The 55,810-nt window shown below is 70.7% G+C and carries 58 protein-coding genes and 4 tRNA genes (2 of these 62 running past the window's edge); 38 read left to right on the forward strand and 24 right to left on the reverse strand.

Features of this window, described 5'->3' with window-relative positions; all coding sequences use genetic code 11:
* From CK206_RS15830 to CK206_RS15845, 4 genes are all read right to left on the reverse strand, one after another.
* Positions 1 to 536, reverse strand: the 5' portion of a protein-coding gene (locus CK206_RS15830) for a nucleotidyl transferase AbiEii/AbiGii toxin family protein (RefSeq protein ID WP_067716888.1). The gene continues 325 nt to the left of window position 1, outside the view; only the first 536 of its 861 coding nucleotides appear in the window; its start codon is at positions 534 to 536; the stop codon falls past the left edge of the window.
* Positions 529 to 1,128: a type IV toxin-antitoxin system AbiEi family antitoxin domain-containing protein gene (locus CK206_RS15835; RefSeq protein WP_067716886.1), complete on the reverse strand. Its 600-nt coding sequence runs from the start codon at positions 1,126 to 1,128 to the stop codon at positions 529 to 531. The genes CK206_RS15830 and CK206_RS15835 overlap by 8 nt, the downstream gene beginning before the upstream one ends.
* Before the next feature lie 84 nt (positions 1,129 to 1,212).
* Positions 1,213 to 3,621, reverse strand: coding sequence for an EcoAI/FtnUII family type I restriction enzme subunit R (gene hsdR, locus CK206_RS15840; RefSeq protein WP_371607111.1), 2,409 nt, complete (start codon positions 3,619 to 3,621; stop codon positions 1,213 to 1,215).
* Between the two features lie 60 nt (positions 3,622 to 3,681).
* Positions 3,682 to 4,668: a 1,4-dihydroxy-2-naphthoyl-CoA synthase gene (locus CK206_RS15845; protein ID WP_096906986.1), complete on the reverse strand. Its 987-nt coding sequence runs from the start codon at positions 4,666 to 4,668 to the stop codon at positions 3,682 to 3,684.
* Positions 4,669 to 4,691: 23 nt separating this feature from the next.
* Here CK206_RS15845 and CK206_RS15850 point away from each other — a divergent pair, with 23 nt between their 5' ends.
* Entirely contained in the window at positions 4,692 to 5,792 is a 1,101-nt protein-coding gene (locus CK206_RS15850) for an o-succinylbenzoate synthase (RefSeq protein ID WP_096906987.1), read from the forward strand.
* Positions 5,793 to 6,097: 305 nt separating this feature from the next.
* On the opposite strand, the gene CK206_RS15855 is transcribed toward CK206_RS15850, so the two are convergent.
* Both CK206_RS15855 and CK206_RS15860 read right to left on the reverse strand, forming a co-directional pair.
* Positions 6,098 to 7,054 (reverse strand): type IV toxin-antitoxin system AbiEi family antitoxin, encoded by a 957-nt coding sequence (locus tag CK206_RS15855; protein ID WP_096906988.1) that lies wholly within the window; start codon positions 7,052 to 7,054, stop codon positions 6,098 to 6,100.
* A 413-nt stretch (positions 7,055 to 7,467) separates the two neighbouring features.
* Positions 7,468 to 8,058, reverse strand: a complete 591-nt coding sequence (locus tag CK206_RS15860; RefSeq protein ID WP_069389108.1) for a flavin reductase family protein — start codon at positions 8,056 to 8,058, stop codon at positions 7,468 to 7,470.
* A 159-nt stretch (positions 8,059 to 8,217) separates the two neighbouring features.
* On the opposite strand from CK206_RS15860, the gene CK206_RS15865 reads away from it, so the two are divergent.
* On the forward strand, positions 8,218 to 9,708 hold the full coding sequence (locus tag CK206_RS15865) for a WS/DGAT domain-containing protein (protein ID WP_227022221.1): 1,491 nt from the start codon (positions 8,218 to 8,220) through the stop codon (positions 9,706 to 9,708).
* Positions 9,709 to 9,793: 85 nt separating this feature from the next.
* Here CK206_RS15865 and CK206_RS15870 read toward each other — a convergent pair whose 3' ends face one another.
* Together CK206_RS15870 and CK206_RS15875 are read right to left on the reverse strand one after the other, a co-directional pair.
* Entirely contained in the window at positions 9,794 to 10,411 is a 618-nt protein-coding gene (locus CK206_RS15870; protein ID WP_069389107.1) for a DUF664 domain-containing protein, read from the reverse strand.
* A gap of 67 nt (positions 10,412 to 10,478) precedes the next feature.
* The gene (locus CK206_RS15875; protein ID WP_069389110.1) at positions 10,479 to 11,036 is read right to left on the reverse strand and encodes a DinB family protein; all 558 of its coding nucleotides are present in this window, start codon (positions 11,034 to 11,036) and stop codon (positions 10,479 to 10,481) included.
* 107 nt (positions 11,037 to 11,143) lie between these two features.
* On the opposite strand from CK206_RS15875, the gene CK206_RS15880 reads away from it, so the two are divergent.
* Genes CK206_RS15880 through CK206_RS15900 form a run of 5 tightly spaced genes read left to right on the forward strand, consistent with a single transcriptional unit; the run spans position 11,144 to position 16,477 of the window.
* Positions 11,144 to 12,142: a YafY family protein gene (locus CK206_RS15880; protein WP_096906989.1), complete on the forward strand. Its 999-nt coding sequence runs from the start codon at positions 11,144 to 11,146 to the stop codon at positions 12,140 to 12,142.
* An 11-nt stretch (positions 12,143 to 12,153) separates the two neighbouring features.
* A complete protein-coding gene (gene menD, locus CK206_RS15885; protein WP_096906990.1) occupies positions 12,154 to 13,905 on the forward strand; it encodes a 2-succinyl-5-enolpyruvyl-6-hydroxy-3-cyclohexene-1-carboxylic-acid synthase in 1,752 nt (583 codons plus the stop codon).
* The gene (locus CK206_RS15890) at positions 13,902 to 14,387 is read left to right on the forward strand and encodes a DUF3592 domain-containing protein (protein WP_083249686.1); all 486 of its coding nucleotides are present in this window, start codon (positions 13,902 to 13,904) and stop codon (positions 14,385 to 14,387) included. Before menD ends, CK206_RS15890 begins: the two co-directional genes overlap by 4 nt.
* Positions 14,388 to 14,424: 37 nt before the next feature.
* Positions 14,425 to 15,750 (forward strand): glycosyltransferase family 1 protein, encoded by a 1,326-nt coding sequence (locus CK206_RS15895; RefSeq protein ID WP_096907517.1) that lies wholly within the window; start codon positions 14,425 to 14,427, stop codon positions 15,748 to 15,750.
* A 37-nt stretch (positions 15,751 to 15,787) separates the two neighbouring features.
* On the forward strand, positions 15,788 to 16,477 hold the full coding sequence (locus tag CK206_RS15900; RefSeq protein WP_067716862.1) for a demethylmenaquinone methyltransferase: 690 nt from the start codon (positions 15,788 to 15,790) through the stop codon (positions 16,475 to 16,477).
* Positions 16,478 to 16,704: 227 nt separating this feature from the next.
* Here the strand turns inward: CK206_RS15900 and CK206_RS15905 are convergent, their stop codons facing one another.
* Entirely contained in the window at positions 16,705 to 18,024 is a 1,320-nt protein-coding gene (locus CK206_RS15905) for a geranylgeranyl reductase family protein (RefSeq protein ID WP_173674807.1), read from the reverse strand.
* A gap of 136 nt (positions 18,025 to 18,160) precedes the next feature.
* Here CK206_RS15905 and CK206_RS15910 point away from each other — a divergent pair, with 136 nt between their 5' ends.
* Positions 18,161 to 19,207 (forward strand): polyprenyl synthetase family protein, encoded by a 1,047-nt coding sequence (locus CK206_RS15910; RefSeq protein ID WP_067716856.1) that lies wholly within the window; start codon positions 18,161 to 18,163, stop codon positions 19,205 to 19,207.
* Between the two features lie 231 nt (positions 19,208 to 19,438).
* Here CK206_RS15910 and CK206_RS15915 read toward each other — a convergent pair whose 3' ends face one another.
* The 4 genes from CK206_RS15915 to CK206_RS15930 all read right to left on the reverse strand — a co-directional run bounded on the left by CK206_RS15915 (position 19,439) and on the right by CK206_RS15930 (position 22,727).
* Positions 19,439 to 20,569: an ABC transporter ATP-binding protein gene (locus tag CK206_RS15915; RefSeq protein ID WP_216824183.1), complete on the reverse strand. Its 1,131-nt coding sequence runs from the start codon at positions 20,567 to 20,569 to the stop codon at positions 19,439 to 19,441.
* Between the two features lie 79 nt (positions 20,570 to 20,648).
* Positions 20,649 to 21,443 carry an ABC transporter permease gene (locus tag CK206_RS15920; RefSeq protein ID WP_096906992.1) on the reverse strand — a complete coding sequence of 265 codons (795 nt, stop codon included), beginning with the start codon at positions 21,441 to 21,443 and terminating at the stop codon, positions 20,649 to 20,651.
* Positions 21,440 to 22,222, reverse strand: a complete 783-nt coding sequence (gene modA, locus CK206_RS15925) for a molybdate ABC transporter substrate-binding protein (RefSeq protein WP_254050631.1) — start codon at positions 22,220 to 22,222, stop codon at positions 21,440 to 21,442. The genes CK206_RS15920 and modA overlap by 4 nt, the downstream gene beginning before the upstream one ends.
* A 10-nt stretch (positions 22,223 to 22,232) precedes the next feature.
* The gene (locus tag CK206_RS15930) at positions 22,233 to 22,727 is read right to left on the reverse strand and encodes a YajQ family cyclic di-GMP-binding protein (RefSeq protein WP_067716850.1); all 495 of its coding nucleotides are present in this window, start codon (positions 22,725 to 22,727) and stop codon (positions 22,233 to 22,235) included.
* Positions 22,728 to 22,897: 170 nt separating this feature from the next.
* Between CK206_RS15930 and CK206_RS15935 the strand changes: the two genes are divergently transcribed.
* Positions 22,898 to 22,979: transfer RNA gene (locus CK206_RS15935), tRNA-Tyr, on the forward strand.
* A gap of 84 nt (positions 22,980 to 23,063) precedes the next feature.
* Here CK206_RS15935 and CK206_RS15940 read toward each other — a convergent pair.
* Complete coding sequence (locus tag CK206_RS15940; RefSeq protein ID WP_096906993.1) at positions 23,064 to 24,203, reverse strand: site-specific integrase; 1,140 nt, start codon at positions 24,201 to 24,203, stop codon at positions 23,064 to 23,066.
* Between the two features lie 121 nt (positions 24,204 to 24,324).
* Entirely contained in the window at positions 24,325 to 24,936 is a 612-nt protein-coding gene (locus CK206_RS15945; protein ID WP_096906994.1) for a helix-turn-helix domain-containing protein, read from the reverse strand.
* 163 nt (positions 24,937 to 25,099) lie between these two features.
* Here CK206_RS15945 and CK206_RS15950 point away from each other — a divergent pair, with 163 nt between their 5' ends.
* The 15 genes from CK206_RS15950 (at position 25,100) to CK206_RS16015 (ending at position 37,804) form a co-directional block, all read left to right on the forward strand.
* The gene (locus CK206_RS15950) at positions 25,100 to 25,288 is read left to right on the forward strand and encodes a helix-turn-helix domain-containing protein (protein ID WP_096906995.1); all 189 of its coding nucleotides are present in this window, start codon (positions 25,100 to 25,102) and stop codon (positions 25,286 to 25,288) included.
* Positions 25,285 to 25,431 (forward strand): hypothetical protein, encoded by a 147-nt coding sequence (locus CK206_RS19925; protein WP_159981188.1) that lies wholly within the window; start codon positions 25,285 to 25,287, stop codon positions 25,429 to 25,431. Before CK206_RS15950 ends, CK206_RS19925 begins: the two co-directional genes overlap by 4 nt.
* Before the next feature lie 98 nt (positions 25,432 to 25,529).
* A complete protein-coding gene (locus CK206_RS15955; RefSeq protein WP_096906996.1) occupies positions 25,530 to 25,883 on the forward strand; it encodes a hypothetical protein in 354 nt (117 codons plus the stop codon).
* Between the two features lie 113 nt (positions 25,884 to 25,996).
* The gene (locus CK206_RS15960) at positions 25,997 to 26,761 is read left to right on the forward strand and encodes a bifunctional DNA primase/polymerase (protein ID WP_096906997.1); all 765 of its coding nucleotides are present in this window, start codon (positions 25,997 to 25,999) and stop codon (positions 26,759 to 26,761) included.
* Positions 26,758 to 28,191 carry a hypothetical protein gene (locus tag CK206_RS15965; protein WP_096906998.1) on the forward strand — a complete coding sequence of 478 codons (1,434 nt, stop codon included), beginning with the start codon at positions 26,758 to 26,760 and terminating at the stop codon, positions 28,189 to 28,191. Before CK206_RS15960 ends, CK206_RS15965 begins: the two co-directional genes overlap by 4 nt.
* Before the next feature lie 352 nt (positions 28,192 to 28,543).
* Positions 28,544 to 28,795 carry a WhiB family transcriptional regulator gene (locus CK206_RS20810; protein ID WP_096906999.1) on the forward strand — a complete coding sequence of 84 codons (252 nt, stop codon included), beginning with the start codon at positions 28,544 to 28,546 and terminating at the stop codon, positions 28,793 to 28,795.
* Positions 28,796 to 29,042: 247 nt separating this feature from the next.
* Positions 29,043 to 29,312, forward strand: coding sequence for a hypothetical protein (locus CK206_RS15975; RefSeq protein ID WP_096907000.1), 270 nt, complete (start codon positions 29,043 to 29,045; stop codon positions 29,310 to 29,312).
* A 338-nt stretch (positions 29,313 to 29,650) separates the two neighbouring features.
* Positions 29,651 to 30,865: a phage major capsid protein gene (locus tag CK206_RS15980; RefSeq protein ID WP_096907001.1), complete on the forward strand. Its 1,215-nt coding sequence runs from the start codon at positions 29,651 to 29,653 to the stop codon at positions 30,863 to 30,865.
* Between the two features lie 133 nt (positions 30,866 to 30,998).
* Positions 30,999 to 31,631, forward strand: coding sequence for a Panacea domain-containing protein (locus tag CK206_RS15985; protein ID WP_096907002.1), 633 nt, complete (start codon positions 30,999 to 31,001; stop codon positions 31,629 to 31,631).
* 2 nt (positions 31,632 to 31,633) lie between these two features.
* Positions 31,634 to 31,999: a type II toxin-antitoxin system PemK/MazF family toxin gene (locus tag CK206_RS20815; RefSeq protein ID WP_159981191.1), complete on the forward strand. Its 366-nt coding sequence runs from the start codon at positions 31,634 to 31,636 to the stop codon at positions 31,997 to 31,999.
* A 463-nt stretch (positions 32,000 to 32,462) separates the two neighbouring features.
* The gene (locus tag CK206_RS15995; protein WP_254050632.1) at positions 32,463 to 33,497 is read left to right on the forward strand and encodes a polyprenyl synthetase family protein; all 1,035 of its coding nucleotides are present in this window, start codon (positions 32,463 to 32,465) and stop codon (positions 33,495 to 33,497) included.
* Positions 33,494 to 34,387, forward strand: coding sequence for a squalene/phytoene synthase family protein (locus CK206_RS16000; RefSeq protein WP_096907005.1), 894 nt, complete (start codon positions 33,494 to 33,496; stop codon positions 34,385 to 34,387). The genes CK206_RS15995 and CK206_RS16000 overlap by 4 nt, the downstream gene beginning before the upstream one ends.
* Complete coding sequence (crtI, locus tag CK206_RS16005; RefSeq protein ID WP_096907006.1) at positions 34,384 to 36,057, forward strand: phytoene desaturase family protein; 1,674 nt, start codon at positions 34,384 to 34,386, stop codon at positions 36,055 to 36,057. The genes CK206_RS16000 and crtI overlap by 4 nt, the downstream gene beginning before the upstream one ends.
* Complete coding sequence (locus CK206_RS16010) at positions 36,054 to 36,506, forward strand: lycopene cyclase domain-containing protein (RefSeq protein ID WP_227022217.1); 453 nt, start codon at positions 36,054 to 36,056, stop codon at positions 36,504 to 36,506. The genes crtI and CK206_RS16010 overlap by 4 nt, the downstream gene beginning before the upstream one ends.
* Positions 36,503 to 37,804 carry a prenyltransferase gene (locus CK206_RS16015; protein WP_371606990.1) on the forward strand — a complete coding sequence of 434 codons (1,302 nt, stop codon included), beginning with the start codon at positions 36,503 to 36,505 and terminating at the stop codon, positions 37,802 to 37,804. Before CK206_RS16010 ends, CK206_RS16015 begins: the two co-directional genes overlap by 4 nt.
* A 42-nt stretch (positions 37,805 to 37,846) precedes the next feature.
* Here the strand turns inward: CK206_RS16015 and CK206_RS16020 are convergent, their stop codons facing one another.
* Entirely contained in the window at positions 37,847 to 38,581 is a 735-nt protein-coding gene (locus tag CK206_RS16020) for a glycosyltransferase family 2 protein (RefSeq protein WP_096907007.1), read from the reverse strand.
* A 131-nt stretch (positions 38,582 to 38,712) separates the two neighbouring features.
* Here CK206_RS16020 and CK206_RS16025 point away from each other — a divergent pair.
* Together CK206_RS16025 and CK206_RS16030 are read left to right on the forward strand one after the other, a co-directional pair.
* A tRNA-Thr gene (locus CK206_RS16025) sits at positions 38,713 to 38,785 on the forward strand.
* 42 nt (positions 38,786 to 38,827) lie between these two features.
* Positions 38,828 to 38,901, forward strand: a tRNA-Met gene (locus CK206_RS16030).
* A gap of 76 nt (positions 38,902 to 38,977) precedes the next feature.
* On the opposite strand, the gene CK206_RS16035 is transcribed toward CK206_RS16030, so the two are convergent.
* The 6 genes from CK206_RS16035 to CK206_RS16060 form a co-directional block, all read right to left on the reverse strand.
* Entirely contained in the window at positions 38,978 to 40,903 is a 1,926-nt protein-coding gene (locus CK206_RS16035) for a cation-translocating P-type ATPase (protein WP_254050708.1), read from the reverse strand.
* Positions 40,904 to 40,951: 48 nt separating this feature from the next.
* On the reverse strand, positions 40,952 to 41,188 hold the full coding sequence (locus CK206_RS16040) for a heavy-metal-associated domain-containing protein (RefSeq protein WP_067716832.1): 237 nt from the start codon (positions 41,186 to 41,188) through the stop codon (positions 40,952 to 40,954).
* A gap of 136 nt (positions 41,189 to 41,324) precedes the next feature.
* On the reverse strand, positions 41,325 to 42,065 hold the full coding sequence (locus CK206_RS16045; RefSeq protein WP_096907009.1) for a Crp/Fnr family transcriptional regulator: 741 nt from the start codon (positions 42,063 to 42,065) through the stop codon (positions 41,325 to 41,327).
* Positions 42,066 to 42,077: 12 nt separating this feature from the next.
* Complete coding sequence (locus tag CK206_RS16050; protein WP_067716829.1) at positions 42,078 to 42,341, reverse strand: hypothetical protein; 264 nt, start codon at positions 42,339 to 42,341, stop codon at positions 42,078 to 42,080.
* A gap of 1 nt (position 42,342) precedes the next feature.
* Positions 42,343 to 43,863, reverse strand: coding sequence for a molybdopterin-dependent oxidoreductase (locus CK206_RS16055; RefSeq protein ID WP_067716827.1), 1,521 nt, complete (start codon positions 43,861 to 43,863; stop codon positions 42,343 to 42,345).
* Positions 43,864 to 43,869: 6 nt separating this feature from the next.
* Positions 43,870 to 45,543, reverse strand: coding sequence for an acetolactate synthase (locus tag CK206_RS16060; protein ID WP_096907010.1), 1,674 nt, complete (start codon positions 45,541 to 45,543; stop codon positions 43,870 to 43,872).
* Positions 45,544 to 45,724: 181 nt separating this feature from the next.
* Here CK206_RS16060 and hadA point away from each other — a divergent pair, with 181 nt between their 5' ends.
* From hadA to CK206_RS16105, 9 genes are all read left to right on the forward strand, one after another.
* Positions 45,725 to 46,126 carry a (3R)-hydroxyacyl-ACP dehydratase subunit HadA gene (gene hadA, locus CK206_RS16065; protein ID WP_096907011.1) on the forward strand — a complete coding sequence of 134 codons (402 nt, stop codon included), beginning with the start codon at positions 45,725 to 45,727 and terminating at the stop codon, positions 46,124 to 46,126.
* The gene (locus CK206_RS16070) at positions 46,123 to 46,572 is read left to right on the forward strand and encodes a MaoC/PaaZ C-terminal domain-containing protein (protein ID WP_096907012.1); all 450 of its coding nucleotides are present in this window, start codon (positions 46,123 to 46,125) and stop codon (positions 46,570 to 46,572) included. Before hadA ends, CK206_RS16070 begins: the two co-directional genes overlap by 4 nt.
* A gap of 164 nt (positions 46,573 to 46,736) precedes the next feature.
* Positions 46,737 to 46,809 (forward strand) — tRNA-Trp (locus CK206_RS16075).
* Between the two features lie 36 nt (positions 46,810 to 46,845).
* On the forward strand, positions 46,846 to 47,187 hold the full coding sequence (gene secE / locus CK206_RS16080; RefSeq protein WP_096907013.1) for a preprotein translocase subunit SecE: 342 nt from the start codon (positions 46,846 to 46,848) through the stop codon (positions 47,185 to 47,187).
* Between the two features lie 63 nt (positions 47,188 to 47,250).
* The gene (gene nusG, locus CK206_RS16085; protein WP_096907014.1) at positions 47,251 to 48,234 is read left to right on the forward strand and encodes a transcription termination/antitermination protein NusG; all 984 of its coding nucleotides are present in this window, start codon (positions 47,251 to 47,253) and stop codon (positions 48,232 to 48,234) included.
* 249 nt (positions 48,235 to 48,483) lie between these two features.
* Entirely contained in the window at positions 48,484 to 48,918 is a 435-nt protein-coding gene (gene rplK / locus CK206_RS16090) for a 50S ribosomal protein L11 (protein ID WP_096907015.1), read from the forward strand.
* Positions 48,919 to 49,009: 91 nt separating this feature from the next.
* Positions 49,010 to 49,738 carry a 50S ribosomal protein L1 gene (gene rplA, locus CK206_RS16095; protein ID WP_096907016.1) on the forward strand — a complete coding sequence of 243 codons (729 nt, stop codon included), beginning with the start codon at positions 49,010 to 49,012 and terminating at the stop codon, positions 49,736 to 49,738.
* Between the two features lie 464 nt (positions 49,739 to 50,202).
* A complete protein-coding gene (locus CK206_RS16100; protein WP_096907017.1) occupies positions 50,203 to 50,982 on the forward strand; it encodes an MCE family protein in 780 nt (259 codons plus the stop codon).
* Positions 50,979 to 52,049: an MCE family protein gene (locus tag CK206_RS16105; RefSeq protein WP_096907018.1), complete on the forward strand. Its 1,071-nt coding sequence runs from the start codon at positions 50,979 to 50,981 to the stop codon at positions 52,047 to 52,049. Before CK206_RS16100 ends, CK206_RS16105 begins: the two co-directional genes overlap by 4 nt.
* Positions 52,050 to 52,506: 457 nt before the next feature.
* Here CK206_RS16105 and CK206_RS20820 read toward each other — a convergent pair whose 3' ends face one another.
* Positions 52,507 to 52,797: a hypothetical protein gene (locus tag CK206_RS20820; RefSeq protein ID WP_159981194.1), complete on the reverse strand. Its 291-nt coding sequence runs from the start codon at positions 52,795 to 52,797 to the stop codon at positions 52,507 to 52,509.
* A 323-nt stretch (positions 52,798 to 53,120) separates the two neighbouring features.
* Here CK206_RS20820 and CK206_RS16115 point away from each other — a divergent pair, with 323 nt between their 5' ends.
* Positions 53,121 to 53,480 carry a hypothetical protein gene (locus CK206_RS16115; RefSeq protein ID WP_143337765.1) on the forward strand — a complete coding sequence of 120 codons (360 nt, stop codon included), beginning with the start codon at positions 53,121 to 53,123 and terminating at the stop codon, positions 53,478 to 53,480.
* 39 nt (positions 53,481 to 53,519) lie between these two features.
* A complete protein-coding gene (locus tag CK206_RS16120; protein WP_096907021.1) occupies positions 53,520 to 54,110 on the forward strand; it encodes a TetR/AcrR family transcriptional regulator in 591 nt (196 codons plus the stop codon).
* Positions 54,111 to 54,138: 28 nt separating this feature from the next.
* Here CK206_RS16120 and CK206_RS16125 read toward each other — a convergent pair whose 3' ends face one another.
* Complete coding sequence (locus CK206_RS16125) at positions 54,139 to 55,125, reverse strand: diacylglycerol kinase family protein (protein WP_096907022.1); 987 nt, start codon at positions 55,123 to 55,125, stop codon at positions 54,139 to 54,141.
* Positions 55,126 to 55,470: 345 nt separating this feature from the next.
* Between CK206_RS16125 and rplJ the strand changes: the two genes are divergently transcribed.
* Positions 55,471 to 55,810: the 5' portion of a 50S ribosomal protein L10 gene (gene rplJ / locus CK206_RS16130; RefSeq protein WP_007631803.1), read on the forward strand. The gene runs 173 nt beyond the window's last position; only the first 340 of its 513 coding nucleotides appear in the window; it begins with the start codon at positions 55,471 to 55,473; the stop codon falls past the right edge of the window.

Here is a 55,810-nt window from a genome sequence, read left to right on the forward strand (position 1 = left end):
AGCTTCTCGGCTGCGTGCCGGTCTACGTCCACGGCGGGAACGGTGAACGGCTCGCCCAGCAGGAGCGGTTCGACGAGCAGGTGCTCCACCTCGTCGTCGTCAAGGTGGTCGGCGGTGACGACGTCGAGAGTGACGACCCCAAACTCGGTCGAACCGAGATAGGCCTCGATCACCACCCGCCACGTGGTGGGAAGCTCGTCCTCCGCGCGGACGGGCCGGGGCGCCCGCGCGACTAGACGGAAGCCGTCTCCCGGATCGTGGTCCAATGCCTCGTCGAGGAGGTCGTGCAGCTCGTCGGCGTCGGGAGATCCGGCGCTGAGTCGAGCCAGGTCGAGGTCCTTGGTGCTGCGGGCGTCAAGCCAGAGACGGGTCTCCAAGGCGAATCCGCCCTTGAGGACCCAGCGACGGTCGGCCGCGAGACGCCGCAGGACGAGCTGGAAGAGCACGCGGTTGCGTAGGCGGAGCGGATCAACTCGGTGCTCGGCGGCGAGGTTGCGCAGCCGGTGATTGACGCTCCGGGCGCGGGCGTCAGTCACGGGCCACGGTTCCCAACGCGCGCTCGAGACGGAGTGCGGCGACGGCGGGCAGGTCGTGCGCGAGGCGGCGGAGTCGGCGCTCCGTGGTGTTCCCGCCGGCGAGGGCGCCACGGACCGCGTCGTCGACGATTTCCTGCGAAACTGATTCGGTCCCCGCGACGTCGGCGAGAGTGCGTGGGATCGAGGTGACCGACCACCCGTGGTAATCGATTCGGTCGGCTGGATCGAGCTCACCGATGTGGGTGACCACGAAATCGTCCTGGGCGCGGAACCCCGGGGGCACCGTCAAGTGCAGGCGCGCCGGGTTGGCGTCTGAGAGGCTGTGGGCGCGAAGAGCCGACTCGTGCGAGACAACTCCGCGACCCCGGCTCCACAGGGTCCACCGGACATACTCGTCCTCGGGACTAGGCGGCCAGTCGGGGAGTCGGAAGATGCCACGGTCGACCCTGGTCCAGTTCCCGGCGTCCACGTGGTACTTCTGCGCCTGGTGCGAGTACCCGGCCTCTACGGCCTGGGCGGACGAGAAATAGCCCGCCTGACCGAACGCGACCGCGTGTAGGCGGCGGCGTAGGTCGAGCGAGGAGGCGGTCATGCAATGAGCCTACCATCAGCGCGAAATCAAAGAACCATATAGTTATACCATGCACTTATGCGCAAAACTAAAGTTACTATGTAGCTAGGCGCCATATAGCCAGTCGGGAACCTGGCGAACTGCCTCGCGCAGGGCGTCTGGGCCGCCCATCGCACTGGCGATCTCGGTAATGCTCCCCGCGTTAGAGATCGGCCGGAGCCGGACGGTGCGCATCGAGATGTCGTCGATGCCGAATTCCTCGTACCGCTGGAGGAGCCCGACGAGAACGGCTCGGCCGGCCTCGCTCTGGGCGCGGATCTCCTCGGCGTGCGATTCCCGTGCACGGCGGGCCCGCTCGGCCCGGGTCCGGACCGGCGTCTGGAACGCCATCGAGAGCAGCACGTCGAACAAGTCGGAACCCGACTCGTCTGCAAGTGCCCTGAGTCCGTCAAGGTCGATTCCCCGCCCCGCCAGGGACTCGAGGATCTCATGGCGGGTGGACTCGTCCGCCCACAGCGTGCCGAGCGAGGCGGCGTCCCCGTAACCGGACATGGTGCCCTCGACCACAGTCCGTACCTCGACCATCCGTGGCTCGCCGGTCGACCTGTCGATCACCATCGCCGCCTCCGAGGTCACCGTCACGACGCCGTCGACCACGACGTAAGTAGTTCGGGGCTCTCTGGTCCCGCCGGGGTTGTCGACGTCGTCAGGGTCCTCGGTCCGAAACTCGGGTTCGGGCTCGTTCAGCGTCGGGTCGGCGGGCGCGGGGGCGGGGGCGCCGGTTCCGGTCGAGTCGCTACCGGGCTCGGAAATCGATTCGACGACGTCGCCACTGCCGTCCGTCGTCTCTATCGTGATGTCGGGGGGCGTGCCGTCGAAGTCCGGGTCACTGAAATGCTGAGAGGCACCGACGTAGTCGACCACCTCGAATACCGATTTTCCGCCCTCGGGGAAGAGCCTGGTGCCTCGGCCGACGATCTGCTTGAACTCGATGGACGAGCCCACCGGTCGGAAGATCACGACGTACCGCAGGTCGGGAACGTCAACGCCGGTGGACAGGAGCCGGGAGGTGGTGGCGACGACGGGCGACGCCGACTCCGTGTCGCAGAACGCCTCGAGTAGACGCGCCTTCTCCTCCTCCACGCCGACGATCCGGACGACCCATTCAGGATCCGCGCGGACGAGGTCCGGGTTCTCGACGACGAGTGCGGACCGAACGTCGTCGGCATGCTGCGTGCTCACACAGAAGACGATCGCCTTGTGCTCAGGGTTCTGCCGAAGTAGCCCGGACAGGTGGTGGGCCATGGCCTTGGTGCGAGGCAGGAGTGAGAGGGCGCGCTCGTAGTCGCGAGTGGTGTACACCCCCGCAGGTATCTCGCGTCCGTAGAGATCCCGCTGCCCGGGGTCGGGCGTCCAGCCCTCTGCGTCGGCGTCGAGGATCACCCGCCGAATTCGGTAGGGGGCGAGGTAGCCGTCCTCGATCCCGTCGCGGAGGGAGTAGCGATAGACCGGGTTGCCGAAATACTCGTAGCTGTGGACCGTGTCGTCGCGCGGAGTGGCAGTGAGTCCGAGGTGGATCGCTGAGGCGAAGTGGTCGAGGGTGCCGCGCCATCGGGAGTTGGCGGTGGCACTTCCGCGATGGCACTCGTCGACAATGACGAGGTCGAAGAAGTCTCGGGGAAACTGCTCGAGGAGTTCCTCACCGGCAGCCCCCTGGTGCAGCGCCTGGTAGCTCGCGAAGTACAGCTCCCCGCTCTGGTCGGCGCCCAGCCGGACACGTTGCAGCCGCTCGTTGCCGAAGGCCGGACCGAAGTCGTTACGCATCGGCTGAGTGAGGAGCACGTCCCGGTCGGCCAGGTAGAGCACCCTGTAGTTTTCCTCGGGCCGCACTTTCTCCTGGTATCCGAGAATTTTGGCGACGATCTGCATGGCGGTGAACGTCTTGCCCGTGCCAGTGGCCATGAGGAGCAGGATCCGCTGATCACCTCGGGCGATCGCCCGGAGGACCGCGCTGATCGCCAGCGCCTGGTAGTAGCGGGGTTCGTGGATCGTTCCGTCAGTCGAGACCTTCCTCCTACTGAGTGGCTCGAGGAGGAGGTCGGCCTCCGGCCCTTCGAGCTTCATGAATGTGCGGTAGGAGTCCCACGCCTCGACAGGCGTGGGGAATCCGTCCACCTTCCGTTCAGTCCCGGCCGAGCGGTCATGGACGATGATCTCGGACCCGTTCGTCGCGATGGCGAGGGGGACCTCGAGCTTCTTGGCGTAATCGAGTGCCTGTTGGAGCCCATCTCGAGCCGAGCGGTACGCACGCTTGGCTTCGACGACTGCGACCGGCTGACCCGGGGCGATCTCGAGAACATAATCCACGCGCCGACCGGGGAGCGCCTGGACCGTGCCATCCGGCCCTGTTCGCATCGTCTGAGCGAGCGCATACTCCGGCGTGATCGCCTCTGCCGCCCAGCCAGCCGTGCGGAGGGCGGGCACCACGAGGTCGCGACATGTGTCGCGCTCCAGTGGACCGCGCTGTTTACTCGTCGTGTGAGCACTGTATCCGCGGCTCGCGTCGCCGCCTGCTCAGTAGTAGTACGGGTAGTCGTCCCAGTTGGGCTCGCGCTTCTCGAGGAACGCGTCGCGGCCCTCCACCGCCTCGTCGGTCATGTACGCCAGCCGCGTGGCCTCACCGGCGAACACCTGCTGGCCCATGAGTCCGTCGTCGGTGAGGTTGAACGCGAACTTGAGCATCCGCTGCGCGGTGGGCGACTTGCCGTTGATCTGCCGCGCCCACTCGATGGCGGTGTTCTCCAGCTCGGCGTGGTCCACCACCCGGTTGACGGCACCCATGTGGAACATCTCCTCGGCCGTGTACGCCTGGCCGAGGAAGAAGATCTCGCGCGCGAACTTCTGGCCCACCTGCTTGGCCAGGTAGGCGCTGCCGTAGCCGGCGTCGAAGGAGCCCACGTCGGCGTCGGTCTGCTTGAACCGGGCGTGCTCGCGGGAGGCCAGGGTCAGGTCGCTCACCACGTGCAGCGAGTGCCCACCGCCGGCCGCCCACCCGTTGACCAGGCAGATCACGACCTTCGGCATGGTGCGGATGAGCCGCTGCACCTCGAGGATGTGCAGCCGCCCGCCCTCGGCCTTGACGCGCGCCTCGTCGACTTTGTCGGCCGTGGCGCCGGCGACGTCCGAGTCGTGCTCGGTCGAGTACTGGTATCCGGACCGGCCACGGATCCGTTGGTCGCCACCCGAGCAGAACGCCCACCCGCCGTCGCGAGTGCTGGGCCCGTTGCCGGTGAACAGGATGGTGCCGACGTCGGGGGAGCGGCGCGCGTGGTCGAAGACGCGGTACAGCTCGTCCACGGTGTGCGGGCGGAACGCGTTGCGCACGTCGGGGCGGTCGAACGCGATCCGCACGGTCCCGTTGACACGGCCCTCGCCCACGTGGCGGTGGTAGGTCAGGTCGGTCAGGTCCTCCCCGTTCCGGAAGCCCTCGACCTCCCGCCACTGCGACGGGTCGAACGGGTTTCCGGTGGCCTGGTCCTGCGGTGCGCTGCTCTCGGTCATGGGTTCGACGTTAGCGTGGAGCCATGACATCCGTACCGGGCCCCGAGTCGATCGACGATCTGCTCGCCCGCGTGCACGTGGTGGCCCTGCCGATGAGGGTGCGGTTCCGCGGCGTCACCGAACGTGAGGTCGCGCTGATCGAGGGCCCCGCCGGGTGGGGCGAATTCGGTCCGTTCGGAGAGTACGACGATCTCGAGTCCACCCACTGGCTGGCCTCCGCGCTGGAGATGGCGTGGCAGGGCCCGCCGCCGGCGCTGCGTTCCCGGGTCCCGGTCAACGCCACGGTCCCGGCGGTCGCGGCCGGGGACGTCGCGGCGATCCTCGACCGCTTCCCGGGCTGTATGACGGTCAAGGTCAAGGTGGCCGAGTCCGGGCAGCAGCTCGTCGACGACGTCGCCCGCGTCGCCGCCGTCCTCCAGGCCCGCCCCGGCGCGCGCGTGCGGGTGGACGCCAACGGGGCGTGGTCGGTCGCCGAGGCGGCCCACGCGATCCGGGTGCTGGACCAGGCGGTGCGTGCGGACGACGTCGCGCGTGGCCCCGGCACCGGCCCGGTCTCACTGGATGGGCCGGGCCTGGAGTACGCCGAACAGCCCTGCGCGACGGTGGAGGAGCTGGTCGCGCTGCGGGAGCGTCTCGCCGCCGACGGGGTGCACGTGGACGTCGCCGCCGACGAGTCCATCCGCCGCGCCTCCGACCCCCTGCGCGTCGTGCGGGCGGGCGGCGCCGACCGGGCGGTGGTCAAGGTCGCGCCGCTGGGCGGGCCGCGTTGCCTGCTCGCGGTGGCCGCAGAGCTCGGGGTGCCGGTCACCGTGTCCAGCGCCCTCGACTCGGCGGTGGGCGTCGCCGCGGGTGTCGCCGCCGCAGCGGCGCTGCCCGGTGGTGCCGGGCGTGGCCGTCCCGGACCCGACGACGACGACGACAACGCTATTCCCGCCGCAGGTCTGGGCACCGGCGGGTTCTTCGTCGAGGACGTGGTCGAACCGGGCACGTTCGCCCTCGAGGACGGCTGTCTCCCGGTCCGCCCGGTGGCGCCGGACCCGGCGAGGCTGGAGGGCCTGCGTGTGAGCGGTGAGGTCCGCGACTGGTGGCTGGACCGGATCCGCCGCTGCTACGAACTTCTCTGAGCGGCCCCGCCGCAGCTGCCCCGCCGCTCCGCCGCAGCTGCCCCGCCGCTCCGCCGCAGCCGCCCCGCCGCAGCCGCGCCTGGCCATGGCGTCTCGCACGCACCGCGGGGAGGGCGAGACGCCATGGCCAGGCGCGGGGACGCCCATCGCGGACAACGGCAGGAGCACGACGCCAGATCCAGGAGCGGCTGGCGGGGGATTTCGACGCCGCGCCGGGCGCGAGACGCCAGGTCCGGAAGCGAGACGCCTTGCCCGGGAGCGAGACGCCATCGGTGGGGGCGGGGGCGCCGGGCGCTGGCCCGAGGTCACGCTGCGCGGCCCGGGCCCCGTCCGAGGGAATTCTGGATCCTCATCGCCTCGCGGATGATGGGCACGATCCTGCCGCGCAGATAGTCCTCCCACTGCCAACGCCGGAAGATGTTGCCCAGTGCTTCGATGTTGTTCTGCCGCTTCTTCTCGTCGCGCAGCTTCTGGCGGACGGACCCCTCGCCGTCGTCGATCCCGTACTTCCCCGACCCGTCGGCCTCGCCGACGAGCCCCCATTCTTCCCAGTACATGTCTACGAAGGTCGAGGTCCCGTCCGGGAAGATGAACTCCCGCTGGAGTTGCGGCATCGGCAGACCGGCGCGGCTGATGGTGACCCTGCTGACCGATTCGAGGACAGACTGGGCGCCCGGATCGGCGAACGCCACCACCGCCCGGGCCCTCGCGATGCCGACCCTGCCGGCAGCTGCCTCGAGCTCTGACGCCAGGTCGCCCGAGCTGCACAGATTGCGACGCAACGCCTCGTCCGCCGCACACACCGCGCCGGTGAAGGGACTCGACCGCGCGACGTCGACGATCGTCCGCGCCGGGGTCGTCACCGGGATCCCGTCCACCTCGGTCACGACGTCGGCGAGATCGAGATTGTGGCAGATCGTGTTCTTCCTGCGCCTGCTCCCGCTCCCGGGGCGGTGCCTGGTGGTGGTGACCCGCAGGGTATCCATTCCGTGGACGGGGAGGCCGTGCAACACGAGGGCCGACGTGTGGGACATCGCAGTCCCCGGGCTGATGCTCCCCGCCGCGGCCCGCGAGCGCATCTCGAGTATGGCCTCGGCCTGGTCGGGGCCGGTGGGGACGTCCGATGTGAGCGCGTAGACGCCGTGGCGAACGCGGTAGAGCTGACCCGTTCGTTCGGCGTGTTCTCGTGCTCGGCGGCTGTACCCGCGCGCGAGGAGTTCGGCTGCGGACATGACGACTGGGCGGGAGTGATCGGTGCTCATGTCCAAGCAGTATTGCGCTGGGGGAGGCGGGGATCGCCGCAGCGGGGGCCGCTTCCGGCTCGGCCTGTGGAGACGGCCGGGGTTGTGGATTCCGGGGCACGGGCGGTCGTGTGCAGGCGCGTCGGAAAGAGCTCGACGGACTGTCGTCTACTTGACGGACTGCCGGCTACTTGACCGGCTATGCACCGCCCGCGCCCCAGCCGCGCGGCCCAGCCGCGTGCCACCATGGCGTCCCGCCCACACCGCGGTGCACGCGAGACGCCATGGTCAGGGGCGGCTGCAACAGGGGCAGCTGCGGCAGAGCTACTGCGACAGGGCTAGTGCGACTGGGGCGGGCGCCGCAAGGGCGGCCGACGCACGGGCTGCTGCTGGAGGCGCGGCCGGACGCGGGACCGGTCACCTCCGGGACCCACTCACCTCCTCGGCCGGGGCAGTTCGCGCGTGCGCGGGGCGTACCCCCACTGGTGGCGGCCCAACCGCGACGGCGGCAGCAGGGATCCGAAGTCGGGCAGACCGTCGTCGGCGAGCATCTCGTCATCGATCGTCACGCTCACCACGCGTCCGAGCAGCATCGCGCTGGTGCCCAGGTCGATCACGTCATGGCGCACGCACTCGAACGCGATCGGCGCCTCGGCGACCCGTGGCGGCGCGACGACGTCCGAGGGGTCGGCGGTCAGCCCCTGCATCTCGAACTCGTCGACCTCCGGGCCGACGGGCGCCGAGGTGGCGTTCATGACCTCCATCAGCGACTCGGTGCCGATGTTCACCACGAACTCGCCCGTCCCCACGACGTTGCGATAGGTGTCCTTTCGCCCGATCGAGGTCACGGACAGGATCGCCGGGTCGGCGCAGGCGACGGTGAAGAACGAATACGGCGCGAGGTTGGGCACCCCGTCGGCCGAGATCGTCGACACCCACGCGATCGGGCGCGGTGTGATCGACGCGGTGAGCAGGGCGTACATGCCCTTGGCCGGGGGATCATCCGGGGTGTGAACGATGCGCATCCGCCCATTGTGCCGCCGTCTGCGTTGCCGTTTCGGTCATAGCCCGGTGGGGCATGTCGACGCTGCTCTAGCGTGGGGACGAATCGACGGGTGCAACAGTGAGCAGTCGGCGGAGAGTGGTCGGCGGTGAGTGGTCGGCGAGCGAGAGGAGCCGGGGCTATGGCGGCGAACGACGGGATCCGGATCCCCCTGCGCGACCAGCTGTGGCTGCTCATGGACCGCCCGGACAACCTCATGTACATCAACTGTCTGGTGTGGTTCGCCGAGATCCCCGACTGGGACGAGGTCACCCGGGCCATCCAGACGCGGATGGTCGAGGCGCACCCGGTGTTCCACCGCATCCCGGTCCGCCGGGGCCGCCGCTGGTACTGGGTCGACGACCCCGACTACGACATCTCGAACCACCTCGTGCGCAGCCGGCTTCCCGAGCCGGGCGGTCGCGCCGAGGCCGAGGCCTACATCGCCGAGCAGATGGCGGTGCAGTTGCCGAAGGGGCAACCGTTGTGGCGGGCCGAGTTCATCGAGGGCTACCACGGGCACGAGGGCGAGCAGGAGGGGGCGCTGATCCTGTTCCGCGTCCAGCACGGCGTCGTCGACGGGATCCGGCTCACCCAGCTCGTGCTGGGTCTGTGCGAACACGAGGACGACTCGTCCCTGCCCAGCGTCGGCCGGGATCTCGCGCCCTCCGGCGGCGGCATCCTCGGGGCGGTCACCGGCGCGGGTGCCGGACTGGCCAAGGACTCGTGGGGGATCGCCCGGGGCGTGACCGGCGCCACACTCCGGTTCCCGCTGACGCTGGCCCGCCTGGCGCGGGACGTCGCGGCACCCGGTCGGACGCTGACGCGGGTCCCGACGCGCGTCGTGGAGTCGTTGACGGACAACATCAACGCGGAGAACCGGACCGCCAACACCTACCGGGGCGTCTTCCGGCTGCTGTTCGAGCCGCGATCCCCCGAACTGTCCTGGAGCGGAAAGGCGCACGCGGAGAAGAAGGTCTCCTGGATCGCGGGGCTCGACCTGGCGGCGGTCAAGCGGGTGGCGAAGGTGCACGACACGACCGTCACCACCGTGATGCTGGCCGCCGTGTCCAAGGCGCTCACCGAGTACCTCGACACCCAGGGCGACCGGCGGGTCTCCGACATCAATCTCATGGTGCCGATGGCGGTCTCCCCGGTCGGTGACGAGTTGCCGGAGGAACTGGGTAACCACATCACGCTCATCCTCATGAGACTCCCGTTGTGGGTCGACGACACCGACGAGCTCATCGAGGCGATCACCACGTCGATGACGCGGGTGCGCTATTCCCTCGAGCCGCACGTCAACTTCGCCACCATGCTCACCGTGGCCGTCACGCCCGGCCCGGTGGCGCACGCGGTGATCGACCTGTTCGCCAACAAGACCGTCGGCCAGCTGACCTCGGTGCCCGGGCCCGTCTCCACCGTCTCGCTGGCCGGCACGCCGGTGTCGGGGATGCTCGGGTGGGTGCCGATGAGCGGCGACCAGGCGTTGGGGATCTGCATCTTCAGCTACGACGGCACGGTCTCCGTGGGCATCGCCACCGACGCCGAACTCATCCCCGAACCGGGAGCGGTCGCCGGGATGATCGAGGGCCAGTTCACCACGTTCGACGGCTGGTACGACGAGGACTGAGCCCGCCGCCGGCCACCGAGGGCCGGCCACCGAGGGCCGGCCACCACTTCGCCGTTCACCACTGCGTCGGTCACCACTGCGCCGGTCACCACTGCGGGGCCGGCACCTCAGGGTGCGCGGCGAACCAGGCTCCGATGTAGGACATGTCGATGCCCTGGTCCTCGGCGATCAGCTCGTACATCGTCCGGCTGTCGATCGCCTCGCGCAGGATGTCGGCGTGTCCGGAGTGGCGGGCGATCTCGTTCAGCGCGTGCATCGCCGCCCAGCGTCCGTTGAACGACGGCTGGCCGGGCGGGAACCACGGCATCTCGGCGGGTACCGGCACCGGGGCGTCGAGGTCGCAGGTCCGGAGGTTGTCGAGCGCGGCGGAGCGCCGCCGGTCGAATTCGGCGAGGATCTCCTCGACGGTGGCGTCGGGGTCGACCCGGTTGACGGTCTCGGCCCAGGCGAACGCCTCCGGCAGTGACCGTCCGGTCGCGGGCGCGTCGGGTGCGGCGGCGGCGCGGGCCGTCCAGCTCTCGGCGACCTCGCCGATGTGCAGGATGAGCCAGCCCAGCGTCAGTTCGCTCGACGGCACGGGGCAGGTGCGCAGCTGGTCACCGGTGAGGCTGTGGACGATCGACCGGGCGTTGACCAGCTCGGCGTCGATCCACTCGAGCAGGTTCTCCCGCTCGGTGACGCGGGTGGTGGGGAACAGGGGCATGACGACTCCTCGACGGGTTCGGGTGGGTCAGGGCGGGTTCGGGTGTGTCAGGGCGGTTTCGGTCGGGTCAGCGGGTGTGGGCGTACAGGTCGCGGAGCAGGCACATCTCGGCGCTGTGGTGGATGACCTCACGGTTGATGTGCAGGACCAGGGCAGCCATGGAGTACTCGGCCCACGGGCCCTCGGCCTCGCCCACGGGGGCGGCCAGGGCCTCGGCGTCGAGCGCCCGCACGCCCTCCATCCAGCCCGCGTAGGTGCGATCGAGTTGGGCGAGTCCGCCCGCGGCGTCGCCGGCGTAGGTGTGGGTCATGTAGTCGTGGGGCGGTCCGCCGAAGTGGGAGTGCCACCGGGCGCCGAGGACGCCGACGACGACGTGGCCGATCCGCCACGCGATGGTCGTCAGCGGGGCGGGCACCGGCTCCGGGAACTCGAAGTCGATGGTGTACTCGCCCTCGCCGCCCTGCATGGGCGCGGTGCCGGTCCCACGGGGTCGGACGTCCCAGGTGCGCTCGTCGGCGGCGGGAGAGAAGTGGTATTCGTCGTCGGTCATGCCCTCCAGGCGAGGCCGCAGTTGGCCGTTCCAGTGGAAGTCGAGTTGGTCGACGAGCTGGGCTGTCCAGTCGATGGGGCGGGTCGTGGTGGTCACGGTGGTCTCCTGACGATGGTGGTGTCCGCCCAGCGTGTCAGCCCATCCGGACAGGATCGGTCCGCTGAGGGTGGGACACTGCTGGCATGACCGAGGACAGGATGCCCACCACCCAGCGCGTGCTGGGGCTGCTCGACCTGCTGCAGCGGCGATCGGTGTGGACGGGCGACGAGCTGGCGGCCGAGCTGGGGGTGACCACGCGGTCCATCCGCCGTGATGTCGACCGGCTCCGTGACCTGGGGTATCCGGTGGAATCCGAGCGCGGCGCGGGTGGTGGGTACAGGATGGGCTCGGGCCGGCGACTGCCGCCGCTGTTGCTCGACGACCGCGAAGCCGTGGCGGTGGCGATCGCCCTGCGGCTGGCCGCGGGCGGCGCGGTGGCGGGCGTCGGCGAACACGCGCTGCGCGCCCTGACCAAACTGGACCAGGTCATGCCCGGCCGGTTGCGCGAGCGGGTCGCCGACGTCACCGAGTCGATGGTCGCGGTCCCCGGCTCGGACACCCCGGTGGAGCCGGAGCTGCTCATCGACCTGGGCCACGCGGTCCGCGGCACCGAGCAGGTGCGACTGGAGTACCGCGACCGCGCGGGCCGCGACACCGAGCGGCGGGTGGAGCCGTACCGGATCGTCGTGCTGGGCCGGCGCTGGTACCTGCTGTCCTACGACCTCGACCGCGCGGACTGGCGCACCTTCCGCCTCGACCGCATCCGGGCCGTCCACCGCAGCCGCTGGCGCTTCACCCCCCGCCCCGACGTGCCCGATCCGGCCGCGCACGTGCAGCACGCGGTGACCGCGGCGCCGTACCAACACCTGGCGCGGGTGGTGGTGTTCGCACCCGCGGCGGAGGTGGTCGAGCAGTTCCCGCCCACCTACGGGACGGTCACCGAGCTGCGCGCCGAGGACCATCCGGACGGCCCGGCCTGCCGGCTGGAGACCGGGGCCGCCGACCTCGACGTGCTGGCCTGGTACCTCGCGCGGTTACCGGGCCCGTTCGCCGTGGAGTCGCCGGACGGGCTGCGGGAGCGGCTGGCGGGGTTGGCCGGGCGGCTCGCGCATGCGGCCGACCCGGGCACCTCCCCCGACTAGGCTGGGGGGCGATGAACCCCACCGTGAGCAACCCGAGCACCGCGCAGGCCCGTGTCCTCGTCGACGAGTTGATCCGCCACGGGATCACCGACGTGGTCCTGTGCCCGGGATCGCGCAGCGCCCCGTTGGCCCTGGCGTTGGCCGCCGCCGAGCGGTCCGGCCGGCTCGCCCTGCACGTGCGGATCGACGAGCGCGGCGCCGGGTTCACCGCGCTGGGGCTCGCGCTGGGCTCGAGGCGGCCGGTCCCCGTCGTCGTCACCTCCGGCACCGCGGTGGCCAACCTCCATCCGGCGATGGTGGAGGCGGCCCACTCGGGCGTACCGATCCTCGCGCTCACGGCCAACCGGCCGCCCGAGCTGCGCGGTACCGGCGCCAATCAGACCATCGACCAGGTGGGATTGTTCGGCCCGCACGCGCGCGCGGTCGTCGAGCTCGGCGCGGCCGGGGACCCCGAGTCCGAGCACCGGCACTGGCGCAGCGCGATCGGCCGGGCCATCCTCACCGCCACCGCGGCGGCCGACCCGGGTCCGGTGCAGGTCGACATCGCGTTCCGCGAGCCGCTCGTGCCGGGCGAGGGCGACGAGGATTTCGCCCTCGGGGGAAACTCACCGGAGTACGACGACGACGAGGTCGGCGGCGGCCCGGAGGCATGTCGTCTGCCGGAGGGGCGTGCGGACGGTCGTCCGTGGGTGCAGCGAGCGGGGGCGGGGGTCGACTCGGCGCCCGCCGATTCGGCCGTGGCGGTGGATCTCACGCGCCCCACGTTGGTCGTCTCGGGGGTCGGGGCGGCACCGGTGTCGGGGCTGGTGGCGGTGCCGACGGTGGCCGAGCCCGGCGCCCCCGTCCCGCTGCACCCGGTGCACCCGTTGGCGATCCCGGCGCTGCGGCCCGAGCAGGTGGTGGTCACCGGGCGGCCGACGCTGCACCGCGCCGTCACGCGCCTGCTGGCGGACCCGGACGTCGACCTCGTGATCCTCGACGCCGGCCCGCGCTCGCCCAACCCGACCGGTAGCGCCGCCGAGCTCGCCGACTCCGTCCTCACCGGGTGGGGCGTGGACCCCGAGTGGACCGAGACCACGGCCCGCGCCGACGCCCGTGCCCGCGCCGCCGTGGACCGGCTGCTGGACCGGCATCTCGAGACCGGTGCGCCGACGGGACTGCACGTGGCGCGTGCCGTGGCCCGCGGCGTCCGGGCCGGGGACAACCTCGTGGTGGGTGCCTCCAATGCCGTGCGGGACCTGTCGTTCGTGGGCCCGCTCGATCCGGATGTGGCGATGTACGCCAACCGCGGGGCGTCGGGGATCGACGGCACGGTCTCCACCGCGATCGGGGTCGCGTTGTCGGCGCCGGGGCGGACCGTCGCGTTGCTGGGCGACCTGACGTTCCTGCACGACGTGTCCGGCCTGCTGCTCGGGCCGCGGGAGCGGCACCCCGACGACCTGACGATCGTCGTGGCCGACGACGACGGTGGTGGCATCTTCTCCCTGCTCGAACAGGGGGACCCGCGCCTGGCCGCCGACTTCGAGCGCGTCTTCGGCACCCCCCACGGCGCCGACCTGGGCGCCCTGTGCGCGGGCGCCGGGGTGCCCTTCACCGACACCGACCCGGCCGGACTCGAGGCCCTGCTCGCGCAGCCCGCGTTCCCGAACGGGCACCGCGACGTCGTGCCCGAGGGCCTGCGGGTGGTGCGCGTCCCGACCGACCGGCAGGGATTGCGCGACCTCCACGCGGCCCTGCGCTCGGAAGCCGTGGCGGACGGGTGACCGCGACGGCCCCGGTCTCTGCCCGGCAGATCCGTCGCGCTCGCCGTATCCGGTGGGGCGTGCGGGTGGTGGCCGTGACCGCGGGAGTGTTCTCACTGCTCACAGCCGTGCTCCTCGTGCTGGCGTGCTTCATCAACGACCAGCGGATCGACCGGGACATGGGCAGCGCCACCGCGTTCGTCACCGAGGTCACCGATCGGCGGGCCGCCGTGGAGTTCGACGCCGGCGGCGGGCGGACCGTCCGACCGGTGACCGGCGTGTTCTACCCGACCGGGCTCGTCGAGGGGCAGCGGGTGCAGGTCGAGTTCCGGCGCGCGAACCCGGATCTGGTGCGGGTCTCGGGACGCAGCTGGACCGTCGCCGTCGTGCCCGCCCTGTCCGTGCCCGCGGTGGTCGTCCCGTTGGCGGCGCTCGCCTACGCCGCCGCGTCACCGAGGGTTCACCGGGCGGCACTACGAATTCGACGCACCGTTTCTCGCTGATCACCGGCCCGTGTCCCGGCCCGGCGACAGTGGGGTCGTGCGCGTAGCCATCGTCACCGAATCGTTCCTGCCGAACGTCAACGGCGTCACCAACTCTGTCCTGCGCGTGCTGGAGTACGCGCGCCGGCACGGGCATGACTGTCTGGTGGTGGCCCCGTCCGGGCAGGTCGGCTTCTGGCAGGGCGCCGCCGGTGCCGTTCGGGCGCACCCGCTGGTCAGTGCGGTCGCGCCGCTGCTCGGCGGGCCCGGGGCGGACACCAGCGGACCCGACCACCACCTGGGGTACCCCGTCCACCGGGTCACCGCGGTGAGGGTGCCGGTGGTGTCGTCGCTGCCGGTCGGCGCACCCAGCCCGAGCGTGTTCGGCGCCCTGCGCGACTTCGGCCCCGACGTGGTGCACCTGGCGTCGCCGTTCGTGCTCGGTGCCGCCGGTGCCGCCGCGGCCCGCGCCCTGGACGTGCCCTCGGTGGCCGTCTACCAGACCGACGTGGCCGGGTTCGCCGATGCCTACGGGATCGGTGTCGTCGCCGATGCGGCCTGGACCTGGACCCGGGCCATCCACGCGAGCTGCGACCGCACCCTCGCCCCGTCGACCGCCGCGATGGAGGATCTCGCGGCCCACGGGATCCCGCGCCTGTACCGGTGGGGGCGGGGCGTCGACACCGAGCGCTTCTCGCCCTCCCGACGCAGTGCGGCCCTGCACGCGCTGTGGTCCCCGCAGGGGCGGCCCGTCGTGGGGTTCGTCGGCAGGCTCGCCCCGGAGAAGCACGTCGAGCGCCTTCAGTCGCTGGCCGACCGGTCGGGCCCGGGGGGAGACCTCCACCTCGTCGTCGTCGGAGACGGCCCCGACCGCCCCGCACTCCAGGCCGCCATGCCCCACGCGATCTTCACCGGCGAACTCCACGGCGACCGGCTCGGGCAGGCCTACGCCACGATGGACGTGTTCTGCCACCCCGGTGAGTTCGAGACGTTCTGCCAGTCCATCCAGGAGGCGCAGGCGTCCGGCGTGCCCGTCGTCGGCCCGGACCAGGGCGGGCCCCGCGACCTCGTGCAGACCGGGGTCAACGGCGTCCTGCTCGACCCGCGCCGGTACGCCGCCGAGGTGTCGCCGGCCGTGGACGCGGTGCTCGCCGACCACGAGCGACTGGCCGCCGGCGCCCGCGCCACCGTCCTCGGTCGGACCTGGGACGCGATCTGCGCCCAGCTCTTCGACCACTACGCGGCGGCGGGCGCCCGGTCCGATTCGGGCAGGGTCGGCGTGGGCAGGGGTGGCATGGACAGGGTCCGCGCGCGCACGATCGTGGTGGACCGGACGGACGCGCGTGGTGTGGGCACGAGCCGAGCCCCACGTGTGGTGGCCTGATCGGCCACGCGCGCCGGGGGCGGGTAGCGTCGACGGCGTGTCCCGCGCCAATCTCGACAAGCAGCCCCGTGACGTCGCGTCGATGTTCGACGGTGTCGCCAAGCGCTACGACCTGACCAACACCGTCCTCTCCGGGGGCATGGACCACGTGTGGCGGCGGCGGGCCCGCTCGTTGCTCGCGCCGCGCCCCGGGGAGCGGATCCTCGACCTGGCCGCAGGCACCGCCGTGTCGACCGTCGAGCTCGCCAAGTCCGGCGCGTGGTGCGTGGCCGCGGACTTCTCGCTGGGAATGCTGCGGGCGGGCGCCGGCCGGGACGTGCCCAAGGTCGCGGGCGACGCCATGAAGCTGCCGTTCGCCGACGACTCCTTCGACGCCGCCACCATCAGCTTCGGGCTGCGCAACGTGCAGGACACCGCTGCCGGACTGCGGGAGATGGCCCGCGTCGTCAGGCCCGGAGGGCGACTGGCCGTGGTGGAGTTCTCCACGCCCGTGTTCCCGCCCTTCCGCGCGCTGTACATGAACTACCTCATGCGGGCGCTGCCGAAGATCGCCACCAGCGTCTCGTCCAACCCGGACGCGTACGTCTACCTGGCCGAGTCCATCCGCGACTGGCCGGACCAGCAGGCACTGCTCGAGATCATCGAGGCCAGCGGCTGGGAGCGCGGCAGCGTCACCAACCTCACCGGCGGCATCGCGGCCATCCACCTGGCGCGCCGCCCCGCCTGACCCCGGCTCCGCCTGACCCCGGCGCGGCCTGACCCCGGCGCGGCCGCAGCGAACGCGGCGCCACCCCGGGCGCGCTGCGCCGTCCTCCCGGGGTGCGCGCCGTCTTTGTACGTTTTCCGGCCGCTTGCGCTGCCGCTCTGGTCCATTCCCGACGCGTAACCCGGGCGGGGCAGAGGCCCTACGCGTAATCCGGGCGGGACGGAGGCCCGGGGCGGAGGCCCGGCGGGTCAGTCGGCGAAGAGGGGCCGACGGTCCAGCCTGCGGGCGATCGACCCCGCTGCCCGCCAGCCGCGGGCCACCACATCGCGGTCCGAATCGGCGACCGTGTTGGACATGCACCGCACCGCCGCGGTCATCAGCGCCTGCGAACGCATCCCGACCGGTCCCGCCAGCGGCAGGAACTTCGGATAGGTGAGCAGACGCGCGGCGTCCCGGGCGATCGCGAACGACTCGCCGTAGGTCTCGCGGAGCACCGCGGGCCACGCATGCGTCAGGTCACCGGCAGTGGTGCGCGAGTGCGAACCGGCCGCGCCCACTCTCGAGCCCGGGCCTCCTCGGCCGACACCCGCTCCCGCCAGGATTAACTCCGCAAGCAGGCGGCCGCCCTCGAGCGCGTAGTCGATCCCCTCGCCGTTGAGCGGGTTCACGCACGCCGCGGCGTCGCCGACCGCCGCCCAGTTGGGACCGGCCACCGTCGAGACCGCCCCGCCCATCGGCAACAACGCGGACGTCACCGCCCTCGGCTCGCCGGCCAGGCCCCAGTCGCCGCGGACGCTACGGGCGTAGTGCTGCAGTAGCTCCTTGACCGCGACGTTCGCCGGCCGCGCCGAGGTCGCCAGCGCACCCACCCCGAGGTTGACCTCGCCGTCGCCGAGCGGGAACACCCAGCCGTAGCCGGGCTGGATGGCGCACGCCTCGTCGCGGAGCTCGAGATCGGAGCCGATCCACGGATGATCATGACGCCCGGACCGGACATAGGATCGCGCGGCCACGGCATACACCGTGTCGCGATGCCAGGTCCGGCCGAGCAGACGACCCACCGGCGACCGCACGCCATCGGCCACCACGAGGGTTCGGCACTCCACGCGACCGCCCTCGGTCCGGACGGCGGTCACCTCGCCGTCGTCGCCTCTCTCCACGTCGGTCACGCGCACGCCGTCATGCACCACGGCGCCCGCCTCTACGGCCGCCTGCCGTAGCCGGTCATCGAACACCGTCCGTCGCACCGCCGACCCGGTCCCACCGTGTTCACCGGCTGGCCACGGCACCCGCCGGGAGTGGCCGAAGCCCCGCAACTCGAGCCCGCGGATGGTGATCCGATCCCGCGCCCACCCGCCGAGACCCAGCCGGTCGACCTCCAACATCGCCCGCGGCGTGAGCCCGTCGCCGCAGGTCTTGTCGCGCGGGAACCGCGCCGCGTCGAGCACGGTGACCTCGCGACCTGCACGCGCCAACCACGTCGCGGTCGCCGAACCGGCCGGGCCGCAGCCCACCACGAGGACGTCCGTCGACGCGGGCAGACCCATACCTGACTCCATGCGCTCCATGGTGGCAGGTCGGCGGGTGCGGCGGTCGCCGGGACCTCGGGCGGGGTGGGGTGCCACCGCCCGCGACGCGGGAACGTAGTCTGTCGGGAAGGGCGGGCCACGCCGACCCTTCACCAGGCGACGAGGACGAGTGGGGATGTCGAGCGATTCAGTGACCGGCACCGCGGAGACGGCGACCGACCACACGGTGGCGGGCGTGGACGTCGGCGACGCCGACCTCGCAGCCGACCTGCGCGAACGGCTCGACGAGGTCGAGAAGCTGCTCGTCAGCCGACTCCAGACCGGCGAGGACTTCCTCTCCGAGGTCGCCCTGCACCTCGTCACCGCCGGCGGCAAGCGGTTCCGGCCCGTCGTCACCCTGCTCTCGGGCTCGCTGGGCCCCGCGCCCGACCGCGAGCGGCTGGTCAAGGCCGCGGTGGTGTGCGAGATGATCCACCTGGCCACGCTGTACCACGACGACGTCATGGACGAGGCCGCCATGCGCCGCGGTGTCGAGTCGGCCAACAGCCGCTGGGACAACTCCACCGCGATCCTCGCCGGCGACTTCCTCTTCGCGCACTCCTCGATGCTCCTGGCCGACCTCGGACCCGAGGCCGTGCAGCTCATCGCCCAGACGTTCGCCGAACTGGTCACCGGGCAGATGCGCGAGACCGTCGGCCCGGGCGTCGGCAGTCGTGACGAGGGTGCCGCCGAGCACTACCTGCGGGTGATCTGGGAGAAGACCGGCTCGCTCATCGCCGCGGCCGCCCAGTTCGGCGGCGAGTACTCGGGGGCGACCGCCGAGCAGATCGGGAGCCTGCGCCGCCTCGGTGACGCCGTGGGGATCGCGTTCCAGATCGCCGACGACATCATCGACATCGCCTCGCCGTCCACCGAGTCGGGCAAGACCCCCGGCACGGACCTCCGGGAGGGTGTCCACACCCTGCCGATGATCTACGCCATGGAGGCGGGTTCGTCGGACAGCGCGCGGCTGCGCGACCTGCTCGCCGAGCCGCTGACCGACGACGCCGAGGTGGCGGAAGCCCTCGAGTTGCTGCGCGCGTCCGACGGTATGCGGCGCGCGCGGGCCACGCTCGAGAAGTACGTTGATGACGCCATGACCGAGCTCGACGTGCTGCCCGCCGGCCCGGCGAACGAGGCGCTGCGTCGGCTCGTGCGCTTCACCGTCGACCGCGTCGGCTGACCTTCCCCCAACGGCCCGGCAGCCGCCCCCGGGCCTGGCGTCTCGCTCCCGCACGGCCCGGCAGCCGCCCCCGGGCCTGGCGTCTCGCTCCCGCGCCTGCCAGTCCCCATCACAGCCGCTCGCTGCCATGGCGTCTGGCGTGCTCATCGGTGACGGCGAGACGCCGTCGCGAGGAGCGGCTGTGGCCGAGGGGCGGCTGTGGCCGAGGGGCGGGATTCAGTGACGCCGGGGTCAGCGGCGCGGGTACAGCGCGACCTGCGCAGCCTTGACCACGAGGATCACGGGCGAACCCGGGGCCAGCGCGAGTTCGGCGACCGAGCGGCTGGTGATCTCGGCATCGACGCGCTGACCGTCCCGTAGCTCGGCCGTCACCCGCGTCAACGCCCCCGCGGGGACGAGCGAGACCACCCGCGCGGGCCAGGAGTTCCGCGGGCTCGTCGCAGGCGCGTGCGCGGATGGCTGCGTGGGGCTCGTGGGAGCCGGAGCCGAAGTCGGGGCCTGAGTGGAGCCGGTGGGTGCGGGGTCGGTGTGGACGGCCACCGCCCGCGGGTCGACGGTCGCCACCGCCCGCGCCCCCGGCCGCCATCCCGCCGCCGCGCTCGTGCGGACCCCCGAGACGAGGTCGCCGCCGGGGGTGCGCAGGTCGTCGTCGTCGTCGACGATCCCCTCGACCAGTGAGACCCCGGCCAGGCGCGCGGCGAAGTCGGACGCGGGCCGGGCCAGGACCTCCTCGACCGTGCCGGACTGGGCGACGCGGCCGGAGGCGACGACGACGACATCGTCGGCCAACGCCCAGAGGTCCAGCGGATCATGGGTCACCAGGACCACGGCCCGTCCGGTGAGCCGATCAGCGAGGAGACGCCGGACCGCGGGGGCGACCTCCACGTCGAGGGCGGCCAGGGGCTCATCGAGCAGGACGAGCTCCGGATCCACGGCGAGGGCCCGGGCCAGGGCGACGCGCTGCGCCTGCCCGCCGGACAACTCGTGCGGCCTGCGGTCGGCGAGGTCGCCGCACCCCACGGCCTCGAGCTCGGTGCGGGCACGGTCGAGCGCGGCCCGCCTGCCGACGCCACGGGCGCGTGGGCCGTACGCGACGTTGTCCACGGCCGACAGGTGGGGCAGCAGGCCGGGACGCTGCTCGAGAGCCACCACGCGGCGGCGGTGGGCGGGCAGGTGGGTGCGGGGCGAGCCGACGACGCGGCCGTCGAGCCGGACCTCGCCCGAGTCGGGCCGCAGGTGCCCGGCGAGCAGCGACAGGGCCGTGGACTTACCCGCCCCGTTGGGCCCGACGATCGCGACCCGGCGGCCGGCGGGCACGCTGAGGTGGAGGTCGACGTCGCGGGCGGCGACCCGGCAGGCCAGCTCGGCGGCGGGGTGCGAGGTGACGGGGTGTGATTCGGCGGGGCCGGGCGCGGGGGCGGCGTGCGACGCGGCGGGGTGGTCAGCCACGGCCCACCACCGCCCTGCGGGCGACGAGCGCGGAGACCGCCATGAGCGCGGCGGCCACCGCGATGAGCACCACGGCCAGGGCGAGGGCGGTCTCGGTGTCCGCCTCCCGGCTGAGGTAGATCTCCAGCGGCAGGGTGCGCGTGGTGCCCTGCAGGGAACCGGCGAAGGTCAGGGTGGCGCCGAACTCCCCGAGAGCGCGGGCGAACGACATGGTCGCGCCGGCGACGAGGGCCGGCAGGACCAGCGGCAACGTCACGGTCGTCAGGACCCGGGTCGGGGAGGCGCCCAGTGAGGCGGCGATCCGCTCGAGGCCGGAGTCCACCGAGCGCAGCGCGCCCTCGAGCGCCACCACCAGGAACGGCATCGCCACGAACGTCTGCGCGATCACCACGGCCGCGGTCGTGAACCCGATCTCGATGCCCAGCACGGACAGGTGCTGTCCCACGACGCCGGAGCGCCCGAGCGTGATGAGCAGGGCCAGGCCGGCCACGACCGGGGGCAGGACCATGGGCAGCGCGGTGACCGTCCGTGCCAGCGCCGCCATCGGCCCACTGCTGCGGGACAGCACCACCGCCAGTGGGGTGCCGAGCAGGATGCACAGGACCGTGGAGAGCGCGCACGTGCGCAGGCTCAGTAGCAGGGCGTCGCGGGCGGCCTCCGAGGCGAGGAGTTCGGGAACCCGCGCCCACGGGACACGCGCGGCCATGCCCGCCAGGGGCAGGGCCGCCAGCAGGACGGCGAGCACCGCGGCCGCGAGCAGCCAGCGGGGGAGCGGGGGCCGGGTCACGGCGGACCGAAACCGTGCTCGGCGAGGATCGCACGCCCCTCGGGGCCGGTGACGGCGTCGACGAAAAGGCGGGCCATCTCGGAGTCCGCGGCGCGGTCGAGGACGGCCACCGGGTAGACGTTCGGCACCGCGTCGGCACCGGCGATCGGGACCCGCTCGACACGGCCGGCGACGGCGCGGGCGTCGGTGGCGTAGACGATCCCGGCGTCGGCCTCGCCGGAGGTGACCTTGCCGCGCACGTCGGCGACGGTGGACTCCTCGCTCACCGGGGCCAGGTCGATCCCCGCGGCGTCCGCCAGCGTGCGGGCCGCCGCACCACACGGCACGACGGCCGCGCACACCACGAGTCGTGCGCCGTCCAGCGAGTCGTCGAGACCGGTGATCCCCGCCGGATTGCCGGGCGGGGTGATGAGGGTGAGCACGTTGGTGGCCAGCGGTGTGGGCTCGCCGGCGACCAGGCCCTCGGCGACGGCGCGGTCCATCGTCCGGACGTCGGCGGAGGCGAACACGTCCGCCGGGGCACCGCCGGCCAGCTGATCCACCAGGCCGGAGGAGCCGTCTAAACCCAGCCGGATCGACACACCGGGATGCGCCCCCTCGAACTCCTCGGCGATCTCGGTGAACGCTCCGCTGAGCGACGCGGCGGCGAAGACGGTCAGCTGCTGCGTGCCCTCGTCGTCGTCGCCCCCGGACGCGCACCCCACCAGCGTGGACAGGCCCACGGCGGCGACCACCGAGGCGGCGCGGAGCCGACGCCCAGCGCCGATGCGGAACGGCACCGTCGGCGGGTCAGCGGTAGTTGGTGAACTGCAGCGCGACCTCGAAGTCGGCACCTTTGAGCAGCGAGATGCACTCCTGCAGGTCGTCGCGCTTCTTGGACGACACACGGATCTCCTCGCCCTGGATCTGCGCCTTGACGCCCTTGGGGCCCTCGTCGCGCAGCAGCTTGGTGATCTTCTTGGCGTTCTCCTTGTCGATGCCCTGCTTGAGCGAGCCGACCAGGCGGAACGACTTGCCCGACGGCATCGGGTCGCCCACCTCGAGCGCCTTCATGCTCAGCCCGCGGCGCACCAACTTCTCCACGAAGACGTCCTTGGCGGCCAGCACGCGGTCCTCGGAGTTCGCGACGATCTCCACCGCGTCCTCGCCCTTCCACTCGATGCTCGCGTCGGTCCCGCGGAAGTCGTAGCGGGTGCCCAGCTCCTTGGCGGCCTGGTTCAGGGCGTTGTCCACCTCCTGGCGGTCGAACTCCGAGACGATGTCGAACGAGGACTCCGAGGCCATGGACGTACTCCTGTCGTTGGGGGATGTCCCGGTCAGGCTACCCGCCACGGCCAGAGCCCGAGGCCGCCACGGGCGGGGCCGGGAGTCGCCGCCGCACTACCCCTGAGTGCCCCGATTTGGCACCAGGGGTCACAGGCGTTGTATCGTGTCGTAGCGCCCTTGAGGTGCACGCCAGATTGCCCGAGCGGCCAAAGGGAGCGGATTGTAAATCCGTCGGCTTAGCCTACGTTGGTTCGAATCCATCATCTGGCACTCGGAGACCCCTGCCACAAGCGGGGGTCTTCGTGCATTTCGGACCCCCTCTGACCGGGGACGGGGCACTCGGAGGGGGTCGGGTCAGCCTCCGACCTGCTGAGGCCGAGGACGCACCGAGGACGCACGCGCCGCGTCGAGGCCGTCCACGAGCGCGTCGAGGTCCGAGGGGAACAGCCCCAGGTAGACCTTCGCGGTGATCTCCGGGGAGGCGTGGCCGAGCAGCCTGGATACCGCCAGCAGGTTCCCCCCGGCCTGGACGGCGAGACTCGCGGCTGTATGCCGCAGATCGTGAATCGTGACGGCGGCGAACATCGGATCCGCCTGGCGGCACCGCTTGACCGCCGGAGTGAACACTCGGGGTCTCCAGGCCGGGAACTTTAGAAACTCGTCGGGAGCAGGGCCGATCAGGAAGTCGTCGGGTCCGCGCCCCTGGGCCTGGACCGATAGTGGCTCGACCAGGAACTGGGCGAGTGGGACCGACCGGACCTCGTAGGTCTTCGTGGCGGATTCCACGTATCCCTGCCCCCGGGCGTAGGACAGCGACCTCGCGACCGAGATCCGGCGACGCAGGAAGTCGACGTCTCCGACCCGGAGCGCAGCCAACTCGCCGGAGCGCAGCCCGGTGTAGGCCAGCATCTGAACGACCAGGCCGTCCTTGCCGCACTCGTAGGCCAGGGCGTCGACCTGGTCGTGGGACAGGAACCGCTGGGGGCGGGGAGTGCGCCGAGGTGCCTTCACTCCCATCGCCGGGTTCGAGTTCAGCAGTCGGTCCTCGTGTGCCAGAGCCAGGATGCCGCGCAGGACCTCCAGGCACTTCTCGATACCGGATGCGCCGAGGTCCTGGACCACGAGTTCGGACACCCATGTGCGGATCATCGAGGGCCGGATCCGCCCGACCTCGACCGCGCCCCACCTGGGCTCGACGTGGTTACGCCAGAATGAATCGCGGTAGGCGCGGGTGGTGCCCTTGAGCGATGCCATCGAGGCCTCGTAGGAGGGCCACAGGGCTCCCACGGTCACTCGCCCGGCTTGGGGGTCGACGTAGGTGCCCTGCACCCGCTGGGTGCGGTTCTGGGCGAGCCACTCCTGGGCGGATCGCTTGGTCTTAAAGCCCTTTTTGCGCTTCGACGCGTTCGCGTCATCACGCCAGCGGGCTTCCCATAGCCTGCCCTGGGTCTTGGTCTGGTAGGGGGCGACGAAGCCCCCGCCGGTCGTCGTCATGGTCTCTCCTTGGTGTCTCCCTTGCCCGGGGACGCCCTCTGGGCGGTCCGGGGGGTGCCGGGTTCCCTGTAACCGCGAAAACCCGCCCTCGTGGGGGCGGGCGAGCGCAGTTGAGTCGGGGTCAGATCCCGAGGTGTTTGCGGATCTGGTCAGTCAGTTCGCGAGTGATTCGTCCACGGGTGGCGACATCGGCATCTGCCCCTGCTCGCCGGTCGCGTTCTTCGGTCAGGTGGTGGTCCCACAGTTCGTGCGTGGCGGTCACCAGGTCCACCAGCGGGACCCCCATCGACTTGGCGGCTCGCTTCTCCGCGAGCCCGGCAGAGTCCACCGGGTCTGGGCGGTTCAGTTGGTCATGTTCGCGCTGACCCTCGGAGACCGTGACCGCCTCGCCCCCCACTGCTCCGGTAAGGCTCGCGATCTCTCGCCCGTTCACCAGGACCGGGCCGGGGTTGGGGAGCAGCTCGGCCAGGGTCACAGGCTCCCCCCGCACCTCGCCGAGAGCTAGGGCCAGTGACAGCAGGGTTTCCAATTTCACCTCGACCCGGCCCCCTTCCAGGTCCGAAACACGGCCGGTGGACCACGGCAGGCCAGCCCGCCTCGCGGCCTGCGAGACCTGTTCGAGGTTGGCACTGGCGTCCTGCCGAATGCGTCGAGCTCCAGTCCCGAGAATCTTGCGCAGGTCGGTCTCGACGGCGTCGACCTTCTCGGCGAGGTCGGGGTTCAGGCGTGGCATCTCGTTATCCCTCCAGCGGTTTCGGTCTGGCCACCCAGGGTGACCTGCGGTTTCCACCTTACCAGTCATTGCTCTTGTGCGCTAGAGACACCGGGTGCTAGCGTCGTCTCGTCGGTTGCTCTAGTAGCCCGAGACACCGCACGAGACCTGAGGAGGTCCCTCCATGAAACGAACAGTCGAAGCGCCCGAACTTTGGACGCCTCAACAGGCAGCCGACTATCTGCTGACGACCCCAAACGCGCTGCGTCTGTTGCGGGCGAAGAAGCGAGGGCCGAAGTACGTCAAGGCCGGTCACCGAGTGCTCTACCGCGCCCAGGACGTCCTGGACTGGCTCGAAGAGGGTGCGGCGTGAGCAAGCGCAACAGGTCCGGGGCCGAGCAGAAGCGGGCACGCAAGCGACGTCTGGAGCGCGAGGCCATCGAGGCCCGCAGTGCGAGGCCGTCGGAGCTGACGTACTCCACCCGTTCGGACCCACAGCCCCGGAAACAGCGATGAGGCCGGAGTCCGTAGACCCCGGCCTCATCACCCGAGAAACACCACACCGAGTGACCGGTGCCCTGCCGGTCACCAAATCCCCTGAGGAGGGACTTGAGATGCAAGACAATTCCACCACCCCGAACGCCTGCCAGGAAGTTTCGCTGGCTCCGCAGGTCGTGACCGCCATCTACTACGCCTTGAGCGTGCTCCAGGAACTCGGGTTCGAGCCCGTAACCCCTTGGGAGGGTTTCTGCACGCTCCAGCGAGGCGACCAGTTGGTTCAGATCTTTCTGCGTTGGCACCTGGCGAACTTGGTCCTGCCTCATGAAGAGGACGTCCCGGCGTGTGTCGTAGGTATCGAGAATGTCGAGGAAGAAGTCACCTCCTTGACGGACGACCTGGCAGGACTGAGCCGCGAGGAGGTCCGAGCGGAGGTCACCGAGCTATTGAACCCCGGGCACGGAATCTAGTTCCCCCGAGCGCCTCGACCGACGGGGGCGGGCCAGACGCCCGCCCCCGCCCCGAGAGGCCAAGGGAAGCCAAGCGAGACACCAGCACGGACCTGCCGAGAACTGAGGATGAGATGACCCCCCAACAGCGGCTGCGCGACGCGGCCATCCAGTACGCCCAGAAGGGCTGGCCAGTCCACCCCCTGGTGATCGGAGGCAAGGCCCCGGCCACCGCGCACGGGTTCAAAGACGCGGCCACGGACCTGGCCCAGGTCGAGTCCTGGTGGGCGCAGGCCGACTACAACATCGGGCTCGCGGTTCCGCCGGGCTACCTGGTGGTCGATGAGGACCCCCGGAACGGCGGGGCAGAAACCATCCGACGCCTGGTGGACGAGCTCGGACCCGTGCCCCCGACGCTGATCGCCCGGACCCGTGCCGGCGGTTACCACTACTGGTTCCGTTCCTACCTCGCCCCCGAGCAGACCAGCGGGTCTCTCGGTGCGGGCGTGGACGTGAAGATCGCGGGCAAGGGCTACGTCGTCGCGCCACCGTCGCGGGTCGAGCCCGGCGAATACGAGTGGGTCGAGACAGCGGAGGTTACCCACCTCCCGAGCACCTGGGCCAAGCGCCTGCGCCGTGCGCCCCGACCACGTCCCACGGCAGTCACTGACCCGACGCTGGCCGAGGCGATGATCAGCTGGCACTGCCAGGTCCTGAGCCATGCGGTGCCGGGAAGCCGGAACGCGGATCTGTACCGGGCTGCACGCACTCTCGCCGAGCGCGGGTGCCTCACCGCCGACGCCGAGCGTCGCCTGGCAGAGGTCGCCGACGATCTCGGGCTGGACGGGCACGAGATCGCCCGCACCATCGGATCCGCCGCCGGGGCGGTGACGAGGTGAGCAACATCGCCAGCCTGCCCACCGCCCGCGCCCTGGACCACGAGCCCGTGTTGGTCGAGTCGGCCCTGACCGCCCAGGCCGAGGACGAGTTCTGGGAATCGCGGCCGGAACTCCGCACGATCCGCGACTTCGCACGGGCTCGCCTGAGTGGCCCATGGTCGACGTTCGGGTACGTGCTGGCCCGAGCGATCGCGGTCATCCCGCCGACGGTGGTCCTGCCACCCCTTGCGGGTCCGGTGGCCAGCCTCAACACGTTCGTGGCAGTGGTCGCGCCGTCCGGTGGCGGTAAGGGTGCCTCCGATGGAGTCGCCTTTGACCTGTTGCGAACTACCCCACGAGTCCACGTGGCCAAGCCCGGATCCGGCGAGGGCATCCCGAAGGAATACGCGCTCAAGACCCGGGAGAAGCGCGGCGACCCCCTCGTGCAGAAGACCTTGAGGAACTCGGTCTTGTTCAATGTCTCGGAGATCGACACTCTCGCGGGCCTGGGCAGGCGGTCGGGCTCAACCCTGATGTCGGAACTGCGGGCCGCGTGGTCCGGTGAGGACCTGGGGTTCGCCTACTCGGACCAGGAGAAAAAGCTGCGGATCGAGCGGCACCGGTTCCGCATGTGCCTGGTGACCGGAGTCCAACCCGGGCAGGCGAGTGCCCTCCTGGACGAGGCAGACGGCGGCACCCCGCAGCGGTTCCTGTGGATGCCTACCACCGACCCACGCAGACCCAGCGACCGGCCGGACGAGCCCAAGCCGCTACGCCTGCCCGAGTGGGGAGGGGGTGGTCTCGTCGTCACCGAACCGGATGGCGAGGATGTGGAACGCGTGGACCTGGGTCTGATTCGCGTGGACCGGCCGGTCGAGCGGATCGAGTTCCGGGAACTGGAAGTGCCCCAGGCGACCCGTGACGCGGTTGAACTGGACGCACAACGCAGGCTCGACGGAGCCGAAGCGGACGAGCTGGAGGGCCACGGCATCCTCGTCCGCGAAAAAGTCGCCGCCGGTTTGATGTGGCTCAACGGGCGTTGCGACCGGATCACGGACGAGGACTGGGAACTGGCGGGGGTCGTGAAGGCGGTCTCGGACCGCACTCGGATGCAGACTCAGGCGGTCCTGGAGCAGAACGCCCGTGCCGAGGCCCGCAAGCGAGGGGTGGCCGAGGGGCTCAAACAGAACGTGGTGCGCCGGGTGACCGAAGAGGACGCGGTCAAGTCTGCCGCCGACCTGGTCCGCAAACACCTGGCCAAGTCGGGCGGGACCCTCCGGCGCAAGCAGCTGGTCAGCAAGATCCCGAGCCGACGCCAGTACCTGGACGACGCGGTCGAACGCCTGGAAGAAGCGGGGGTGGTGACCGTCGAAACCACGAACCCCGGGACCGCGAACGAGTCCTACGAGGTGACTCTCCGCGATGGGCCGGAGGGGGGTGAGCAGGGATGAGCGGCTCACCCCCCTGTGGGACGTTCCGGGCAGTAAGTGCGACCTAAGAATCCAAAACCAAAACAAAAAGGGTGTTTCGCCGAAAAGCGACTTCGTGCACGGGGGGATGAGCGGCTCACCCCTCTCACCCCTCCCACCCACACTGCTCCGGCTGACCAGGCCGGGGCCAACACCAACGACGCCGAGGAGGCGCACAGCATGACCGAACACGAGAACTCCCGACCCGGGGCGAAGGAGGGCCGCTGAGGTGGCGAAGCACTGGGAACAGTCGGAGTGGCCCAGCCTGGTGACCCGTCCAGTGTGGCGACCACCAACACTCAACCGGGAGGTCTTGCCAGCGCCCGAGGACTGGATGGAGCGGGGCGCGTGCGTCGGCCGGTGGCCCGAGTGGGACCTCGCAGTCGAGGGCGAGAGCCACGTGGAGCGAACCGCCCGGCACAGGCGAGTGGCGAGAGTCTGCCGGAGCGCGTGCCCAGTGCTTCGCGAGTGTCGGGCCTGGGGCGACCACGTCAGGGCGGTCGGGGAGTTCGGCGTGGTCGCGGGGCGAGTGCCCAAGAAGACCGACGGCCAGGGCAACCGGAAGCGCTGGGTCGAGGTGGCGTGAGGGGGAGGGGGGTCGAAAGCGCTGCAAGCTCTGCCACCGGGCCACACCGGCGCACAAGTGGCCCTCTCCCCCCGAAGTCGGTTCGAGGGGACCCATAGACAACCCGGTCTATCGGCCCGCCCTCGCAGGCTCTATTCGACACCGAGAGCGCCTTCCTCGCGCTCTGCGACTCCCGTAGCTCCCGAAACCCGCCGAAAGGCTCCGAGGCCGTCCCCGGCCAACGCAGACACACGAAAGAGGTACCCCGATGGGAAGCAACTCCGCTCAGTACACCAAGGACGACCTCGTGGCGGTCGCTCGCTACCTGACGGCGCTGGTCTCCAGCGATTGGGAGGAGCACCGCGACGCTCTCGCCGCCGTCTTGGCGGGCAACCCGTACGCCCGCCTCGTCGCCCTTGGCCACCTGTCCGCCGGGCTGATGGTCGAGTCGGACACTCCGCCCGAGCAAGTGGTGGCAGCCGTGTTCGATCTCGCAGGGCGGGTCGGCGACGCACTCGTTGACGAGCGCGACGAGTAATCTTCCGCGCCTCCCTCTACATCGGTAGACTGGAGGTCGGTCGGTTGATCAACCCGCTCCGCGAGTCTCGGCAACGAGCCGCCGACGGTAAACGCGACACGACTGGGGGAACCACCGGGGTTCTCGAACCTCTCTAGACCGGTGGTTCCCTCCAGTCACGACCCGCGCCGACAGCGGCCAGCGCAGACAGGCCCGCCAGCCTCCCGCCCAGTGCGGTGGAGGCGGCCAGCCCAGACAGCGTCCGCCCAGCGAGAAGCGTCGACTCCACACTTCCACCTCCACGTGCCCCGGCTCGTCTGTCGCCGGGCGTGGACCCTCGCACAGATAGGTGCATCGTCATGAACGCAAAGCAAGAACTGGCGCGGCTCGGCAAGGAGTCGCTGGCCCTCATCGAGACCGTCGAGAAGCGCGGTAACGGCTTCACCGGCCAGGAGCGCTCGACCCTCAAGTCGAACGAGGCCCGGATGCTCGAACTCAAAGTGGAGCTGGCCAAACTCGATCCCGACATGGACCCCGAGCAGGTCGCCCAGGACCAGGCGCTGCTCGCGCAGCTCAAGAGCCAGGGCTCGGGCTCGTTCGCGCCCGACCACGGAAACGGCCGGGGCCAGGGTGGTCTGCCGGTCACCGACGGCGCACCGCTGGCGGTCACCCCGGCCGCAGTAAAGGCGACAGCCCGCGAACTGTCGGCGAACCTGGTCACCACCGGCCCGAGCGGGCAGAAGGCGCTGATCGCCGGGGGCACCGCCACCGCCACGATCGTCGCCCGGGACCTCGCGGCGCAGCCGCAGCTGCCGACCACGATCCTGTCGATGCTCACCACCGCCGCCCTGGACTCGCCGACCTACCGGTACCTGCGCCAGACCAGCCGCGCCATGAACGCGGCAGCCGTCGCTCCCGGGGCGACCAAGCCCACCTCGACCATCGGCCTGACCCCGGTCGAGGACCACCTGCGCGTGGTCGCCCACGTCTCGGACGGGCTCAACAAGTACGACCTGCTGGACACCCGCAACCTGCAGGCGTTCGTGGAGAACGAGTTCCGTTGGGGGCTGCTCCACAAGGTCGAGCAGCTGGTGCTGACCGGCGACGGACTGGGGGAGACCCCCACGGGCCTGCTGGCCCAGTCCGGGATCCAGACCCAGGCGTTCACCGACGACCTGCTCACCACCGTGCGCAAGGCCATCACGGCCGTCGAGACGCTCGGGTTCGTCCCGAACGTGATCGCCATGACCCCGGCCGACTGGGAGGCCATCGAACTGCTGCAGACCTCCGGTTCGGGCGAGTTCGTCATGGCGTCCTCGCCGGTCGACCGTGCCGCCCGGAAGCTGTTCGGCGTCCAGGTGGTCACCTCGACAGCCCTGCCCGCCGGAACGGCCGTCGTGGCGGACCTGTCCGAGGTGACCCTGTTCACCGACCGCCGGGGCGTCATGGCCGAGTGGAACGGCCAGGGCCAGGAGGACTTCGAGACCAACAAGCTCCGACTCCGCGTCGAGGGCCGGTTCGGGCTCGGCGTCGGCCAGCCCTCCGCCGTGGTCCAGGTGGCTACCGCCGCCTGACCTCCGACCGCCAGCGCCCCACCTCCGGCCACAAGCTAGGGGGTGGGGCGTTTGTCGTTGTCAGCGTTTCGATCTACTCTGGAGCGTCGACCACGGTACGTTTGGGGTACACACGGAAAGGGAGGAAGAGTCGATGAATCTCCAGCAGTTCTTTCTTTCCTACCCGACCGACGCCCTGATCTCCCTCCTGAAGAGGGCCAGTGACCGTGGCGTAGAGATCACCACAACCAAGGTAGCGAAGTTCCTTTACCTAGCGGACTTGCGTTCTGTCGAACTGTATGGCGAGTCCTTCTCTGGTTTCACGTGGACATGGGACAACCACGGCCCCTGGGATTCGACAATCTACCGATCTGCCGAGACACTCGAAGCCCAAGGAATCGTCAAGACTACCGAGGCGAGTTACGGCCGTTTCAACGGCAAGCGGTTTGAGTTGGTTTCCATGACTCAAGAAACTGTCGATCACCGATTCGCGTCCATCATTGACGTCTTGCTTGACGACTACGGCAACTGCACTGCCTCCGCACTCCGTGACCTGACTTACAACACTCCGCCGATGCTCGAAGCCCAGCGCTGCGGTGCGCGCGGCGTGAAGCTCGACCTACATGGAGGAGGGCCCGTTCCGCAGGCCTCCAGCGTTAAGGCTCGACTCCGAGCGTTGCGCGACAGACTTCCCGCCCAACGGGACGAGGGCGATCTTTCGGCGATGCTCGATGAGCACGACGAATGGTCCGACACTCGACGACGAGCAAATGGGGAAATCCTCTAAAAATGTCCCGGCCGACCAAGGGCGGGATCTACTGGGTTCCCGACAGCAGCCTGTCTCTGCCCCCACAGAATGAACGGTTCGAACACCCGCAACGGGTCTTCCTGGTCCTAAGCTGTAACGAAGTCCTCATAGACCCCGCCTGGTCGGTCGTGTCGGGTGTCCCGCTGTCCAGCTCCACCCAGTACAGGACTCGCTTCGACGTGAAGTTCGGGGCGGGCGAAGCGGGGCTTCCTAAGAAATGCTGGGCTCGGATCCACGCCATACAGCCTGTGTCTATCGCAGACCTTGGCGACCACGTCGGGACAGTGGGTGCTGACCGTCTAGAAGAGATTCACGTGCGAGCTATGGAACTGTGGGGCGGAATCTAGCTCGAACGTCAGCTGGGACGGTCACACTGCGGCTGGCTAGGAATGCGAGCCAACTTGACTGCCTGTAGTGGTGCCGGGCGGCACTCCTCTAACGCCCCTCGCTCAGTCGTTCGAGCGGGGACGCACGGAGGACGCAGACGGTAGACACCGGGGGAGCTTCGGAGTTACTAGCGGAGACGGAACACTGCCGGTCGTTGGTCGTCCCAGGTTCCTGACCGGGATAGCCTCGACCGGCCTACGTTGGTTCGAATCCATCATCTGGCACTCGGAGACCCCCGCCACAAGCGGGGGTCTTCGTGCATTTCGGGACTCGTCGCCCGAGGATCCGTGAAAGTATGACCACGCGCGGTCCCCAGAGTCACGGCCTCACGACCTGTCACGCCGCATCTCGTCGAGAAGAATCGAGGTGAGACGTATCCACGACGGCCCCGGCTCCGAACCACCGGACATGACACTCCTTTCGATGATCGCCGCACATCGGATGACGGCCGGCGACCTGCCGGCCGGCCTGGGTTCCGCAGTGGAAGAATGGGCCGATGACCTGGGGCGGACCACCCGCTCCGGCAAGGGGATGCGCTCCGCGCTCTTCGACGCGGTGTACACCACCTCCGGGGGCGCCGACGAGGCCGTGCGGGCCGCCGCGGGCCGGGCTCTGGAACTGCTGCACGAGGCGTTCCTCGTCCATGACGACCTGGCGGACGGGGACGACCAGCGCCGCGGCCAGCCCAACCTGCAGGGCCGCACCACCGCGCGGGCCACCGCCGGGGGGATCGGGACCGAGGCCGCCGGGCACCTCGGACAGGTCGGCGGGCTGCTCGGCGGCGACCTGCTGCTCGTGGCCGCGATGGCCGACTTCGCCCGCCTGCCCGTGCCGGCGCCGCTGCTGCACCGTGTACTCGACGAGGTGCAGGGCGCGGTCGTCGCGTCGATCGCCGGGGAGTACGCGGACGTCCACGGCTGTGTCGAGCGCGAGCCCGCCGACCGCGAGCGGGCGCTGGCGATCGGCGCGGCCAAGACCGCCGCCTACTCCGTGTGCCTGCCCCTGGTACTGGGCGCGATGCTCGGCGGCGCGCCCGACGAGGTCATCCCCCCGCTGCGTGAGGCCGGCCGCCACCTGGGGACCGCCTACCAGGTGATCGACGACGTGCTGGGCGTGTTCGGGGATCCGGCCGTGACCGGCAAGTCCAACGAGGGCGACCTGCTCCGGCGCGCACCGACCGTCCTGCTGGCCCACGCCGCCACCACCGAGGCCTGGCCGCGGATCGACGCCGCCCTCGGTCGTCCGGCCGCCGACCCCGCGACGAGGAACGGCCACACGCCCGACCCCGACACCGCGCGCGAGCTGCTGCGCGAGTGCGGCGCCCGCGAGCACGCGGTGGGCATCGCCGAGGACCTCATCACCGCCGCCCGCGCCGCGCTGGACTCCCCGGCCGTGCCGCACGACGTCCGGGCCGCGCTCGGCCCCCACCTGGCCACCGCCCTGGAGAGGACCCGATGACCCAGCAGAGCCCCCACGCGGAGTTCACCGACGCCGCCCGCCGGTGCAGCGAGGTGATCCTGCGCCGGTACTCCACGTCGTTCGCACTGGCCTGCCGACTGCTCGCACCCGCCACCCGCCCGCACGTCGCCGCGATCTACGCGTGGGCGCGGGTCGGGGACGAGGTCGTCGACGGGGCGATGGACGACCCGGTCGCCGCGCGCGAGCTCATCGCCGAGGCGCGCCGCCGGACGCACCGCGCCATCGAGCGCGGGTTGGACCCCGATCCGGTGACGCACGCCTTCGCCGACACCGCGCGTCGGTTCGGGATCGACGCGCGCCTGGTGGATCCGTTCTACGACTCGATGGAGGCCGACATCGACGTCACCGAACACACCGAGGAGTCGCTGCGTCGGTACATCCACGGGTCGGCGGAGGTCATCGGGGAGATGTGCCTGCGGACGTTCGCCGGTGGGGGACTGGGTGACGACGACGAGATGGCCGCCGGAGCGCGCGCACTCGGAGCGGCGTTCCAGAAGGTGAACTTCCTCCGGGACATCCGGGAAGACTTCACGGAACTCGGTCGCAACTACCTGCCGGGCCGTGACCCGCGGGCACTGACGGAGAAGGACGTACGCGAGTTGGCCGACGACGTGGACGCGGACCTGCGCATCGCGCGGGCGGCGATCAACCGGATCCCGGGCCGCGACCGCCTGGCGGTGGCCGCAGCCCACGACCTGTTCGCCGAGCTCAACGATCGCCTACGGGCGGCCGGGGCATCCGGGGTGAGCGCGGGCCGGGTGCGGGTGCCCGATCCGGTGAAGCTCGCGGTGATCGGCCGCGCTGCAGCCGGGCGCGGCCGGTCCGGCGCCCGCCCCGGTGCCGCGCGCGGTGGGGCGGTGGCCCGATGAGCCGCCGGCACGCCCCGGAGGGGCCCGTCGTCGTGGTGGGCGGCGGCATCGCCGGCCTGGCGACCGCTGCGCTATTGGCCCACGAGGGGCGCGACGTCACGCTCGTCGAGGCCACCGACTCCGTCGGCGGGCGCGCGGGCAGCTGGTCGGCGGGCGGGTTCCGCTTCGACACCGGCCCCTCCTGGTACCTCATGCCGGAAGTGTTCGACCACTTCTTCCGCCTCTGCGGTACCTCCGCCGACGAGCAGCTGGACCTGGTGCGCCTGGACCCCGGGTACCGCGTGTACTTCGAGAACCGCCCCGAGTCGGTCGACATCCGCTCGGATCGCGCGGCCTCGACCGCCTTGTTCGAGTCGCTCGAACCCGGCGCCGGCCGCGTGCTGGGCAGGTACCTCGACTCGGCGCGGACGACCTACGACCTCGCGCTCAAGCGGTTCCTCTACACCAACTTCACCTCGTACCCGGCCCTGGTGCGCCCCGACGTGGTGGCCCGGGCCGGTTCGCTGGTGGCCCGCCTCGTCCAGCCGCTGCACTCGTTCGTGGCCCGCCGGTTCAGCGACCGCCGCATCCAGCAGATCCTCGGCTACCCCGCGGTGTTCCTCGGGTCCTCGCCGTACCTGGCGCCGTCGATCTACCACCTCATGAGCCACCTCGACCTCACCGACGGTGTCCTCTACCCGCGCGGAGGGTTCACCGAGGTGATCGCCGCGGTCCGCAGGGTCGCCGAGCAGCAGGGTGTGGTCATCCACACGGGCACCGAGGCGATCGAACTGGTCACCACATCCGAGGGCGCCCGCGCGCGCGGCTCCCGCCGGTCGAAGGCGCAGATCAGGGGCGTCCGGGTGCGCGACCGGGCCGGGGCGGAGCGGACGCTGCCGGCCGGCCTCGTCGTCGGGGCCGCGGACCTCCACCACCTCGAGACCCGGTGGCTCCCCGAGCACCTCCGCACCTACCCACAGTCCTACTGGGACTCGCGTACCCCCGGGCCCGGAGCACTGCTCATGCTGCTCGGTGTGCGCGGTGAGCTTCCGCAACTGGCCCATCACACGCTGCTGTTCACCGACCGGTGGGAGGAGGGGTTCGACGCCATCTTCGGCGAGCAGCCGCACATCCCCGACCCGGCGTCGCTGTACGTCTGTCGCCCCAGTGCCACCGATACCGACCCGGACGCGGGCATCGCGCCGGAGGGGCACGAGAACCTCTTCGTCCTGGTGCCCATCCCCGCCGACCCCTCGCTGGGCCACGGTGGCGTCGACGGTGCGGGGGACGCCACGATCGAGGCGGCCGCCGACCGGGCCATCGCCCAGATCGCCGACTGGACCGGGATCGACGACCTGGCCGAGCGGATCGTCGTGCGGCGCACCATCGCCCCCGCCGATCTCGAGGACGACCTCGGCGCGTGGCGCGGCACGGCCCTCGGGCCCGCGCACACGCTGGCGCAGAGCGCGTTCTTCCGCACCCGCAACGTCAGCACGCACGTCGACGGGTTGTACTACGCCGGCGCCTCGACCATCCCCGGGATCGGGCTGCCGATGTGTCTCATCAGCGCCGAGCTGATCCTCAAGCACGTGCGCGGCGACACGGGCACCGCGCCCGTGGCGGAGCCCGGCGGGGGCACGGTGTTCGATCGGGGCACGGTGTTCGATCGGGGCACGGTGTTCGACCGGTGATCGGGCTGGCCTACCTGGCGGTCCAGGTCATCTCGTTCGCCGGCATCCTCGTCATCGACCACCGCTGGAAGCTCGCGGCGTTCCGCGCCCCGGCCGCGACTGCACTCTCCGTGACCGCGGCGGTGGCGCTGCTGCTCACGTGGGACGTCCTCGGGGTGCGCAGCGGGGTGTTCTTCCGCGGCCAGACCGACTTCATGACCGGCCTGCTGGTCGCGCCGGAGATCCCGCTCGAGGAGGTCGTGTTCCTCGCGTTCCTGTCGCACCTCGCACTGGTGTGCGCGACGGGCGTGGTCACGGCCGTCGAGCATGTCTCGCGGCGGCGGGGCGCGCGGTCCGGCGGCGCACAGAACGGGGGCGCACAGAACGGCGGCGCCCAGAACGACGGCGCGCAGAACGGCGGGGCCCAGAACGGCGGCGCCCAGAACGACGGGGCGGGGGCGCGCCCGTGAGCATCTACTCGACCATCAACGCCACCATGGCCATCCCGGTGGTCGCAGCCGCCCTCATCGCGCTGTGGCGCCTGCGGGGGGCCGACCGCCGACGCTGGCTGATCGGGGTCGGCGGCTCGCTCGTGGTGCTGCTCGTCCTCACGGCGATCTTCGACAACATCATGATCTCCGCCGGACTCGTGGCCTACGACGACGCGCTGACCAGCGGCATCCGCCTGGGCGTGGCGCCCATCGAGGACTTCGCCTATGCCGTCGCCGTGGCCGTGTTCATGCCCTCGGTGTGGTGCGTGCTCACCGCCCGGCCGCGGGCCGGTGCCGTAGCGGGCAATCCGACGGTGTCGGGCCGGGGGGACGTGGCGCTGGCGGGCACCCCGGAACGGGGAGAGGACGACGACGACAAGGTCCGCACCCCCGAGCGGCCGGCGACACTTGGTCTGATCACCACCCTGTTCTGGTCGTCCCGCCCGGTCTCGTGGGTGAACACCGCCGCCCCGTTCGCGCTGGCGTACTTCCTGGCCACGGGCGGGTTCGACCTGTTGGGCGTGATCGGCACGCTCTTCTTCCTGGTGCCGTACAACCTCGCGATGTACGGGATCAACGACGTCTTCGACTACGAGTCGGACCTGCGCAACCCCCGCAAGGGCGGCGTGGAGGGGTCGGTCCTCGAGCGGTCGCGCCACACGGCGACGCTCGTGGCCTCGGCCGTGACGACCGTGCCGTTCCTGGTCTACCTCGTGGTGGTCGGGACGCTCGAGTCGTCGCTGTGGCTGGCGGCCAGTGCGTTCGCGGTGATCGCCTACAGCGCCAAGGGGCTGCGGTTCAAGGAGACCCCGTTCCTGGACTCCGTCACCTCGGCGTTCCACTTCGTCTCACCGGCGATCGTCGGGTGGACCATCGCCGGCGCGGACCTCGGCGGCGGGGTGTGGGCGTGTCTCATCGCGTTCATGCTGTGGGGCGCGGCGTCCCAGGCGTTCGGCGCCGTGCAGGACGTGCGCTTCGACCGCGAGGCCGGCCTGAAATCGGTCGCCACCGTGCTCGGAGCCCGGGCAGCCGTGTGGTTCGCGCTGGCCTGCTACGCCGCGGCGGTCCTGGTACTGCTGATCGCCGCGCCGTGGCCGGCGTCGGGGGCGGCGTTCGCGATCCTGCCGTACCTCGCCACGGTGGCCGCCTACACGCGGGTCACCGACGCCACTGCCGAGGCGACCAACGAGGGCTGGAAGCGCTTCCTGGTGCTCAATATGCTGGCCGGGTTCTGCGTCACCCAGCTCATCCTCTGGTCGGTGCTCGTCTGGGCGTGAGCCCGCGTCGCCTCACCGGCTGATTCGGCCGACCGGGCCGGGTCAGCGCTGGACGCGCTCCAGCCACCGCCGCGACGGCGGGCTCGACCGCCAGTTGAGGAAGATCGTCCGGAATGCCCGCGAGAAGCGTCGCCGCATGGCCGCGGGGTCGTCGAAGGGTCGGGCCGAGATCCCCACGGTCAGGGAACGGTCGACCAGCAGGCGGTCGTCGGCGCCGAACTGGAACGACAGGTCGATGTCGTCGTGCAGCTCCGGGTCGGTCCGGTTGACCCCGTCGCGCACCCGCTCCCAGGCGCTGCGGCGCATCGCCAGGTTCGAGCCGAACAGGACGGGGTGGGCCATGGCGGCGCCGACGGAGACGAAGAACGCGTCCATGTAGAGCAGCTTCGCGGCGCGGGCCCGCCACCCCTCCAGTCCGATGAACTCGCCCGGGCCGGAGATGGCCGCGAGTTCGGGATCGGCGGTGAACGCGGCCTCTATCCGGGCGAGCCACCCGGGTCCGGGCCGGGAGTCGGCGTCGAGTCGGGCGATGATGTCGCCCGTCGCGGAGTCGTAGCCGGCCGCGGCCGCTGCGGGGATGCCGCGGACGGGCTCGACGGCCACCCGGACCCCGATCCGCGCATCCGCGGCCAACGCCACCGCGACGCTGTCGTCCGAGCACCCGTTGTCGACCACCACGACCTCGTCGGGCAGCCGCGTCTGCGTGGCGAGGGAGGCCAGGCATCCCTCGAGTTCGCGGGCGTCGTCGAGGACGGGGATCACCACGGAGATGTGCACCGGACCATCCTGCCAGCGGGCCCGGCGGGACAGCGCCCCACCGGGCGATTTGTGCCGCGTTCGGCCGTGTGTGTAATCTGCTAAAGGCTTACGCGCCAAGCGGTTGGGTGACCAACAGCGAAGCGCGGCCCGCCCCCTTAGCTCAGTCGGCAGAGCGTTTCCATGGTAAGGAAAAGGTCGTCGGTTCGATTCCGACAGGGGGCTCGCACTGTGCGGGGCGGCTCGATCGTCCGACTGGCAGGGCATGCCGGTGTAGCTCAGCTGGTTAGAGCGCACGACTCATAATCGTGAGGTCGGGGGATCGAGTCCCCCCACCGGTACTCTCAACACGAAGGCCGCCCGCTCGCCGCGGGCGGCCTTCGTCGTCTTCTCGACTCCTACGGCATCAGGGTCTGATCACACCCGGCTCACGTCCCGTGCTCCGGTCCCGAGGACGAGGTCCCCCGCGTGTCCCGGGATCCCGGTTCCGTCCTTCTCGAGGGTCGGCCGCAGGAGGAGCATCGCGATCGCGATCACCGCGAGAACGGACACCTCGTGGACCAGCATCCCGATCGACATGGTCACGCCCCCGAGGAACAGCCCGGCAAGAAGCGCGGCTACGGTCACCAGGGCGATGGCGATGTTGAGTCGCATGGTGCGGACGGTCCGCTTGGCCAGGGAGAGCGCGTACGGGAGCCGCGGGAGCCTGTCCGCCATCAACGCGATGTCGGCGGTTTCGATCGCGGCCGGCGAGCCGGCGGCTCCCATCGCCACCCCGATGTCGGCCAGTGCCAATGCAGGGGTGTCGTTGACCCCGTCACCGACCATGGCCACGGTGTGGCCGCGGGACTGCAGCTCGCGCACGATCTCGACCTTGTCCTCCGGCATGAGCTCGGCACGGATCTCGTCGACCCCGAGTTCGGCGCCGACATTACGGGCCACCCGCTGGGCATCGCCGGTCGCCATGACGACCCTGATCCCTGCGTCGTGCAGTGCCCTGACCGCTGCCGGGGCGTCGTCACGGATGGTGTCGGCGACGGTGACGATCCCGACCACCCGTCCGTCGACCCCGACAAACATCGCGGTCCTGCCCTGGTCGTTGAGTTCGAGGATCCGTGCGTTGTCAGGCCGGTGGTCGAGTAGATCCGCGGAGCCCACCGCGACCACTCGGCCATCCACCTCGGCGCGGATGCCCTTGCCGGCGACGGGCTCGGCCGCTTCGACCAGGTCGATCTCCAGTCCCGCCTCCCGGGCACCCGAGATGATCGCCTCGGCGAGCGGATGCTCGGACGCGGTCTCGGCTCGGGCGGCCAGCCTCAGGACGTCCTCACGCGAATAGTCGTCGTCGAGCACGTCCACGTCGGTCAGGACCGGCCGACCGTTGGTGAGGGTGCCGGTCTTGTCGACGACGACCGCGTCGACCCGGGCCGCACTCTCGAGGTACTCGCCGCCCTTGATGAGAACACCGTCCTTGGCGGAGCGGCCGATCCCGGCGACGATCGACACGGGGATCGAGATCACCAGGGCGCCGGGGCAGCCGATCACCAGGAGGGTGAGCGCGAGCTCGATGTTGCCCATGGTGGCGACCAACGACCAGGGGATCAGGGCCACCACCAGCGCCGAGATCATCACGGCGGGGGTGTACCAGGTCGAGAACCGTTCCATGAAGGTCTGGGTGCGGGCCTTGTCGTCCTGGGCGTCCTCCACCCGGTGGACGATCCGGGCGAGGGTGGTGTCGGCACCGATGCCGACGGCCTCGATACGCAGGACTCCCGACCGTAGCCAGGTGCCGGCGAACACCTCGGAGCCCTCGGACTTCTCGGCCGGGACGGACTCGCCGGTGATGGTGGCCTCGTCCACGCCGCCGTTGCCGGAGAGCACCCGGCCGTCGACGGGGACCTGCTCCCCGTTGCGCACCAGCACGAGGTCGCCGGGTTCGAGTTCCCAAACCTCGACGGTCTCCGGCTCGCCGTCACGAAGGATGGTGGCGGTCTCGGGCGCCGAGTCGACGAGGTCGGACAGGGCCCGGCGAGTGCGGTTGAGAGTCGCCTTCTCCAGGGCCTTGCCGAGGGCGAAGAGGAAAGTGACCGCCGCAGACTCCCAGTAGTTGTCGATGAACATGGCCCCGACGGCGGCGACCACGACCAGCAGATCGATCGAGATCATCCGGATCCGAAGCGCCTGAACCGCCGAGACGGCGATCCGGTAGCCGGCCACGAGAGCGGCGATGATCATCAATCCGTCCGCCACCGCGTCGGCCGAGGTGAGTCGGCCGACGAGCCACGAGGCGATGATGAGCAGGCCGGAGGCCGCCACCACGCCCCAGGTCTTCCATGATTTCAGCATTGTCCTGTCTCCTTCGGTCGCCGTCGTGCGGTCGGTGTCGTCGCGTCAGAACGCCGACGGCTTGACCGCGTAGCCGACCTCGGCGACCGCTGCGACGAGATCACGTACCGAGACCTTCGCGGGGTCGTAGTCGACCAGTACTCGTCCGGAGGCGAACTTGACCTCCGCGGACTCGACACCGTCCAGACCGTTCAACTTGTTCTCGATCTTCGCGATGCACGACGGGCACGAGAATTCATCCGAACGCAGAACGATGCTCTTGACCTGTTCGCGGACACTCATGGTGATCCCAGCTCCTCTACGGTTGCTGTTCCTCGGGGGAACGGTGCACGTTCCTTACGTGCATCTCCGAACCTAGGAGCAACCGGAGAAGACTTCCTTGACGCCAATCAATCAACGGGAAAGCGGCGCCGACCAGTTAATCGCCCGCGATCAGCTTCTCGAGTGCGGCGCGGTCGAGGACCGAGACCCATTCGCGGCCGGAGTCGATGACGCCCGCCTTCTTCATCCGCGCCATCGCGCGCGAGGCGGATTCCACTGTGGTGCCGGCCATCCCCGCAATGTCGTCGCGGCGCAGTCGGACCTGGAGGAGACTCGAGCCGTCCCGCTGGAGGCTTCCGAGCTTGCGGTCGAGGTGCCGCAGCGTCGAGCCGACCCGCTGCTCCACCGACTGCGTGGTGTGCCCGATCTCCTGATCCCGGGCCTGCGCGAGCCGATCCTGTTGCATTCGGATCAGGCCCAGGGCGAGGCTCGGGTGGTCGCCGACCACCTCCGCCAGCGCGTGAGCGGGCAGGAAGAGCGCACAGGTCGTCTCCATCGCCCAGGCGGACTCGGTCGCGACGGCAGCCTCCGTGTGCAACGGCCCCACGGTGTCTCCGGGGGCGGCGATGTCCACGGTGAGCTCCCGGCCATCGGCGGTGTCCCGGGTAACCCGCGCGCGGCCGGAGACGACGAGATACGAACCGGGGATTTCATCCCCGGCGAGCACCATCGGATCGCCCTCGGCCCAGGACCAGGCGGTCAGGTGCCCGTTGAGGTCGCGCCGGTCATCAGGTGAGAGCTCCCGGGTCAGTGGGGCATCGGCTAGTACCCGCAGCCGGGTCTCGTCCGAGCAGGAGTGCGGGTGTGCGCAGTTGCGCCGAACCGGGTTTCGGGACATCGGTGCAGCGATTCAGTTCGAGGAGTGCAGATGGGTAGAGACCACCCGGAAGTCTCCCGCGCGGGCGAGGGCCTTCTCGATGATCGCCGGGTCCGGGCGGACCGTGTCCGGGTGTTTGACGTACAGCTGCGCGTGTTCGGCCCCGGTGAGTTCGAAGGTCGCCTGGCCCAGTCCGTGCTCGGCGAAGATGTCGTAGAGCGCCTGGAGGGCCTTCTTGACGTCCCTGTCGTTCCGGACGCCGCTGACCTCGAAGCGGCACGAGACGATGTGGGACACGTCAGATCCTTCCGTTGAACGCCTGCAGCGCGGAATCCTCGCGGGTCCCGCCTCGGCCGTCACCGTACTCCGCGTAGTCGGCTATCCACCGGATCGAGCGCACCCACTTGACGTGCTTGTAGCCGTGGTTTGACTCCACCCGCAGGCGGGCGGGGGCGCCGAGGTGCGTCTCGAGAGGGGTTCCGTTGCGCTCGTACGCCAGAATCGTGTCGTCCTCGTAGACCGTGTCGAGGTCGAGTACCGCGTAGAACGGCTCCCGCGGCCGGTTGTCATACATCTTCTGGGCCAGACCGTAGGAGTCGATCAGCACGTAGTGGGCTCCCTCCGGCTGGGGGCCGAGGACCTCCAGCAGATCCCGCAGTCGTACGCCGGTCCACCGGGACGTGGCGGACCAGCCCTGCATGCAGGTGTGCACCGCTACATAAGAGGTGCGCGGCAGCTCCGTGAGCTCGTCCAGGGCCAGGGTCTTCTCGGCGCCCGAGAGGTCGTCGCCGATGGTCAAGGAATAGCCGCGCCAGGCATCGTCGCGAGCCTCGACCCACTCCGGCGACTCGTCCTCGGTGGGCGGCAGGCCGTTGGTCCAGTGGAACTCGGAGATGTCGTCGTCGGTGTAGGTGTTCTGCCGCCCCATCCGCGGTCGCATCCGGTTGAGGAAGAGGCGGCGGCCGATCTCGGACACCCCGGCGGTGAACCGCTGCGCCCGGGCGCGGTCGGCCAGCGACCAGTAACTCAGGGCGATCCAGAACAGGACCACGGCCACGACGGTGGCGATCGTGATGGTGAAGGCCTGGGCGGATCGTGCCGTGTCGGTGGTGCCGAACACCATGTGCACGACGTTGTGCTCGGCGTGCACCAGGAACACCAGCCCGACATGCATGACGATGAACGCGGAGATGAGCACCATGAGGATGAAGTGCAGCGACCGGGCGCCCTGGTGGCCGCCCCAGAGCTTGACGTACCAGGGGAACCGCGAGCGCACCGCCGGCGCCATGGCCACGCCGGTGAGGATGAGCAGCGGAGCGAGCACGAAGATGACGGCGGTGTAGGCCAGCATCTGTGCGGCGTCATACGGGTCGAAGTGTTCGATCGCCGGAGCCCGGAACCCGAGGTACATCCGGATCGACTCCCACGCCTCGCCGAACACGCTCCACGAGGTGGGGATGATGCGGCGCCACAGTCCGGTCGCGAACAGCAGCACCACGTACACCAGGCCGTTGAGCACCCACAGCATCACCGAGATCCCGTGCCAGTGCCGGCCCAGCCCGATGTTCTCCCGACCCGGTAGGCCGATCAACGGTGACAGGGATTTCTCGTCCATCAGGGAGGTGTACACGCCCTCCTCCCGTGGCAGTTTCCGGCGGGTGAAGCGCAACCACTCGGTCCCGGGCTTGCAGTCGTTGCGCCACCACAGTCGCGGCATCGAGGACAGGATCTCCCAGCCCGAGCGGAGCAACATGCCGATCAGGATGAAGTTGATCAGGTGGGAGGCCCGTAGCCACAGCGGGAAATCAGGGTTGATCACGTCAGTTCAGACTCCAAATGTCGAGCGGGGATACATGGCCTCTACATCGGTTATCACGTTCACCAGGTACGGCACGCCGCTGGCGAACGCCCGGTCCAGCGCCGGGCCGATCTGCGCGGGATCGGTGACCATCTCGCCGGCCCCGCCGAGGGCCTTCACCACCTCGTCGTAGCGGGTCCGCGGCGCGAGGTCGGCGATCACGTCGTAGCCGTAGAGCATCTGCATGGGGCCCTTCTCCAGGCCCCACGCCCCGTTGTTGCCCATCACCATCACCACGGGCAGTCGGTGCCGGACGAGGGTGTCCACGTCGATGAGGGAGAACCCCGCAGCACCGTCGCCCAGCAGCAGGACCACCTGACTGGACGGTCGGGCGATGCGGGCCGCGATGGCCGCGCCCAGTCCCGCGCCGAGGCACCCGAACGGGCCGGGGTCCAGCCAGTTGCCCGGCCGGGCGGGTTCGATGAACTTGCCGGCATAGGAGACGAAGTCGCCGCCGTCGCCGATCACCACGGCGTCCTCGGCCAGGCGCGGCAGCAGCTCGCCGTAGATCCGCGCGGGATGGACGGGGTCGGCCGAGGCGCCCAGGAGCTGCAGGTCGGCGGCATGGGTGGCATCGGCCGTCTCTCGCAGCGTGGTCGCCCAGGTCGACCAGTCCGGGCGCGCCGCCCCCGAACGGCGCTGTACGGCCTCGACGACCGCGTCCAGCACGAGCCCCAGGTCGCCCGCGGTGGCCACGGCCGGTGACGCGTGGTGGCCGAGTTGCCCGGAGGAGTCCGCGATGTGCACCACTTTCGCCGGCGTCGCGCCCTCCTTGCCGCCGAACACCCCGTAGCCGAGCCGGAAGTCCAGGGGCGTGCCCACGACGAGCACCACGTCGGCCGCGCCGAACGCCGTCCCGCGCGCCTTGGTCACCAGTAGCCGGTGCCCGGCCGGGACGATCCCGCGGCCCATGCCGTTGGGGATGACGGGCAGGCCCAGCGACTCGACGCACCGCAGCGCTGCGTCTTCGCCGCGATCTGCCCACACGTCGGAGCCCAGCACCAGCACGGGACGCTCGGCGCCGACGAGCAGGTCGGCGATCCGGTCGACGGCGTCGGTGTCGGGGGAGCGGTCCGGCGCGGCGGCGGGGGAGCCGTCGCCGGCCCGCCCCGGTCCGGGCCGGACGGAGTCGCACCGGTCGAAGAAGTGGTCCATGTGCACGTCGAGGAACGCCGGCCCGCGGTGCGCGGTGCGGGCGGCGGTGAACGCGCGGTGGGTGGCGGCGGCGATATCGGCCGTGTCGCGGGCGGTCTCGGCGGACACGGTCACCGACCGCACCACCGGGACGTGGTCGAACTCCTGCAGGCTGCCGGTGCCCCAGCGGCCGGCCGGCGCGCGCCCGCCGAGGACCACCATCGGGGCGCCGGAGAACGAGGCCTGCGCCAGCGCGGACACGCCGTTGGTCACCCCCGGACCGGCGGTGAGGACGGCCAGGCCGGGCGAGCGGGTGAGCTTGCCGGTGGCCTCGGCGGCGAATGCGGCCGTCTGCTCGTGCCGCACGTCGAGCAGTGCCACGCCGTGGTCCTCCTTCTCCGCGGCGTCGTACATGGGGAACACGTGCGCCCCGGAGAGGGTGAACATCGTCCGCACGCCGTGCGCGGCGGCGACGGCCGTGGCGTGGGATCCGCCGTGCCCCTCCACCGGTGTGGGGGCGTCTCCGCCGGGCCCGCCCGGCGATCGCCCAGCTTTCTCGTGCCCGGCCCGCGGGGCCGGCTCGTCGTGGCTCACATCGCACTCCCTGCTCGACTGCCCCCACCGTAGGAGGCGCGGACGGGTCGTATCAGCGGTTCGGCGGACTCGCCCTCGGGTAGCGTCGGCGCCTGTGAGCACAGACAACGCTGATGACCTCGTCGTCGTCGTCGTCGGGGATCCGGTCACGGTCACCGACGCGGTGGTGGCGCGCTTCGCCGAGGCGGTGGGCGCGCCGACCGGCCAGGTCCCCGCCACCCTCGCGGCCGCGCTGACCGCCCCGGTCCAACGCGCGGTGATGGAGCACCCCGCCCTGCGCATCGACCTGGCGCGGACCCTCCACACCGCGCAGTCCAGCGAGCACCACCGACCGATCCGCGTCGGCGACGTCCTCACCGCCACCGCCACGGTCACCGGGGTGCGGTCGGCGCGCGGCGGGCGGATGATCGGGTTCGACACCGTGCTGCGCGACGCCGCCGGCGAGCCCGTCCAGACTCTGACCAGTGCGTTGCTCACCGCGGAGGTGGAGGCATGACCGACCGGGGCGACGACGTGCGGGGGACGACGACGAGGACCGCGGTCGCCGGGGAGGTCCTGCCGTCGCGGACCCTGCCGATCTCGCGGCACGACCTGCGCCGCTACGCCGAGGCGTCGGGGGACCACAACCCCATCCACCTGGACGATGACGCGGCGCAGGCGCTCGGGCTGCCCGGGGTGGTGGCGCACGGGATGCTCACCTCCGCGCTGGCGATCGGGGTCGTGGCCGACTGGGCGGGCGGGGCCGATCATGTGGTGGCGACCTCGTTCCGGTTCGCCGGTCCCGTGGTCGTCCCGGCCGACGCGCCCGCCCGGCTCGAGGTGGCAGGGACGGTGAAGAAGGTGGCCGACGACGGGTCGACCGCCGACGTCGCCCTCGCGGTGACCTGCGACGGGGCGAAGGTGTTCGGCAAGGCGATCGTCACGGTCTCGCTCGCGGGGTGACGCCGCGCGATTTCGGGCCACCGGCCGCCTGTCGTACACTGGGACGCCCGACCGAACGCGGTCGCGGACCGCGCTGCCGCCAGGCAGTCGCCGACACTGTAGAGTCGAGGCGTTCGTGCGGCCCGCAGGCGCGGGAGGGCACGGGTGGCCGGGAGACCGGCCGAAGGGGCGTAGCTCAATTGGCAGAGCAGCGGTCTCCAAAACCGCAGGTTGCAGGTTCAAGTCCTGTCGCCCCTGCACTTACCGCACACCAGACGACCCGGAGGTAGCCGCGTGAGCCAGGATCGCGACGACGACGTCGACGTCAACGGCGTCCGCGATTCCGACGCCGCTGCCGCCGTCCCCACCGGCAAGGCGGGGCGCGGCGACACCGCCGTGGCCGGACGGGTCCGTACGGACGCGGACAAGCCGGAGGACACGCGGAGCGCCCGCACGAATCCGTTCCAGTACATCGGGCAGGTCGTCGAGGAGCTGCGCAAGGTCATCTGGCCCACGCGCAACCAGATGGTCACCTACACCATCGTGGTGTTCCTGTTCCTCATCTTCATGACCGCGCTGGTCTCGGGCGTCGACTTCGGCGCGGGCAAGCTCGTCGAGCTCGTCTTCGACCGCTAGAGACCTGCCGCTGGGGTCCGGGGCGAGATCCGGACCGCCGAACTTCGAGAGGACCGCATTTCCGTGAGCGACATCGATCAGAGCCCCGAGGCCGAGGGCGCCGAGCAGGCCGCGAGCGAGGCGGACGCGGTGCTCGGTGACACGGCTGCGGATCCCGCCGACACCATCGACGCCGACACCATCGACGCCGACGCCGAGGCTGACGCCGCCGACACCGTCGCGGCTGGCGCCGAGCTGGACCAGGACGCCGCCACCGACGCGGTCGAGACCGAGCTCGACGAGGATGTCGAGGGTGAGACCGTCCCCGAGGGCGACGAGACCGTTGCGGAGGACGAGCTCGCCGAGTCGGCGCTCGAGACTTCCGGCGAGGCGCCCGAGGGGGCTCCGGCCGAGGAGGCCGCGGCCGACGAGGCGGCCGCGCCCGCGATCGACCCGATCATCGCCTTCAAGCGTCAGCTGCGCAAGCTTCCCGGCGACTGGTTCGTCATCCACTCCTACGCCGGGTACGAGAACAAGGTGAAGGCCAACCTCGAGACCCGCGCCGTGACCCTCGGCGCCGAGGACAAGATCTTCCAGGTCGAGGTCCCGGTCGAGGAGTTCACCGAGGTCAAGAACGGCCAGAAGAAGGTCGCCAACCGCAAGGTCCTACCCGGCTACGTGCTGGTGCGGATGGAACTCGACGACGAGTCGTGGGGCGTCGTGCGCAACACCCCGGGCGTGACCGGGTTCGTCAGCGCGACCGGTGGCGCCGCCGGCAAGCCCACCCCGCTCTCGCTGAGCGACGTGGCCAAGTTCCTGGCCCCCAAGCCGGAGAAGAAGTCCGCCGCCGCGGGCACCGCCGACGACCAGGGCTTCGCCCCGCAGGCCGTCGAGGTGGAGTTCGAGGTCGGCGAGTCGGTCACCGTCATGGACGGCCCGTTCGCCACGCTGCCCGCGTCCATCTCCGAGGTGGATCCGGCCGCGCAGAAGCTCAAGGTCCTCGTGTCGATCTTCGGTCGCGAGACCCCGGTCGAGCTCGGCTTCACGCAGGTCGAGAAGATCGACTGACCCGGCCAGCTCCCACGACGACCCGTCCCGCGCCCGGCGTGGGGCGGGTCGCTCGTCTCTCAGCACGGCCGGTGTCGGCGATTAGGGTTCCGACCGGCCGCGCGCGTAGACTCTCCAAGGTTGCGCCTGTGTTCCCGCCTGCCCTTCCGGGGTCGTGCAGGGGACGCGGGTGCACACGACAGTCGGCCTCCCGCGTGTACAGCGCGGAGCCGAGATCCAGTCGAAGAATCAGGAAGACTGAGGAAGACGATGCCTCCGAAGAAGAAGAAGGTCTCAGGGCTCATCAAGCTCCAGATCCAGGCCGGCGCAGCCAACCCGGCCCCGCCGGTCGGTCCGGCTCTGGGTGCCCATGGTGTCAACATCATGGAGTTCTGCAAGGCCTACAACGCCGCTACCGAGAACCAGCGCGGAAACGTCGTGCCGGTCGAGATCACGGTCTACGAGGACCGGTCGTTCGACTTCAAGCTGAAGACGCCGCCGGCCGCCAAGCTCCTGCTCAAGGCCGCCGGCCTGCAGAAGGGCTCCGGCACCCCGCACTCCGCCAAGGTCGGCAAGGTCTCCATGGACCAGGTCCGCGAGATCGCGCAGACCAAGTTGGAGGACCTCAACGCCAGCGACATCGACCAGGCCGCGAAGATCATCGCCGGCACCGCCCGTTCCATGGGCATCACGGTCGAGGCCTGACCTCCACCCCCCGAACATCTGTGGGAGGGCAGCTCAGGCCCGCACCACACCCGACCGTCGCGCGTGAAGACGCGGCAGGAATGGAACTGACATGAGCAAGAACAGCAAGGCCTTCAAGGCCGCAGCTGAGAAGGTCGACCGCACCAAGCTGTACTCGCCTCTGGACGCCCTGGCCCTGGCCAAGGAGACCGGCTCGACGAAGATGGATGCCACCGTCGAGGTCGCCATGCGACTTGGCGTCGACTCCCGCAAGGCGGACCAGATGGTCCGTGGCACCGTGAACCTTCCGCACGGTACCGGTAAGACCGCCCGCGTCATCGTCTTCGCCGCGGGCGAGAAGGCCACCGAGGCCGAGGCCGCCGGCGCCGACGTCGTTGGCTCCGAGGACCTCATCGAGCGCATCCAGGGCGGCTGGCTCGACTTCGACGCCGCGATCGCCACCCCGGACCAGATGGCCAAGGTCGGCCGTGTGGCCCGCGTGCTCGGCCCGCGTGGCCTCATGCCCAACCCCAAGACGGGCACCGTCACGATGGACGTGACCAAGGCCGTGGGCGACATCAAGGGCGGCAAGATCACCTTCCGCACCGACAAGGCCAACAACCTGCACTTCATCGTGGGCAAGGCCTCCTTCTCCACGGAGCAGCTCACGGAGAACTACCAGGCCGCGGTCGACGAGGTCATGCGCCTCAAGCCGTCCTCCTCCAAGGGCCGCTACATGCAGAAGGTCACCATCTCCACGACGACCGGCCCCGGCATCCCGGTCGATCCGTCGGCGATCTCCAAGCTCCTCGAGGCGGGTTCCGACTCCGAAGCGAGCTGATCTGCTCGGCTGAGACGCCACAAGCTCGGCTGAAGGCCCCGCGACCGGTTATCCGGACGCGGGGCCTTCCCGCATTTCCCGGCATGCCGTGAGCGGCCAGTCGCCGGCCGACCGGTCCGCAGCCGCTCCTCCCGATGGCGTCTCGCGTGCCGGCATGCCCGCCCCCACGCAGCCGCTCCTCGCGATGGCGTCTCGCCGTCGCTTCGGGGCGTGCGAGACGCCATGTTCGGGCGCGGCTGTGGGGGAGATGGGGCTGCGGCGAGGGCGAGACGCCATCGCAACGAGCGGCCGCGGGCACGGATTCCCTCGCGTTCGCACGCGCGGTACGGCAGCCCGGAGCACACTGTGACCTAGCTCACCCGCATGACAATACCCTCGGGTATGGTTCGGTCACGCGGTCGCCGTCGGCACGCCCGCCCCGCTACCGGAGGGGGCCACGATCGGGGTCGACCGGACCACCCGCGGTGGCCGCCGCGGACGAGGTGCTCGACGATCGCGGTGACGACGTCCGCGACACGGTCCGTCAGCTCAGCGCGGCGCTGCAGACCGTCTCCGACGGCCGCGACGACCTCTTCGCCACCGTCCGCAACCTCGAGGCCTTCACCGCCGCGATGGAGGGTTCCGGCGAGCAGATCACCACCTTCAACGAGGTGATGGCGGCGGTGACCGTCTCGGTGTCCCGCGGCCGGGGGGAGATCGGCCCGGCGCTCACCGAGCTCGACCTGGCAGTCGACGAGGTCCGCGACTTCGTCCGCGACAACCGGCAGGTGGGCATCGAGGCCGCCCGGACGACCACCGACCTGCTGACGGTGCTGGCCGAGCAGCGCGACGACATCGCCCAGATCCTGCACGCCGCACCCACCGCGCTGTCGAACCTGCAGGGGATCTACCAGCCGTCGCAGAACGCGGTGATCTCGTCCCTCGCGCTGACCGACTTCGCGAACCCGATGCAGTTCATCTGCTCCGCTCTGGCCGCTGCAGAGGAGACCGACGTGCACACCGCCTCCGAGGAGTGCGTGCGACTGCTCGGCCCCACGCTCACCGCGCTGGCGGTGGACTACCCGCCCGTGGCGATCAATCCCAGCCGCGGCGTCGGGGCGCTGCCGCACCAGCTCGACTACACCCACGACCACCTGCGGCCGGCTCCCGCCCTCGCGACCCCCGCCGACGCGTCCCCGACCCCCGCCGGGCCGGCGGACGGTCGCGTCGGCGTGACCGACCTGCTCACCGAGGGCGTCCGGTGACCGGGCGGCGCGCCGTGGGCACGGCGCTGCTGGTCGTGTCGACGACGACGATGAGCGGTTGCGACTGGAAGGGGCCCAACAGTCTCCCGCTGCCCGGGACGGCCGGGGGCGGGCCGGACGGCTACTCGGTGACGGTGCAGCTCGCCGACGTCACCACCCTGGACCGCAATGCCCGTGTCCGGGTCGGCGACGTGACGGTGGGCCGCATCGCCGACATCCGCCTCGGCCCGGGGTTCGCCGAGGTGACGGTCGACCCCGACGGGGAGGTCCGCCTGCCGCGCAACGCCACGGCCCGGGTGGGGCAGAGCAGTCTCCTCGGTGCGTCCCACCTCGAGCTGTCGGCACCTCCGGGCGAACCCGCCGTGGGCACGCTGTCCGACGGCGACCTCGTCCCGGTGGAACGCAGCGGCGGGTACCCCACCACCGAGCAGACGCTGGCCACGCTCGCGGCGGCCCTCGGCGGCAGCGGCCTGGCCGAGGCGGCGGAGGTCTTCGGGGAACTCGACGTCGCGATGACCGGCCGCACCGACGAGGTCCGGGCGGTGGCGGGACGCCTCAGCGAGCTGCTCACCGGGCTCGAGGCGCAGAAGGAGGACATCGTGGTGGCGTTGGAGTCACTGGAGAGGCTCTCGACCGAACTCGCGATCCGCAGCGACGAGGTGGAGGGCGGGGTCGCCGACCTCGGGCCCGCACTCCAGGTCCTCGCGCAGCGGCGGCAGCGGCTCGTCGAGGCCACCCGCGCGGTGGACACCGTCACCGCGACCGCGGGCCGTGTCGTCGAGGCCTCCGGCGGTGACCTCCGTGCCGGTCTGGAGTCCCTCGACCCCGTCCTGCAGGGACTGGCGGATTCGGGGGACTCGCTCACCGAGTCCCCCCGCTACCTGGCCACCTTCTCGTTCCCGCTGGACACCTACCGCAACGCGGTGCGCGGGGACTACGCCAACGGCACGGTCATCCTCGACCTTCGGCTGCCGGTCCTGGACACCGCGCTGCTCATCGGCACACCGTTCGAGGGGGCGCTGGCGTTGCTCGACACCATCCTGGGCGTACCCGCCCCACCCCGTTGACCAGTCCGACGTCGCCCACCGCCCCGCCTTCCCAATGGCCTTCCGGGACGATCGGGGTGGAGCGCATGGACGCCGCGCCGTCGGGGCGGACGACTCTTCTCCTGCAGGACTAGCGGGATCTCGAACTCGCCGGCGGGCAGTCCCAACGGATTGTCGGGACGTCCGGTGTCGAACCGGTCGCGTAGGAGGTAGCCGCCCGCGAGACCGCCGTAGACGTTGAGGCGGGTGATGGCCATGGCGTGGTCGTGGTACCAGAGCCCGGCCGCCTCCTGCCGGTTGTCGAAGTGGTGGAGGTGGCCCTGCCCGGGGGAAGGACGACTGCTCCGGGTGGCCATCGCTGGCGGGCTCGGTGACCCCGCCGTGCAGGTGTAGCGACGTGGGTACCCGGGTACGCACCGACTCCGACAGTCCGTGCAGGCTCGTGTCGATGTCCGCGGCGTGTGGGTGGACTGAGATCTCATTGCGGTAGGTCAGCGTCGTCCGCACTCCGGCGTGCGATCACCGGACCCAGGTAACTGGCCGCGCCGTAACCCAAGGTCATCGTCGCGGGGAGGTCGCGGTGGAACCGGTGGGTGCCCGTCCGCGCGGACAGTTCCAGGGACTCTCCGGGCAGGACGTCCGGACGCGGGAGTTCGTCCACGTAGGGCTCGAGGACGGGGGAGTGGAACAACAGCGGGCTCGGACCAAGCGATCCCGGGCCGACCTGTGCGCGGGTGGCGGACGCGCCGACGAGTCCCATGCCCGCCACACCGGCCACCGTGCCGAGGAGCCTTCGCCTCGTCACCACGGGCCCGCGAGCGCCGCCACCGAACCCGACCAAGAGACCTCCCGCTGCTATGACGCGAGTCTCAGTACCCTACGGTATGGTTTGGGGGTGGGGATCACCGAGTGACCGGGGGAGAGATGGCCCGACGGGACATGAGCCGACTCCCGAGGGTGAGAGCCGTGGGCGTGGCACTGCTTCACGTGGGGTCACCGGGGTTGGATATCCGCGAGTGCCGAAGCGGATGCAGGCGCGGCCGTGCCCGTTCCCGGGATCGCCACCGCGCCGTCGCAGGTGCCTTGGCGGTGGTGGCCAAGGGGGTCGGCGACGTCGAGAACCCCAGCCGCGGGCTGAGGACCCACGACACGATCCTCGCGTGGGAACGCGCCTGGATGGACCCGATCTGCGAGGGGTTTCGGGAGGCCGTACGTGGCTCGGACCTGCTCGTCCGGCTCCACGCGGACGGCCTCCGGGCGCGCGGGGTGGTCTACACCGACATCGTCTCGACGGTCGACCTGCTCGTGCACCCACCGCTGGAACAGTCCCCGCCCGGCACAGAGGTGCGGGTCGTCCAGCCGTTCGCGGGCAGCCGGCCCGTGTGGCACGGCGAACCCGGGCGCGACCCGGACTCGCGCGCTCTGGTCATGGAGGCCCTCGGTCCGACGTAGGGTGACGACGATAACGACACGACACGGTGCCGCGGGCCGATGACCCGGGGGTCGACATGGTCCGCCCGGCCGAGCGGTCCGCGCACGGGGCGCCTCTCGGCGGGGGACTGGGCCCGCGCCGGGCTGGACCTGCTCATGACCGAGGGCAGGTCCGCGGTCAAGATCAGCAGACTCTGCGCCGACTTCGGCGTCACGAAGGGCAGCTTCTACTGGCATTTCGCCGACTTCGACGCGCTCATGGCCGCCATCGCCAGGCTCTACTTCTCGCAGGAGATGGACGCCGCCCGTGGTCTGGTCACCATGGAGGAGATGCCACCCGACGCACGGCTGGAGACCATGAGCGCGATGCTCGTGGAATCCCGCGCCTGGGAGGGGGAGGCCGCGATCCGCGAATGGGCCAGGGCGGACGAGACCGTCGCCGAGGCGGTTGCCGAACTGGACCAACGCATCCTGCGGGTGGTCCACGACGCGTTCGTCGAACTCGGGTTCTCCGAACGGGGGGCGAGGATCCGCGCCGGCGTCTTGGTGTACGCCGGCATCGGGTTCGTCTACGGGCGCTCAGCGCTGCCCGTGCCCACCGTGGAGGAGATCCACGACGTGCTGGCGCTGCTGGTGAAGCCCGAGACCTGACCTCCGGGGCCAGGTCGGGGAGCGCGGGTCAGACCGCCACCCGGACCGTGAGCCCCCTCCGCTTGATCCGCGCCGAGAACTCGGTCACGGTGCCGCAGTCCTCGCCGTCGATCTGGAACGCGGCCGGTTTCTCCAACACGCGGGCGGTGATCCCCACGCCCTGGCGGAAATCCAGTGGCCGGGTCCGATGCTCTTCTTTCCCGCTCTCCGGGGTGGAGTTCCTCCGCAGTATCGGCTTGAGCCGGTGCTGGAACGTGTGATGGGCCAGCACCGCACCCGCCTGCGCCCACCCGAGAGGGCCCTTGGCGCGCAGAGCGAGAACGTCCAGGAGTCCGTCGTCGATGACGGCGTCGGGCAACAGCACCATCCCCGCCTGCAGCATCCCGCAGTTGGCCACCAGGAGGGTGCGCGCGCGGGTCTGGATCGGCGATCCGTCGTCGAGGGCGTACTCGACCCGGATCCGGTGGCCGCGCAACAGCGTGTTGGCGAACGCGCCGACGTACGCGAGCCAGCCCACCCGTGCCTTCAGTTTGTCGTCGGTGCCCGCGATCATGTCGGCGTCCATCCCGGCGCCGAGCATCACGAGGAACACGTCATCGTGGGACACGCCGTCGCCGTCGGTGTAGTGGACCTCGCCGAGGTCGATCGCGCGGCTCCGACCGCTCATGGCGACACGCAACGCACGGTCGACATCGTCCAACGGGACGTCGAGGTTGCGGGCGAGCAGGTTCCCGGTTCCCAGGGGGACGACTCCCATCGGCACCGAGGTGCCGAGCAGGCCCTGCGCCACCGACCGTACGGTGCCGTCGCCGCCGCACGCGATCACCAGTCCGACACCGTCGGCGGCCGCCCGTGCCGCCTGACCGGTGCCCGGGTCCTCCTCGGTGGTCTCGTAGAAGACGGGATCCGTCCACCCGTGCCTGGACGCCCGCTCCTCGGCGAGGCGGCGGACCTCGTCGATTCCGACCTTGGTGGGGTTGTAGACGACGGCGAGGCGAGACGGGGCTGGGGACACCGCACCAATGTGTCAGAAAGCCGACCGGCCCGCCATTCGTCGCCCCCGGGCCGATTTGGTATGCGACGGCGGCCGCCTATATCCTTGGTTCCGAAGTTTGAACGCCTGGGAGCTCTGCTCTCGGGCATCTGATCAAGTTTCACCGAAGACCGCAGGTCGCCGCTCCCGCCGGGGGTGGTCGAAGGGTCCGGGAGCGCCCGGACGGCCCGCGCAGGAGAACACCGGTCAGCGTCGGATGTGCCGTGGGTCCCCAGGGGCCCGTGCCAGTTCCTCCACGCCCCGTGCCACCTGCGCACGGGGCGTTCGTGTTTTCTCGGGCGAGATGATGCAGAAAGGAGGCGAAACATGGCAAAGCCCGCAAAGGTCCAGGCCGTCGAGGAGATCAAGCAGCACTTCCAGAACTCCACGACCGCCGTGGTCACCGAGTACCGCGGACTCTCCGTCCCGCAGGTCACCGAACTGCGCAAGACGCTGGGTGACGCGGCCACGTACACCGTGGCCAAGAACACCCTGGTCAAGCGTGCGGCTGAGGAAGCCGGAGTCGAGGGTCTCGACGACCTCCTGTCCGGTCCCACCGCCATCGCGTTCGTCACCGGTGAGGTCGTGGACGCCGCCAAGGCGCTCAAGAACTTCGCCAAGGACAACAAGGCGCTCGTCATCAAGGGCGGTGTCATGGACGGCTCAC

The sequence above is a fragment of the Dietzia sp. WMMA184 genome, from assembly GCF_002441635.1.
GTDB lineage: Bacteria > Actinomycetota > Actinomycetes > Mycobacteriales > Mycobacteriaceae > Dietzia > Dietzia kunjamensis.

Bases quoted from the DNA above. Each gene is read 5' to 3' on its own strand.
- CK206_RS15835 (WP_067716886.1), bottom strand. From the start codon at position 1,128: ATGACCGCCTCCTCGCTCGACCTACGCCGCCGCCTACACGCGGTCGCG.
- CK206_RS15845 (WP_096906986.1), bottom strand. From the start codon at position 4,668: ATGACCGAGAGCAGCGCACCGCAGGACCAGGCCACCGGAAACCCGTTC.
- CK206_RS15850 (WP_096906987.1), top strand. From the start codon at position 4,692: ATGACATCCGTACCGGGCCCCGAGTCGATCGACGATCTGCTCGCCCGC.
- CK206_RS15855 (WP_096906988.1), bottom strand. From the start codon at position 7,054: ATGAGCACCGATCACTCCCGCCCAGTCGTCATGTCCGCAGCCGAACTC.
- CK206_RS15860 (WP_069389108.1), bottom strand. From the start codon at position 8,058: ATGCGCATCGTTCACACCCCGGATGATCCCCCGGCCAAGGGCATGTAC.
- CK206_RS15865 (WP_227022221.1), top strand. From the start codon at position 8,218: ATGGCGGCGAACGACGGGATCCGGATCCCCCTGCGCGACCAGCTGTGG.
- CK206_RS15870 (WP_069389107.1), bottom strand. From the start codon at position 10,411: ATGCCCCTGTTCCCCACCACCCGCGTCACCGAGCGGGAGAACCTGCTC.
- CK206_RS15880 (WP_096906989.1), top strand. From the start codon at position 11,144: ATGACCGAGGACAGGATGCCCACCACCCAGCGCGTGCTGGGGCTGCTC.
- menD (WP_096906990.1), top strand. From the start codon at position 12,154: ATGAACCCCACCGTGAGCAACCCGAGCACCGCGCAGGCCCGTGTCCTC.
- CK206_RS15905 (WP_173674807.1), bottom strand. From the start codon at position 18,024: ATGGAGCGCATGGAGTCAGGTATGGGTCTGCCCGCGTCGACGGACGTC.
- CK206_RS15910 (WP_067716856.1), top strand. From the start codon at position 18,161: ATGTCGAGCGATTCAGTGACCGGCACCGCGGAGACGGCGACCGACCAC.
- CK206_RS15930 (WP_067716850.1), bottom strand. From the start codon at position 22,727: ATGGCCTCGGAGTCCTCGTTCGACATCGTCTCGGAGTTCGACCGCCAG.
- CK206_RS15940 (WP_096906993.1), bottom strand. From the start codon at position 24,203: ATGACGACGACCGGCGGGGGCTTCGTCGCCCCCTACCAGACCAAGACC.
- CK206_RS15945 (WP_096906994.1), bottom strand. From the start codon at position 24,936: ATGCCACGCCTGAACCCCGACCTCGCCGAGAAGGTCGACGCCGTCGAG.
- CK206_RS15950 (WP_096906995.1), top strand. From the start codon at position 25,100: ATGAAACGAACAGTCGAAGCGCCCGAACTTTGGACGCCTCAACAGGCA.
- CK206_RS15955 (WP_096906996.1), top strand. From the start codon at position 25,530: ATGCAAGACAATTCCACCACCCCGAACGCCTGCCAGGAAGTTTCGCTG.
- CK206_RS15960 (WP_096906997.1), top strand. From the start codon at position 25,997: ATGACCCCCCAACAGCGGCTGCGCGACGCGGCCATCCAGTACGCCCAG.
- CK206_RS20810 (WP_096906999.1), top strand. From the start codon at position 28,544: ATGGAGCGGGGCGCGTGCGTCGGCCGGTGGCCCGAGTGGGACCTCGCA.
- CK206_RS15975 (WP_096907000.1), top strand. From the start codon at position 29,043: ATGGGAAGCAACTCCGCTCAGTACACCAAGGACGACCTCGTGGCGGTC.
- CK206_RS15980 (WP_096907001.1), top strand. From the start codon at position 29,651: ATGAACGCAAAGCAAGAACTGGCGCGGCTCGGCAAGGAGTCGCTGGCC.
- CK206_RS15985 (WP_096907002.1), top strand. From the start codon at position 30,999: ATGAATCTCCAGCAGTTCTTTCTTTCCTACCCGACCGACGCCCTGATC.
- CK206_RS20815 (WP_159981191.1), top strand. From the start codon at position 31,634: ATGTCCCGGCCGACCAAGGGCGGGATCTACTGGGTTCCCGACAGCAGC.
- CK206_RS15995 (WP_254050632.1), top strand. From the start codon at position 32,463: ATGATCGCCGCACATCGGATGACGGCCGGCGACCTGCCGGCCGGCCTG.
- CK206_RS16000 (WP_096907005.1), top strand. From the start codon at position 33,494: ATGACCCAGCAGAGCCCCCACGCGGAGTTCACCGACGCCGCCCGCCGG.
- crtI (WP_096907006.1), top strand. From the start codon at position 34,384: ATGAGCCGCCGGCACGCCCCGGAGGGGCCCGTCGTCGTGGTGGGCGGC.
- CK206_RS16040 (WP_067716832.1), bottom strand. From the start codon at position 41,188: ATGAGTGTCCGCGAACAGGTCAAGAGCATCGTTCTGCGTTCGGATGAA.
- CK206_RS16045 (WP_096907009.1), bottom strand. From the start codon at position 42,065: ATGTCCCGAAACCCGGTTCGGCGCAACTGCGCACACCCGCACTCCTGC.
- CK206_RS16070 (WP_096907012.1), top strand. From the start codon at position 46,123: ATGACCGACCGGGGCGACGACGTGCGGGGGACGACGACGAGGACCGCG.
- rplK (WP_096907015.1), top strand. From the start codon at position 48,484: ATGCCTCCGAAGAAGAAGAAGGTCTCAGGGCTCATCAAGCTCCAGATC.
- rplA (WP_096907016.1), top strand. From the start codon at position 49,010: ATGAGCAAGAACAGCAAGGCCTTCAAGGCCGCAGCTGAGAAGGTCGAC.
- CK206_RS16120 (WP_096907021.1), top strand. From the start codon at position 53,520: ATGACCCGGGGGTCGACATGGTCCGCCCGGCCGAGCGGTCCGCGCACG.